Source organism: Micromonospora sp. NPDC018662 (assembly GCF_044391475.1).
GTDB lineage: Bacteria > Actinomycetota > Actinomycetes > Mycobacteriales > Micromonosporaceae > Micromonospora.
In genome coordinates this window covers 56,938-113,649 of record NZ_JBISAC010000013.1, presented here as the reverse complement: position 1 = coordinate 113,649, position 56,712 = coordinate 56,938, and the positions used below count along the sequence as shown (strand labels likewise).

49 protein-coding genes (2 of these 49 cut by a window edge) are annotated in these 56,712 nt (G+C 72.9%); 15 read left to right on the top strand and 34 right to left on the bottom strand.

Translation table 11 applies throughout. From position 1 onward, the window contains the following. On the top strand, positions 1 to 94 hold the 3' end of the coding sequence (locus tag ACH495_RS28125; protein ID WP_396860725.1) for a cysteine hydrolase family protein. The gene continues 500 nt to the left of window position 1, outside the view; only the last 94 of its 594 coding nucleotides appear in the window; the start codon falls outside the window, past its left edge; its stop codon occupies positions 92 to 94. Positions 95 to 125: 31 nt separating this feature from the next. Here the strand turns inward: ACH495_RS28125 and ACH495_RS28120 are convergent, their stop codons facing one another. Genes ACH495_RS28120 through ACH495_RS28110 form a run of 3 tightly spaced genes read right to left on the bottom strand, consistent with a single transcriptional unit; the run spans position 126 to position 3,758 of the window. Then, positions 126 to 1,118 carry a D-2-hydroxyacid dehydrogenase gene (locus tag ACH495_RS28120; RefSeq protein ID WP_396860724.1) on the bottom strand — a complete coding sequence of 331 codons (993 nt, stop codon included), beginning with the start codon at positions 1,116 to 1,118 and terminating at the stop codon, positions 126 to 128. Then, positions 1,115 to 2,035, bottom strand: coding sequence for an isocitrate lyase/PEP mutase family protein (locus ACH495_RS28115; protein ID WP_396860723.1), 921 nt, complete (start codon positions 2,033 to 2,035; stop codon positions 1,115 to 1,117). Before ACH495_RS28115 ends, ACH495_RS28120 begins: the two co-directional genes overlap by 4 nt. A 4-nt stretch (positions 2,036 to 2,039) precedes the next feature. Then, complete coding sequence (locus ACH495_RS28110; RefSeq protein ID WP_396860722.1) at positions 2,040 to 3,758, bottom strand: thiamine pyrophosphate-binding protein; 1,719 nt, start codon at positions 3,756 to 3,758, stop codon at positions 2,040 to 2,042. 97 nt (positions 3,759 to 3,855) lie between these two features. Here ACH495_RS28110 and ACH495_RS28105 point away from each other — a divergent pair, with 97 nt between their 5' ends. From ACH495_RS28105 to ACH495_RS28085, 5 genes are all read left to right on the top strand, one after another. Next, positions 3,856 to 4,896, top strand: coding sequence for an amidohydrolase family protein (locus ACH495_RS28105; protein WP_396860721.1), 1,041 nt, complete (start codon positions 3,856 to 3,858; stop codon positions 4,894 to 4,896). A 118-nt stretch (positions 4,897 to 5,014) separates the two neighbouring features. Next, entirely contained in the window at positions 5,015 to 5,821 is an 807-nt protein-coding gene (locus ACH495_RS28100) for an acetoacetate decarboxylase family protein (protein WP_396860720.1), read from the top strand. Beyond that, complete coding sequence (locus ACH495_RS28095; RefSeq protein ID WP_396860719.1) at positions 5,818 to 6,792, top strand: aminopeptidase; 975 nt, start codon at positions 5,818 to 5,820, stop codon at positions 6,790 to 6,792. Before ACH495_RS28100 ends, ACH495_RS28095 begins: the two co-directional genes overlap by 4 nt. Then, positions 6,789 to 7,886 carry an amidohydrolase family protein gene (locus ACH495_RS28090; protein WP_396860718.1) on the top strand — a complete coding sequence of 366 codons (1,098 nt, stop codon included), beginning with the start codon at positions 6,789 to 6,791 and terminating at the stop codon, positions 7,884 to 7,886. Before ACH495_RS28095 ends, ACH495_RS28090 begins: the two co-directional genes overlap by 4 nt. Beyond that, on the top strand, positions 7,883 to 9,238 hold the full coding sequence (locus ACH495_RS28085; RefSeq protein WP_396860717.1) for an FAD-binding protein: 1,356 nt from the start codon (positions 7,883 to 7,885) through the stop codon (positions 9,236 to 9,238). The genes ACH495_RS28090 and ACH495_RS28085 overlap by 4 nt, the downstream gene beginning before the upstream one ends. Positions 9,239 to 9,307: 69 nt before the next feature. Here the strand turns inward: ACH495_RS28085 and ACH495_RS28080 are convergent, their stop codons facing one another. Further along, on the bottom strand, positions 9,308 to 10,774 hold the full coding sequence (locus ACH495_RS28080; RefSeq protein WP_396860716.1) for a dihydroorotase family protein: 1,467 nt from the start codon (positions 10,772 to 10,774) through the stop codon (positions 9,308 to 9,310). An 87-nt stretch (positions 10,775 to 10,861) separates the two neighbouring features. Then, complete coding sequence (locus ACH495_RS28075) at positions 10,862 to 11,710, bottom strand: HpcH/HpaI aldolase/citrate lyase family protein (RefSeq protein ID WP_396860715.1); 849 nt, start codon at positions 11,708 to 11,710, stop codon at positions 10,862 to 10,864. Positions 11,711 to 12,035: 325 nt separating this feature from the next. On the opposite strand from ACH495_RS28075, the gene ACH495_RS28070 reads away from it, so the two are divergent. Further along, complete coding sequence (locus ACH495_RS28070) at positions 12,036 to 12,839, top strand: hypothetical protein (RefSeq protein WP_396860714.1); 804 nt, start codon at positions 12,036 to 12,038, stop codon at positions 12,837 to 12,839. A 203-nt stretch (positions 12,840 to 13,042) separates the two neighbouring features. Here the strand turns inward: ACH495_RS28070 and ACH495_RS28065 are convergent, their stop codons facing one another. The 8 genes from ACH495_RS28065 to ACH495_RS28030 form a co-directional block, all read right to left on the bottom strand. Further along, on the bottom strand, positions 13,043 to 13,354 hold the full coding sequence (locus ACH495_RS28065; RefSeq protein ID WP_396860713.1) for an acyl carrier protein: 312 nt from the start codon (positions 13,352 to 13,354) through the stop codon (positions 13,043 to 13,045). 49 nt (positions 13,355 to 13,403) lie between these two features. Then, positions 13,404 to 14,378, bottom strand: coding sequence for an acyl-CoA dehydrogenase family protein (locus ACH495_RS28060; protein ID WP_396860712.1), 975 nt, complete (start codon positions 14,376 to 14,378; stop codon positions 13,404 to 13,406). 247 nt (positions 14,379 to 14,625) lie between these two features. Beyond that, positions 14,626 to 16,371 (bottom strand): AMP-binding protein, encoded by a 1,746-nt coding sequence (locus tag ACH495_RS28055; protein ID WP_396860711.1) that lies wholly within the window; start codon positions 16,369 to 16,371, stop codon positions 14,626 to 14,628. A gap of 40 nt (positions 16,372 to 16,411) precedes the next feature. Further along, positions 16,412 to 17,764, bottom strand: a complete 1,353-nt coding sequence (locus tag ACH495_RS28050; RefSeq protein WP_396860710.1) for a cytochrome P450 — start codon at positions 17,762 to 17,764, stop codon at positions 16,412 to 16,414. Then, a complete protein-coding gene (locus ACH495_RS28045) occupies positions 17,761 to 18,261 on the bottom strand; it encodes a GNAT family N-acetyltransferase (RefSeq protein WP_396860709.1) in 501 nt (166 codons plus the stop codon). Before ACH495_RS28045 ends, ACH495_RS28050 begins: the two co-directional genes overlap by 4 nt. A gap of 14 nt (positions 18,262 to 18,275) precedes the next feature. After that, entirely contained in the window at positions 18,276 to 19,274 is a 999-nt protein-coding gene (locus ACH495_RS28040) for a TauD/TfdA family dioxygenase (RefSeq protein ID WP_396860708.1), read from the bottom strand. After that, positions 19,271 to 20,872 (bottom strand): AMP-binding protein, encoded by a 1,602-nt coding sequence (locus ACH495_RS28035; protein ID WP_396860707.1) that lies wholly within the window; start codon positions 20,870 to 20,872, stop codon positions 19,271 to 19,273. Before ACH495_RS28035 ends, ACH495_RS28040 begins: the two co-directional genes overlap by 4 nt. Positions 20,873 to 20,926: 54 nt before the next feature. Next, the gene (locus ACH495_RS28030; RefSeq protein ID WP_396860706.1) at positions 20,927 to 21,490 is read right to left on the bottom strand and encodes a TetR/AcrR family transcriptional regulator; all 564 of its coding nucleotides are present in this window, start codon (positions 21,488 to 21,490) and stop codon (positions 20,927 to 20,929) included. 320 nt (positions 21,491 to 21,810) lie between these two features. Here ACH495_RS28030 and ACH495_RS28025 point away from each other — a divergent pair, with 320 nt between their 5' ends. After that, on the top strand, positions 21,811 to 23,046 hold the full coding sequence (locus ACH495_RS28025; RefSeq protein WP_396860705.1) for a glycoside hydrolase family protein: 1,236 nt from the start codon (positions 21,811 to 21,813) through the stop codon (positions 23,044 to 23,046). 112 nt (positions 23,047 to 23,158) lie between these two features. Here the strand turns inward: ACH495_RS28025 and ACH495_RS28020 are convergent, their stop codons facing one another. The 12 genes from ACH495_RS28020 to ACH495_RS27965 all read right to left on the bottom strand — a co-directional run bounded on the left by ACH495_RS28020 (position 23,159) and on the right by ACH495_RS27965 (position 36,837). Beyond that, entirely contained in the window at positions 23,159 to 25,855 is a 2,697-nt protein-coding gene (locus tag ACH495_RS28020; protein WP_396860704.1) for a sugar-binding protein, read from the bottom strand. A 511-nt stretch (positions 25,856 to 26,366) separates the two neighbouring features. Then, positions 26,367 to 27,377 (bottom strand): LacI family DNA-binding transcriptional regulator, encoded by a 1,011-nt coding sequence (locus ACH495_RS28015; protein ID WP_396860703.1) that lies wholly within the window; start codon positions 27,375 to 27,377, stop codon positions 26,367 to 26,369. Between the two features lie 40 nt (positions 27,378 to 27,417). Further along, positions 27,418 to 28,080: an SDR family NAD(P)-dependent oxidoreductase gene (locus ACH495_RS28010; protein WP_396860702.1), complete on the bottom strand. Its 663-nt coding sequence runs from the start codon at positions 28,078 to 28,080 to the stop codon at positions 27,418 to 27,420. Further along, a complete protein-coding gene (locus tag ACH495_RS28005; RefSeq protein ID WP_396860701.1) occupies positions 28,077 to 28,859 on the bottom strand; it encodes an HpcH/HpaI aldolase/citrate lyase family protein in 783 nt (260 codons plus the stop codon). Before ACH495_RS28005 ends, ACH495_RS28010 begins: the two co-directional genes overlap by 4 nt. Beyond that, a complete protein-coding gene (locus ACH495_RS28000; RefSeq protein WP_396860700.1) occupies positions 28,859 to 29,941 on the bottom strand; it encodes an ABC transporter substrate-binding protein in 1,083 nt (360 codons plus the stop codon). Before ACH495_RS28000 ends, ACH495_RS28005 begins: the two co-directional genes overlap by 1 nt. Beyond that, positions 29,938 to 30,807: an ABC transporter permease gene (locus tag ACH495_RS27995; RefSeq protein WP_396860699.1), complete on the bottom strand. Its 870-nt coding sequence runs from the start codon at positions 30,805 to 30,807 to the stop codon at positions 29,938 to 29,940. The genes ACH495_RS28000 and ACH495_RS27995 overlap by 4 nt, the downstream gene beginning before the upstream one ends. Then, positions 30,804 to 31,595, bottom strand: a complete 792-nt coding sequence (locus ACH495_RS27990) for an ABC transporter ATP-binding protein (RefSeq protein ID WP_396860698.1) — start codon at positions 31,593 to 31,595, stop codon at positions 30,804 to 30,806. The genes ACH495_RS27995 and ACH495_RS27990 overlap by 4 nt, the downstream gene beginning before the upstream one ends. Before the next feature lie 2 nt (positions 31,596 to 31,597). Continuing rightward, positions 31,598 to 32,536 carry a polysaccharide deacetylase family protein gene (locus ACH495_RS27985; protein WP_396860697.1) on the bottom strand — a complete coding sequence of 313 codons (939 nt, stop codon included), beginning with the start codon at positions 32,534 to 32,536 and terminating at the stop codon, positions 31,598 to 31,600. Next, a complete protein-coding gene (locus tag ACH495_RS27980; protein WP_396860696.1) occupies positions 32,530 to 33,993 on the bottom strand; it encodes an MmgE/PrpD family protein in 1,464 nt (487 codons plus the stop codon). Before ACH495_RS27980 ends, ACH495_RS27985 begins: the two co-directional genes overlap by 7 nt. Beyond that, positions 33,990 to 35,021 (bottom strand): zinc-binding alcohol dehydrogenase family protein, encoded by a 1,032-nt coding sequence (locus ACH495_RS27975; RefSeq protein ID WP_396860695.1) that lies wholly within the window; start codon positions 35,019 to 35,021, stop codon positions 33,990 to 33,992. Before ACH495_RS27975 ends, ACH495_RS27980 begins: the two co-directional genes overlap by 4 nt. Beyond that, positions 35,018 to 35,995: an asparaginase gene (locus ACH495_RS27970; protein ID WP_396860694.1), complete on the bottom strand. Its 978-nt coding sequence runs from the start codon at positions 35,993 to 35,995 to the stop codon at positions 35,018 to 35,020. Before ACH495_RS27970 ends, ACH495_RS27975 begins: the two co-directional genes overlap by 4 nt. A 236-nt stretch (positions 35,996 to 36,231) precedes the next feature. Next, positions 36,232 to 36,837 (bottom strand): TetR/AcrR family transcriptional regulator, encoded by a 606-nt coding sequence (locus ACH495_RS27965; RefSeq protein ID WP_396860693.1) that lies wholly within the window; start codon positions 36,835 to 36,837, stop codon positions 36,232 to 36,234. Positions 36,838 to 36,907: 70 nt separating this feature from the next. On the opposite strand from ACH495_RS27965, the gene ACH495_RS27960 reads away from it, so the two are divergent. Both ACH495_RS27960 and ACH495_RS27955 read left to right on the top strand, forming a co-directional pair. Next, the gene (locus tag ACH495_RS27960; RefSeq protein WP_396860692.1) at positions 36,908 to 38,176 is read left to right on the top strand and encodes an FAD-binding oxidoreductase; all 1,269 of its coding nucleotides are present in this window, start codon (positions 36,908 to 36,910) and stop codon (positions 38,174 to 38,176) included. A 25-nt stretch (positions 38,177 to 38,201) separates the two neighbouring features. Beyond that, positions 38,202 to 38,933 carry a MerR family transcriptional regulator gene (locus tag ACH495_RS27955; protein ID WP_396860691.1) on the top strand — a complete coding sequence of 244 codons (732 nt, stop codon included), beginning with the start codon at positions 38,202 to 38,204 and terminating at the stop codon, positions 38,931 to 38,933. Positions 38,934 to 39,057: 124 nt separating this feature from the next. Here the strand turns inward: ACH495_RS27955 and ACH495_RS27950 are convergent, their stop codons facing one another. The 4 genes from ACH495_RS27950 to ACH495_RS27935 form a co-directional block, all read right to left on the bottom strand. Further along, on the bottom strand, positions 39,058 to 39,381 hold the full coding sequence (locus ACH495_RS27950) for a hypothetical protein (RefSeq protein ID WP_396860690.1): 324 nt from the start codon (positions 39,379 to 39,381) through the stop codon (positions 39,058 to 39,060). After that, on the bottom strand, positions 39,378 to 40,061 hold the full coding sequence (locus ACH495_RS27945; RefSeq protein WP_396860689.1) for a DUF3159 domain-containing protein: 684 nt from the start codon (positions 40,059 to 40,061) through the stop codon (positions 39,378 to 39,380). The genes ACH495_RS27950 and ACH495_RS27945 overlap by 4 nt, the downstream gene beginning before the upstream one ends. A 63-nt stretch (positions 40,062 to 40,124) precedes the next feature. Next, positions 40,125 to 40,430, bottom strand: coding sequence for a MerR family DNA-binding transcriptional regulator (locus tag ACH495_RS27940; RefSeq protein WP_396860688.1), 306 nt, complete (start codon positions 40,428 to 40,430; stop codon positions 40,125 to 40,127). A gap of 39 nt (positions 40,431 to 40,469) precedes the next feature. After that, positions 40,470 to 41,966 (bottom strand): alpha/beta hydrolase, encoded by a 1,497-nt coding sequence (locus ACH495_RS27935; RefSeq protein WP_396860687.1) that lies wholly within the window; start codon positions 41,964 to 41,966, stop codon positions 40,470 to 40,472. A gap of 233 nt (positions 41,967 to 42,199) precedes the next feature. Between ACH495_RS27935 and ACH495_RS27930 the strand changes: the two genes are divergently transcribed. From ACH495_RS27930 to ACH495_RS27920, 3 genes are all read left to right on the top strand, one after another. After that, positions 42,200 to 43,822 (top strand): alpha/beta hydrolase, encoded by a 1,623-nt coding sequence (locus tag ACH495_RS27930; protein WP_396860686.1) that lies wholly within the window; start codon positions 42,200 to 42,202, stop codon positions 43,820 to 43,822. A 226-nt stretch (positions 43,823 to 44,048) separates the two neighbouring features. After that, on the top strand, positions 44,049 to 44,954 hold the full coding sequence (bla, locus tag ACH495_RS27925; protein WP_396860685.1) for a class A beta-lactamase: 906 nt from the start codon (positions 44,049 to 44,051) through the stop codon (positions 44,952 to 44,954). A 283-nt stretch (positions 44,955 to 45,237) separates the two neighbouring features. Continuing rightward, positions 45,238 to 46,047 (top strand): CPBP family intramembrane glutamic endopeptidase, encoded by an 810-nt coding sequence (locus ACH495_RS27920; protein WP_396860684.1) that lies wholly within the window; start codon positions 45,238 to 45,240, stop codon positions 46,045 to 46,047. Here the strand turns inward: ACH495_RS27920 and ACH495_RS27915 are convergent. Together ACH495_RS27915 and ACH495_RS27910 are read right to left on the bottom strand one after the other, a co-directional pair. After that, complete coding sequence (locus ACH495_RS27915; protein WP_396860778.1) at positions 46,044 to 46,964, bottom strand: serine hydrolase; 921 nt, start codon at positions 46,962 to 46,964, stop codon at positions 46,044 to 46,046. The genes ACH495_RS27920 and ACH495_RS27915 overlap by 4 nt on opposite strands. Before the next feature lie 8 nt (positions 46,965 to 46,972). Next, positions 46,973 to 47,875, bottom strand: coding sequence for a LysR family transcriptional regulator (locus ACH495_RS27910; RefSeq protein WP_396860683.1), 903 nt, complete (start codon positions 47,873 to 47,875; stop codon positions 46,973 to 46,975). Between the two features lie 197 nt (positions 47,876 to 48,072). On the opposite strand from ACH495_RS27910, the gene ACH495_RS27905 reads away from it, so the two are divergent. Beyond that, on the top strand, positions 48,073 to 49,296 hold the full coding sequence (locus ACH495_RS27905; protein ID WP_396860682.1) for a hypothetical protein: 1,224 nt from the start codon (positions 48,073 to 48,075) through the stop codon (positions 49,294 to 49,296). 64 nt (positions 49,297 to 49,360) lie between these two features. On the opposite strand, the gene ACH495_RS27900 is transcribed toward ACH495_RS27905, so the two are convergent. Genes ACH495_RS27900 through ACH495_RS27890 form a run of 3 tightly spaced genes read right to left on the bottom strand, consistent with a single transcriptional unit; the run spans position 49,361 to position 55,213 of the window. Beyond that, positions 49,361 to 52,759, bottom strand: a complete 3,399-nt coding sequence (locus ACH495_RS27900) for a S8 family serine peptidase (protein WP_396860681.1) — start codon at positions 52,757 to 52,759, stop codon at positions 49,361 to 49,363. A gap of 46 nt (positions 52,760 to 52,805) precedes the next feature. Continuing rightward, entirely contained in the window at positions 52,806 to 54,044 is a 1,239-nt protein-coding gene (locus ACH495_RS27895) for a hypothetical protein (protein ID WP_396860680.1), read from the bottom strand. After that, a complete protein-coding gene (locus ACH495_RS27890; RefSeq protein ID WP_396860679.1) occupies positions 54,041 to 55,213 on the bottom strand; it encodes a ThiF family adenylyltransferase in 1,173 nt (390 codons plus the stop codon). Before ACH495_RS27890 ends, ACH495_RS27895 begins: the two co-directional genes overlap by 4 nt. A 429-nt stretch (positions 55,214 to 55,642) precedes the next feature. Between ACH495_RS27890 and ACH495_RS27885 the strand changes: the two genes are divergently transcribed. After that, on the top strand, positions 55,643 to 56,712 hold the beginning of the coding sequence (locus ACH495_RS27885; RefSeq protein ID WP_396860678.1) for a tetratricopeptide repeat protein. 1,540 nt of this gene lie beyond the right edge of the window; 1,070 of the gene's 2,610 nt are visible here — the first part of the coding sequence; the start codon lies at positions 55,643 to 55,645; its stop codon lies beyond the right edge, outside the window.

Below are 56,712 nucleotides of genomic sequence, written 5' to 3'. Positions count from 1 at the left end.
ACTGCCGGCGGCGCAGGTGCAGCGGGCCACGCTGGCCACCCTCGCGCACGCCGTCGGCACCGTCCGCGCCGCCGCCGCCGTCCTGTCCGCCTGAACCCGCCCGGCGCGGGCAGGGTGCGGAGATCTCAATAGCCCCGGCTGCGGTCGAACTCACCGAGCAGGGGTTCGCCGGCGTGCCAGCGACGCAGGTTCGCGCAGAACTGGTCGACCACCCGTTCGGCCCGGCGCGGCGACCCGCCGGCGATGTGCGGGGTGACCACCACGTTGGGCAGTCGCCACAGCGGGTCGTCGGCGGCGAGCGGCTCCCGGGCCACCACGTCCAGCCCGGCCCCGCCGAGCCGTCCGTCGGTGAGCGCGGCGCGCAGCGCCGACTCGTCGACCAGGTCGCCCCGGCTGACGTTGACCAGTATCGCGCCGGGTCTCATCGCGGCGATCCGGGTGGCGTTGAGCAGGTGGCGGGTGGCCGGGGTGAGCGGCGCGGTGAGCACCACCACGTCGGCGGTGGGCAGCACCTCGTCCAGCCGGTCCGGGGTGACCAGCAGGTCCACGTCGGGGCCGGGCGCGACGGATTCCGGCTCGACCGCGACGATCCGCGCGAACTCGAAGCCCCGGGCCCGCCGGGCCACCGCCCGGCCGGCCCCGCCGAGGCCGACCACCAGCATGGTCCGGTCGGTGAACTCCCACTGGGCGGCCCGCACCGCGATCCGGTACGCGTCGGTCCAGTCGGGCGCGCGCAGCACCGTCGCCACGCCCCGGGTGAGCGCGAGCAGCAGCGCGAACGCGTGCTCGGCCAGGTGCGCGCCGACGATCCCGCCCTTGGCGGAGACCAGGCGGACGTCCCGGCCGGCGAGGTGGGCGGCGATCCGGTCCACGCCGGCGCCGACCGACTGCACCCAGCGCAGGTTCGGCGCGGCGTCGAGGGCCTCGGGCCGGATGTCACCGAAGAGGACGGCCGCGCCGGGGGCGTGCCGCAGCACGGTGGCGGGGTCCCGGGCGACCACCACCGGGTCGGGTGCGGCGGCGGCACGGATCGCGTCGACCTGTGCCTCGGTCAGCGGGGCGATCAGCGCGTGCGCGGCGGCCAGGACGGTGCGGCCGGTGTCGCCCGGCCCGGTCACGTGTCGCCCCGCCCGGCGTCGGCGCTGCCCGGCCGGGGCGGGACCCCGCCGGCGCCCAGGTAGCGGTCGCGGAGCCGGGTGACCTCGTCGTAGCCGATGAGCCGGGTGAACTCGCGCAGCGGTACGCCCCGGGCGGCGACCACGCCGGGTTCCGGGCCGAGCAGGTCGGTGTACGCCGCAGTGAGGGCGCGGGCGGTGGCGAGCAGGCCCTGGAGACCGTAGATGACCACGGCGATGCCGAGTTCCCGGGCGATGGCGGGGGTGAGTTCCCGTTCCAGCCAACTGCCGGGGGCGACCGCGGCGGCCAGTGGTCGACCGCAGGCGTCCCGGGTGGCGGCCCACGCCTCGAACGGGAACGTCTCGTCGTGGCGCATCGGGAAGACCACGTCCGCCCCGGCCGCCGCGTACGCCTCGGCCCGCCGCAGCACCTCGTCGACGGTGTCGGCGTTGGTCCGGGCGACCACGGCGGCCCGGTCCCGGGCGTCGACGCACGCGCGGACCTTCGCCGCCGCCTCGGCCCGGGGCACCAGACTCACCCCGGCCTGTTCGCTCAGCGGCCCCGGCTTGGGGGAGATCTGGTCCTCCAGCATCAGCGCCGCCGCGCCGGCCTGCTCGAAGTCCCGGGCGGCGTGGTACGCGTTGACCGCGTTGCCCCAGCCGGTGTCCAGGTCGGCGATGACCGGCAGGCCGCCGGCCCGGGCGGCGACGCCGACCGCGCGGGTCATGTCGGCGCGGGTGTAGAGGTCGGCGTCGGGCAGGCCGAGCGAGGCGGCCACGGCGAAACCGGAGACGAAGAGGCAGCGGAAACCGGCCGCGGCGGCCAGTGTGGCGCTGAGCCCGTCCCAGACGCCGGCGGCGTACACGGGCGGTTCGGCGGCGAGGACGTCGGCGAAGCCGACCGGGGCGTGCACCGGCATCGGATCACACCTCCGGCAGGTCGACGACCACGTCGACCAGGACGGGACGACCTTCGCGGACGCCCTTGACCGCCTCGGTGAGGGTGGACGCCAGGGCGTCGCGGTCGGTCACGGTGAACGCCTCGACGCCCTGCGCGCGGGCCATCCCGGCGTGGTCGACGTCCGGCCCGGTCAGGTCCATGCCGTGCCGGGCCCGGTCCAGGTCGCCGCCGCGTGTCTGCACCACCCGACGTTGGTGCAGCCAGTCCGCGCCGTAGCTGCGGTTGTCGACCACCACGACCAGCAGCGGGAGCCGGTGGTGGGCGGCGGTCCAGAGCGCCTGCGGGGTGTAGAGCAGGTCGCCGTCGGGTTGCAGGTCGACCACCACGGTGTCGTCGTCGCGGTGGTGCAGCGCCGCGCCGATCGAACCGCCGATGCCGAAGCCGAGGCCCCCGGCGCCGGAGCCGCCCAGGTGGCAGTTGTAGTCGACCAGGTCCCAGGTGCGCCGGGGCCAGCCCCGGAACATGGTGAAGCCGATCTGCCAGGGACCGTCGCGTACCGCGTCGTAGGTGGCGGCGGCGAGGACGCCCTCGGTGATCCCGCCGTTCGGCGACTCGGGCGGCGGACCCTCGGCGGCGCGCAGCGCGGCGGTGTGGCCGGTCAGCCACTCGCGTCGGGCGGCGACGGCGCCGGCCCGGCGGGCGACCCGCTCGGCGACCAGGTCGGCGAGGACGGGCAGGGCGACGGCGGTGTCGGCGACCAGGTACTCGTCGGCCCGGATCGGCGGTTCCAGGTCGAGGAAGCCGTTGTGTTTCAGGTCGTTGAGGGTGATCACGGCGAGTTTCGTGCCGGGTCGGGTGAGCATCCGGTAGCCACGCCGGTCGTTGTCCACCTGGGACGTCGCCCAGCGGACGTCCCGGCAGTCCAGCGCCAGGACGAGGTCGGCGTCGGCGAGCCGGCCGGCCCGGTCGGCGGTGCAGTCGGCCCAGTGTCCGGTGGGGAAGTTGTGCCGGCTGCCGAGGTCCACCACGGGTACGGCGAGGGTCTCGGCGAGCCGGCGCAGCGCGTCGAAGCCGGCCCGGCTCCGGCCGACGAAGTCGGCGAGGACGACCGGGGACTCGGCGGCGACGAGCAGGTCGGCGACGGCCTCGAGACGGTCCAGCGGGGCGGTCGGCGGGGCGAGCGGCGCCGGCCCCCAGTCGCCGAGGTCGACAGCGGGTGCGGGGGACTCCTGCATCAGCGCGTCGAGGGCCACGTAGGTGGGGCCGGGCGGTTGGGCCACGGCGAGCTGGTGGGCGCGGAGCATCAGGTCGGGCAGGGCGGCGACGGACGTGGGTTCGGTGTCCCACTTGACCACGTCCCGGACGGCCTGGCCCTGCTGGTTCGCGGTGTGCACCCAGTCGATCCACGGGCGGCGGCGGGCCTGGTCGGCCGGGCCGGAGCCGCCGAGCAGGAGCACCGGCGCGTGGTCGGCGTACGCGTTGAAGGTGGCCATCACGGCCTGCTGGAGGCCGACCAGGTTGTGCACGGCGGCGGCCATCACCTCGCCGGACGCCTTGGCGTAGCCGTGGGCGATGGCCACGGCGACGCCCTCGTGCAGCGCCGAGATCACCTCGGGGCTGCCGCTGGTGGTGAGGGAGTCGTGCAGGCCCCGGAACGAGGCGCCGGGGTTGGCTGCCACGTACCGGATGCCGAGGCGCTGGAGCAGCGCCACCATCACGTCGCTTCCGTATGTCAGATCCATGTGTCACGTCCTGAGTCGGTCGGCCTGTCCCGCCCCCGTCGGCTGCGCTACTTTATGAAACACCGTTTCATCAACCGGAACAAGAGGGGTGCGCATCATGCATCGACCTGGTCAGGCCGTGGATCTGCACAGTCACTGGTGGCCCCGGGAGTTCGCGTCGGCCGTCCGGGCCGGCCGACGCTGGCACGCCTGGGACGCCGACCTCACCGCCGCCACCCCCCGGATCGTGGCCGGGGACCGGGACGCCCCGGCCCCGGTCGACCTCTACTCCACCGACCTGGCCGCCCGCCGGGAACGCCGGGCCGCCGAGGGCATCGTCCGCGAGGCGGCGATGGTCCCGGTCTTCCTCTGGGGGTACGAGCTCCCGGCCGCCGAGGCCGAGGCGTACTGCCGGGACGTCAACGCGGACCTGGCCGACGCGCAGGCCGCCTCCGACGGCACCTTCACCGGCCTCGGACTGCTGCCGCTCCAGGACCACGACGCGTCACTGCGGGTGCTCGACCACGCCGTCAAGGACCTCGGCCTGTACGCGTTCAGCATCGGCACCAACGTCGAGGACGCCAACCTGGACGACCCGAAAGTGGTGGGCATCCTCGACCAGGTGCTCGCGGCCGGGGCGGCGATCGTCATCCACGCCAACTGGTACACCCGGGCCGGGCGCGAGCGCACCTGCCGGCACATGTTCGACAACTCGGTGGGCGTGCCCCTCGAGTCCGGGCTGGCGTTGGCGTCGCTGATCTACTCGGGCCTGCTGGACCGGCACCCGGACGCCCGGATCTGCTGCTCGCACGGGGGCGGCTGGCTGCCGTACGGCATCGGCCGGCTCAACCTGCGGTATCTGCAGGGACGGGACAGTGGTCTGCTGGCCGAGGCGCCGGACCGGTACCTGCGCCGATTCCACTACGACTGCCTGGTGCACGACGAGCGCGCCCTGCAACTGCTTGTCGAGCGGGTCGGCCCGGACCGGGTGGTGATCGGCACCGACCATCCGTACGGCGGGGACATCCCCGAGGTGGGAGCGGTGCGCTGGATCGCCGACCAGCCGTTCCTGACCAGTCGGGAGAAGGACATGGTGGTCCGGGAGAACGCCACCCTCTTCCTCGACGGAGCCCGGCGGGCGGCCGGCGGCGCCGGCTGACGTCCCGTCGCGTCCAACGGCGGATTCGCTGGTCACGGCGTCCGTCCGGCCCTTGACACAGTTCGACGGACGCGCCTACGTTTTGTGGAACAGCGTTTCGCTGAGTGGAAGGAATGTGATGGCCACGCTTCGAGGGTTCGGCAATCCCCTGTCCCCGTCCGGCCGGGCGGCGCTCGTCGACGACCCCCCGCACCACATCAGCGCCGACGCCATCCAGGTGATCTACCGGGTCGACCCGGACAAGGCCCGCGCCTACCTGCCCGACGGCCTCGACCTGCACCCGGACGCCCTGGCCTACGCCTACGTCGCCGACATGGTCAAGGTCAGCGACAGCCACCCCGACCAGGCCTGGACCGAACCGCAGTGGTCGCAGTACCAGGAGGGCATCCTCGGCCTCTACTGCACCTACCAGGGCCAGCCCGGCCGGTTCAGCGCCTACATCTACGTCAGCGAGGACTGGTCGGTGGTCTTCGGCCACTTCATGGGCTTCGCCAAGAAGCAGGGCGTCATCCACAAGACCAAGATCCAGCCGGCCAACCCGGCGTTCGGGCCGATCGGCCCCGGCAGCCGGATGCGGGGGACCGTGGACCGGTTCGGTAGGCGGATCTTCAACGTGGACATCCAGCTCACCGAGAAGATCGACGACGACGCGGTGCCCTCGCACGGGCACCGCGTCTACACCTACCGGCACATTCCCTCGCCCAGCCCGCAGGTGCCCGACCAGCGGCAGCTCTTCGCCCTCGACCTGGACCGGGCCACCACCATCGACGCCTGGAAGGGCACCGGCGGCGTGGAGATCTTCACCGACGTGATCAACGAGGACCTCGACGGCTTCCAGCCCCTGGAGATCGTCGAGGCGTACAGCTTCCAGCGCGGCTGGACCACCAAGGCCGGCGCCACCCTGCTGCGAGAGGACCATCGATGACCGACTGGGCCGCGATCCAGGTCGCCAAGGCCGCCGACAACATCGTCAACACCTCCCTGGCCGTACGGCCCGGGGAACTGGTCGCCGTCGCCGCCGACCACAACTCCGACCACGCGGTCGTCGACGCGCTCCTCGCGGCGGTCGCCGCGGCCGGGGCGGAGGGCACCCTGCTGGTGCAGCCCGCCCGCGCCCGGGCCGGCGAACCGGCGAACCGGATCGTCGCCGCCGCGCTGGCCGGCGCGGACGTGATCATCTCGCCGACCTCGACCGCGCTGAGCTTCACCCCCGAACTCAAGCAGGCGCTCAACCGGGGCGCGCGGGCGATCGTGATGACCGGGGTGACCCGGGCCGAGCTGATCGGCGGCGCGGGCATCGCCGACTACGAGGAGGTCCACCGGATCACCAAACCGCTGGCCGACGCCATCACCGCCGGCTCCCGGATCCGGGTCACCTCGCAGCAGGGCTCCGACCTCACCGCCAGCCTGGAGGGGGTCACCTGCGGAGTGGGCGCGTCCTTCGCCCGCGAGCCCGGCCAGATCTCCAGCTACCCCAGCGGCGAGGCGTGGAGCGCCCCGGCCACCGGCACCGGGCAGGGGGTCCTGGTCGCCGACGGTTCCGCGCACCAGCTCGGCAAGCTGCGCGAACCGATCCGGGTCCACTTCGACCAGGGGCGCGCGGTGCGGATCGAGGGCGGTGACCAGGCCGGCGAACTACGCCGCATGATCGACGGAGTGGAGAACGGCGACAACCTCGGCGAGATCTCCATCGGCACCAACCCGGCGGCCCGCTTCCTCGGCAACATCACCGAGGACAAGAAGCAGGTCGGCACCGTCCACTTCGCCCTCGGCAACAGTGTGGTCGGCGGGACGGTCAAGGCCCCTATCCACGTCGACCTGCTGCTGCTCACCCCGACCGTGGAGGTGGACGGGGAGATCCTGGTCCAGGACGGGAAGATCGTGAAGGTGGCATGACCGCCGCCTCCGCTCCGGCCCCCGGAGACGCCGTCTCCGGGGTTCCGGCCATCGACACGCACACCCACTTCTGGCCCCGGGGGCTGCTCGCCGCCGGGCGGGCCGGGCGGGACTGGTACGGCTGGCGGCCGGTCACCGAGGCCGACGGCCGGCGGGCGTTCGCGCTGGGGCGTACCGTGCTGGCCTTCGCCCCACCCGAGGTGGACCTGGCCGACCCGACGGCCCGGCTCGCCGCCCGCGCCGCGCAGCAGGGGATCGGCTTCGAGGCCGTCCAGGTGGCCGGGTTCCTGTTCAACTACCACCTGGACGCGGCCCGCGGCGCGGCCTTCTGCCGGGAACTCAACACCGAGCTGGCCGAACTGGAGGCCGCCGCCCCGGGCGCCTACCGGGGGCTGGCGCAACTGCCGCTCCAGGACCGCGACGCCGCGCTGGCCGTGCTCGACCACGCCGTGACGGAGCTGGGGCTGCGGCACTTCGTGATCACTCCGGCGGTCAACGGGCGCAACCTCGACGATCCGCAGATCCTGCCGGTGCTGGAGGCGATGGCCGAGGCCGGGGTGACCGCCAACGTGCACCCGGCGTTCTTCGACAAGCTCGGCGCGGGTGACCGGCTCGGCCGGTACTACTTCGAGAGCTCATTCGCCGCGCCGGTCGAGGCGAGCATCGGGCTGATGACGGTGATCCACTCCGGGCTGCTGGACCGGCACCCCGACTTCCGGATGTGCTTCACCCACGGCGGCGGCATCGCGATCCACTCGCTCGGCCGGTTCGACCACCGCTGGCACATGATCTCCCCGGCGCAGCGCACGATGGCCCGCCCGCCCAGTGAGTACCTCGCCGCCGGCAACCTCTTCTACGACGTGCTGGTGCACGACGAGCGCGCGCTGGAACTGGTGATCGAGCGTGTCGGGGTGGACCAGCTCACCATCGGCACCGACCATCCGTTCGCCTGGGACCACCCCGGTGGCGCCGCGAACTGGATCCGTACCGCCGACTTCCTGGACACCGCGGCCCGGGAGAAGATCCTCTGGCGCAACGCGGCCCGCTTCTACGGCCTCGACCCCGACGACCCGCCAGGGACGGCCGGCTCATGACCGACTGCGACGCCCTGGTCGCCGGCGCCGGCGCGGCCGGCCTGGCCGCCGCGCTCGCCGCCGCCCGGCCCGGCCGCACCGTCGTCCTCGCCGAGGCCCGGGAGACGTTCCGGCAGGGCAGCAACACCGCGATGAGTACCTCGATGATCCCGGCCGCCGGCAGCCGCTGGCAGCGGGCGGCCGGCGTCGAGGACTCACCCGGTCGGTTCCTCGCCGACATCCGGGCCAAGACCCACGACCGGGCCGACCCGGTGGTGGCCGCCGCGCTCACCTCGGTCGCCCCGGAACTGGTCGACTGGCTGGCCGACGACTGCGGGGTCCCGCTCGAACTGGTCACCGACTTCCGCTACCCGGGCCACTCGGCGCTGCGCTGCCACGCCGTGCCCGACCGCTCCGGTGCGGCCCTGCACCGCGCCCTGCTCGACGCCGCCGCGGACCGGGACGACCTGCACCTGGTCGTGCCGGCCCGGCTGGTCGACGTACGGACCGACGACACCGGCGCGGTCCGGGGCGCGGTGTTGGAACGCCCCGACGGCACCCGGGAGGACCTGAGCTGCCCGGTGGTGGTGCTCGCCACCAACGGGTTCGCCGCCGACCCCGAGCTGGTCCGTCGCCACCTGCCCGAGATCGCCCACGGCGTCTACCACGGCGGCGAGGCGTCCCGCGGGGACGCGTTGCGGCTGGCCGAACGGCTCGGCCTGGACACCGGCCACCTCGACGCCTACCAGGGGCACGGCTCGCTGGCCGTACCGGACGCCATCCTGCTCACCTGGGCGACGGTCATGCACGGCGGCTTCCTCGTGGACGCCACCGGGCGACGCTTCGGAGACGAGACGGTCGGCTACTCCGAGTACGCCGTACCGGTGCTGTCCCGTCCGGGTGGCCGGGCCTGGGTGGTCTACGACGAGCGTGTCCACGACGCCTGCCGGGCGTTCAAGGACTACCGGGACGTGGTGGCCGCCGGGGCGGTCCGCTGGGCCGACGACGTCGACGCGCTCGCCTCCGTGGTGGGCGCTCCGATCGACGCGCTGGCGGCCACCCTGGCCGACGCCGACGCGGCTGCCTCCGGGACCGCGTCCGACGCGTTCGGTCGGAGCGCCTGGAGTGCGCCGCTGCGTGCGCCGTACGCGGCCGTCCGGGTCACCGGGGCGCTCTTCCACACCCAGGGCGGCCTGCGGGTGGACCGGCACGCCCGGGCGTTGCGCGCCGGGCAGCCGGTGCCGGGACTGTACGCGGCCGGCGGCGCGGCGGTCGGCATCTCCGGCCACGGGGCGGACGGGTATCTGGCCGGCAACGGTCTGCTCGCCGCCCTCGGCCTCGGCTACCTCGCCGGCCGGCACGCCACCGCCTGAGCCGGTACGAGTCCGACTCGCAACCACGCCCCTCACCCGCCGGGTGAGGGGCGCGGTTGCGGGCGCGGCCTAGCGGCTGACCGGGCGGCGCAGGTACTCGCCGCGCGGGGTGCCGACCACCGCGCCGTCGCGGAGGATGCGGTGCCCGCGCAGCCACACGTCGTCCACCCGGGCGGTCAGCTCGAACCCCTCGAACGGGGTGTACTCCTGGGTGGACTCGCTCGCCTCGGCCGTCACCGTCCAGGTGCGGTCCGGGTCGACCAGGACGACGTCCGCGTCGAAGCCCACCGCCAGGTCCCCCTTGCGCGGCCACAGCCCGTAGCGCTTCGCCGGATTGGCGCAGACCAGCTCGGCGACCCGGCCCAACGGCAGCCCCTGCCGCCGGCCCTCGGTGATCAGGGCCGGGAGCAGGTACTCCGCCCCGCCGAACCCGGACTTCGCCACGAAGACGTCGTCCCGGTCGGTGCCGAACTTCGTCTCGTCCCGGCAGCAGGCGTGGTCGGAGACCACCCAGTCGACCTGTCCGGCGAGCACCGCCCGCCAGAGCGCCTGCCGGTCGGCCTCGGCACGCAGCGGCGGGTTCACCTTGCCGCCGAGGCCGGCGGCGGTGTCGTAGGTGGCGATCAGGTGCCCGATGGTGACCTCGCGGCGGAAGTCCACGTGCGGGAAGGCGGCGGCCATCCGCAGCGCGGACTCCATCGCCTTCTCACCGGACAGGTGCAGCAGGTTGATCGCCGGCAGGCCGGTCTCGTGGGCCAGGTAGGAGGCGATGGTGATCGCGAGCCCCTCCGAGTGCGCCGGCCGGGACGCGCTGTAGGCGGCCAGCCCCGTCAGCTCCCCGGCCTCCTCCACCAGCTTCGAGTAGGCCGCCATGATCTCGGCGGTCTCGCAGTGCAGCGACAGGCTGATGCCGTCGGCCAGCTCGGGTCGCTCTTCCCGGATCCGCTGGACGCCGCGCATGACGAACTCGAAGTGCGCCAGGTCGTACCGCTCACCGGGCGGGGTCATCAGGAACGACGACTGGTCGGTGGAGCGTCCGTGCAGGCCGTGCGAGCCGTAGAACATGAAGATCTTGAACGAGCTGACCCCGAACTCGTCGACCAGCATGCCGAGTTCGTCGATGTGGCCGGCCTGCATGGGGGCGAGGTGGAAGGCGTAGTCGACGAAGGCCCGACCCTCGGCCAGGCGCAGCACCTCGGGGAAGAAGTCGGCGTAGCTGCCGCCCCGGTTCAGGTAGTACTGCCCGGTCCGCATGTAGGTCAGCCCGGTGGTCACGCCGCCCTGCGCCGACGCCCGCGACTCGCTGGCGGTGTCGACGTCGAGCGGGTTGTAGATCCCCCAGTGCTGGTGTCCGTCGACCGCACCGGGGAAGGCCAGTCGGCCGCCGGCGTCGACCACCTCGTGCGCGTCGGCGGGGGAGAGGTCCGGCCCGATGGCCGCGATCCGGCCCGACCGGACCGCGATGGATGTTGGTACGGGTTCGTCGTCGCCCGGGCGTACCGCCCGCGCATTGACGATGAGCAGGTCATGAGCCATGGGGCTACCTCCTTGCCGGTGGGCACAGGCTAAGCCCGTTGGACCGCTCAGCGCAACAGTGATCCGTCCAGCGGAACGACTTGATGGTTACTGTCGGCGCGCGCGCACCAGCACCGCCCGGGCCGAACGGGCCACCGCCTCGTCCACCATCGTTCCGGTGCCGTCCACCGCCGCCGCCCCACCGCCCCCGTCGGCGTACGCGGCGATGATCCGCTCGGCCTCGGCCACCTCCTCGGCCGTCGGCGTGAAGACCTCGTTGATCACCGGCACCTGGCTGGGGTGGATCGCCGTCCGCCCGGAGAAGCCGAGCCGGCGCAGGGCCTCGGTGCCGGCTCGCAGTTTCTCCGTGTCCCGGTAGTTCACGGTGGCCGGGCCGACCGGCGCGGCCAGCCCGGCGGCGGCCGAGGCGACGACCGCCTCGAACCGGGCCGGGAGCAGCTCCAACCCGTCCGGACCGGGGCGCAGGCCCAGGTCGGCGCTCAGGTCCGCCTCGCCGAGGCCGAGCAGCAGCACCCGGGGTGCGGCGGCGACGGCGTCGATCCGCCGGAGCCCGCGCGCGGACTCCAGCCGGGGTGAGACGGCGATCCGCCCGACCGGTAGCCCGCGTTCGCTCTCCAGGGCGGTGAGCAGGGCGTCGAGGCGGGTCAGCAGGGACGGCCCGTCCACCTTCGCCACCACCACGCCGGTGAGGCCGGGACGGACCGCCGCCCTCAGATCCTCCTCGAGGGCGTCCGGCGAGACCCGGACCCAGGCGTCGGCGTCGCCGGTGGCGCCGGAGTCGAGCCAGTCGGCGACCACCGAACGGGCGGTCGGCCGTTGCGCCGCCGGCACCGCGTCCTCCAGGTCCGCGATGATCGCGTCGGCTCCGACGCCGGCGGCCTTGTCGAGCATCCGGGGGGAGTGGCCGGGGACGTAGAGCCAGGAACGGGACACCATGACGCCTCCTCGAATGGAACGGTGTTTCAATCTATCCGAGAGCTGACCACGCACCGGTGATGGGTGACGGACCTCAGGGCGGAGCGGCATGGGCCCCGGGGAGGAAGTGGTCACGAACGCCGCGACGTTCCGCGCGGTCCCTGCCGGCCGAGAGTCAGGCGGACCACCACATCGCCTCGTACGTGCTTGTGCCAATGCCCCCGAGCCCATCCGGCCAGCGGATTCCGTGCCGACAGTCGGCAAACGGACTGTGCCGGCCGCCGGCCGGGGCGCATCGTGAGAACTGGACACCCCTGCTGGAGGTTGGTCGGAGAGGGAGGCCGTCATGGAGCTCAACCGGCGGTTGGCGCAGGACCCACCGGAACGCAGCGCGAGCGAGGTGATCGGCCCCCATCTGCTGGGCCGGGTGTACCGGCCGGACCCGCGGGACTGGTCGCTGCCGCGGCTCATGGAGATCGCCGAGCCGCCGGCGGAGATCCGGCAGCGGACCATCGAGCAGGTGCTGACCGAGACCACCTACTTCACCGACTGGCGGGCGTACCTGGTCTTCTGGCGCTGGCTCAAGAAGCAGGCCGGCGGGGCCCCACCCGCGCCGGGCCCGACGCCGGCCGGTGACGCGGCCCCGGCCTGGCAGCTGCCGGTCCAGCTGGACCAGGGCGACACCGGGCACTGCGTGGGCTTCGGCTGGACGGGCTGGGTGGACGCCACACCGGTCCCGGGGGAGTTCCAGAACGCCGACGCGCACGCGCTGTACTACGAGTGCAAGGTGATCGACGGTGAGCCGCGGGCGGAGAACGGCTCGACCGTCCGGTCCGGGGCGCTGGCGCTGCGCAACCGGGGCCGGCTCGCGGCGTTCGCGTTCGCCGGCTCGCTCAGTGAGATCGACCAGTGGATCAACACCCAGGGATCGGTGGTGGTCGGCACCAACTGGACGGACGACATGTTCCACCCGGACGCCGACTGCTACGTGATGTTGGACCGGCTGGACTCCGAGCAGGCGTACCTGTTCCAGAACTCGTGGGGCAGCGGCTGGGGCCAGCACGGCCGCTTCAAGATCAAGTTTGCGGACTTCGCGGGCCTGCTCGCCGCCGACGGCGAGGCATGCTGCGCCGCCGAACTCCCGCACTGACCTTGATTCACGGGTTCCGGCGCCGTGCGTCGCCTGGAAGCCCCAGTTCGCGCTGCCGAGCTGGGCGTTCCACGACACGCTCGTCGCTCAGTTCTCCATCATCGATGCCTCTCGTCATGGGAGTCGATGCGTCAGCGCGCCGAACGCAGGTCGAGGGAGCATCGGTGACCCCTGGCGTACGACCCGGGCAGTCGTCGACGCCGTCAGGCGCCCGGCCGCGGCGAACGGGTCGACGCCACCTTGTGCGGCGCCGACGCGACCTGGCGACGGATGACGTCGACCAGTTCGGCGACGGTGGCCACGGCGGATGCGCGAGGGTCGTTCAAGAGGTTGACGCTGAAGCGAGCCTCCAGCGCGATCATCAGTTCCAGCGCGGCCAGCGAATCGATGTCCAGGTCCTGCACCAGGTGGTCCTCCGGTCGCAGTTCCCGGCGGACCCGCTTGATCTCCAGGAAGATCGCCTCGAGCGCCGACATGACATCAGCCTCGGTCACCGGCACGGGATGTGTGGTCATGGTCCTCACCTTTCGGAGGTTGATGGTCGGGTGCGGAAGGCGTACGTGCTCAGCCGAGGTCCACGAGTTCGTCGTAGCCCACGAAATCGGGAGTCATGCCGCTGGCCACCAACTCCCACATCATCTCGTCGGTGCCGGCACCGATCCGGCCCAGCCTGGTGTCCCGCCACATCCGGCCGAGCGGGGTTTCGTCCTCGAGGTAACCGGCACCGCCGAACAGGTGCATGCACTCGCTCATCGCCTCTTCCGCGAAACGCGTGGCGGTGACTTTGAGCGCGGCGGTCTCCCGAGGTCCGCAGGCGCCGGTGACAGGTATGCCCTGCGCCGCCGAGTAGACGGCGAACCGCAACGACAGCAGCCGAGCGGACAGGTCGGCCAGCCGCAACCGGAGCGCCTGGTGCTGGAGCAACGGGCGGCCGAACTGTTCCCGCCGGTGCAGATGTGCGGTGGCGAGGCCGGTGGCCGCGGCAACCCCGCCGACGGTTTGCCCGGCGATGGACAGCCGCTCGTGGCTCAGCCCCCAGGTCGCCACGAGGAGACCCGCGCCGGGCCGACCGACGAGTGCCTCGTCCGGCACCCTGGCGTCGATCGTCATCCAGGTGGTGTCCAGTGCCGCGGTACCGACCTTGCGCAGCCGTTTGCGGATCGACAACGCCGAGGCGGGTACGGCGAAGACGCCGAGGCCGCCGTGGGCGTCGCCCCTGTCATCCTCGATCCGGCACAGCAGCAGCGCGAAGTCGCACACCAGGCCGAGCGACAGGTACTTCTTCTCACCTGTCACCCGCCAGCCGCCGGGTACCCGCCGGGCGACGGTGCGGAGGCCGGTGAGGTCGGAACCGCCGGTCGGCTCGGAGGCCCCGAAGCAACCGATCAGCCTTCCGTCGAGGAGCCCGTCGAGATATTCCCGCAACAGTGGTGAGTCGCCGTAGCGCACGAGGATCGAACCGACCGTCTCCAGGCAGAGACTCACGCCGACCGACAGGCCCGCACGACCGTACCGGCCGCTCTCCTCCGCAATGATCACACCGAGACCGGCGTCACCGAAGGGGCCCGGGTGCCAGCGTTGCCGCAACAATCGACTGCGCCCGAGGTCGGCAAGCACCTCGCGCGGAAACACACCGTGCTCGTCGGCCGCCGCGTGTGGGGCGAAAGCGGCGCCGATCGACTCCGCGGCTCGTGCCCGGGCGGCGTCCACGCGAGGGCCGAAGGGACCATCCGCGAACAGCGGCCGGTCCGGCGCCTCGCCGGTCGAGGAGATGGCGGCGGGGGCGCTAGCGTGCGACGGGCTCACTGCCTGCCTCCCGGTTCTGCTGGTCGGTGTCGGTGCGGCGCGGCGCCGGAGGGTCGCCGAGCCACTCGCCGGTCAACTGCCCGGCGAGGTGGCGGCGCCACAGCAGGCGCCGGCGGGGCTTGCCGCTGGAGGTCAACGGGATGGTGCCGCGCCTGGCCTGCAGGATCAGCACCCGGACGGCGGACCCGGTGAAGGTACGGACGGCCTCGACGACCACGTCGAGCTGGTTGCCCAGCTTCCGCTCCACCACCACCAGCAACGTCGGCCGGCCGTCGACGATGCCGCCGGCCACGGCGAGGTTGCGGGGCGCGATTCCGGTACGGGCGCGCAGATCCAGCTCCACGTCCTCGACGAAGATGCTGCGTCCTCGGAGCTTGACACTGTCCCCGAGGCGGCCGACCACGTACAGCTCGCCGTCGTGGAAGAAGCCGGCGTCGCCGGTGCGCAGCCACCCCTCGACCAGTCGGGTACCGTCCCGCGACGTGGCGTCGGCGTAGCCGGCGGTTACCGAAGGGCCCTGTACGGAGATCTCCCCGAACACGCCGTCCGACTGGGGCCGCCCGTCCTCGTCGACCACTTCCACCCGCAGGCCTTCGAGCGGGCGACCGCAGCTCACCTGCCAGGCCCACGGCTCGGACACCAGGTCGGTGTCGAGGACCGCCGTCCCGGTCACCTCGACCTTGTCATCCAGGCTCCGACCCGGGGCGTTGGTGCGGACCATCCGCACCGGTTCGTGTCGGGGTCCGCCGGTGACCGCGAGGGTGCCTTCGGCGAGCCCGTAGGCGGGGGTCAGCGCGCGGCTGTCGAAGCCGTGCGGTTGCAACAGGGCGGCGAATCGTGCCAGCGCCGCCGGGTTGATCCGTTCGGCCCCGCTGACCACCGACGTGACGCCCGAGAAGTCGAGCCCGACCAGATCGTCCGGGGTGACCCGGTCGACGACACGCTCGAAGCCGAAGTTCGGCATGAAGATCTGGGCGTACCGGCCATGGCCGTACTCGGCGAGCCAGCCCCGCGTGTCGCGGACGAACTGCTGGGGCCGCATCATCGCGTGTTCCGTCTGCAGGGTCACCAGCGTCAGCAGCCCACCGACGAGACCCATGTCGTGATAGAGCGGCAGCCAGGAGACCCCGCCGCGGTCCGTGATGCCCTGCCAGCGCTGGATCATCCGGAGATTCGCGGCCAGGTTGTCGACGGTGATCCGCACGCCTTGCGGGCGTCCCAGCGAGCCCGAGGTGAACTGCAGGACGGCCAGTTCCCCGTGCGCACGCGGCACCGCCCCGGCGTCGCCGTAGCTCGGCGCCAGGATGGTGGTCTGCTGGCCGGCCTGGTGGACGCCGGCCAGCAACGCGTCGCGGTGGTCGTCCGACGCGATCGCGAACCGAGGTCGCACCGCAGCGGCGATCGCCCGCAGTTGCGTCTCGTAGCCCGTCGTGTCCTGCAACGCGGCGGGCAGTGGCAGCACCGACGGGGTGGCGCCGATGGCGAGGAGTCCGAAGAAGCAGGCGACGAAGTCCGGGCCGGACGGCAGCACCAGCGGCACCACCTCGTCGCGGCGTACCCCGGCGTCGGCCAGGGCAGCGCCGGCGCGTAACGCGCGCTCCGCCAGATCCTCGTAGGTGTGGCGCGACCAGTCCCGTCCATCCACGTGGAACCGCACGCCACGCTCTGTCGACGGAGCGTCGAGCCAACCGAGAAGCAGTTCCCGGCTGACGGCAAGGCTGCTCATCTGGGTTCGTCCTTTCCAGCGGTCGGGCCGGTGTCAGGGTTCATGACCGACGCGTCAGACGCATCGGCAGCCGCCGACCCGGGCGGAGGGTGGCGTTGGCTCTCGGGCGGGGCAGCCCGGCGGTCAGCTCCAGCCGGTAGCGTTGGGTCACCATCGCCAGCACCAGCACCGCCTCCAGTTGCGCGAAGCCGGCGCCGATGCAGGCGCGCCTGCCGCCGCCGAACGGGATGTGGGCGTAGCGGTGGCGGTCGGCGACCGACAGGAAGCGGGTCGGGTCGTAGCGCTCGGGGTCGGGCCAGATGGCGGGGTTGCGGTGCACCAGGTATGCGGGCACCGCGACGGTGCTGCCCGCGGGGATCGGTATCCCCTCGATGACGTCGGACCGCACGGCTTCCCGCTCGATGGTCCACACCGGTGGGTACAACCGCCACGCCTCGTTCACGACGGCGGTGGTCCAACTGAGCTTCTCCACGTCGGCGGCCCGTGGCTCGCGGCCGGCAAGGACCGTGTCCACCTCATGTTCCAAACGGTCCCGAACGGCCGGGTGGGCCGACAGCAGCGCCAGGCACCAGCCGAGAGTCGTCGCCGTCGTCTCATGCCCGGCCAGCATGAACGTGGTCACCTCATCGCGGATCTCCGCATCGGTCAGTCGGGTCCGGCCCTCGTCACCCGCGGTGAGCAGGTGGTCCAGCAGGTCGGCCGGTCCATCGACGGTGGGCGTCGCCCGCCGCTCGGCGATGAGCTGGCGCACCGGCCGGTCGATCGCGGCGAGCGGCCCGCCGAAGCGTCCGCTGGCCGCCCAGATCGCCCGGGTGCCGCGCGGCCCCCAGAGGAACGGCAGGAAGGTGCCGATCGCGACGGCGGGCAGCAGGATCGTGAGGGCGTGGGCGATCCGGCCGGTGTGGCCGGTCATGTCGGTGCTGAACAGAACTCGACCGACGATGTCCAGGGCCAGCGCGTTGACCTCTCCGGACACCTCGATCTGCGTGCCGTCGCGATGTCGGTCCCAGGAGTCCAGCGTCCGCCGGGTCGCGTCGACGATCTGTGGGGCGAAGCCCGCGACGTTGCGGCGGGTGAACACCGGTTGCAGCAGTCGGCGATGGCGGCGCCAGGTGTCGCCTTCACCGGACAGCAGCCCGGTGCCGAGCACGGCCCGCATCGACCGGTAGGTGAAGGCCTTGACGTAGTTGTCCTGATGGCGAGCCAGGACGTGTTCGGCGTGTCGGGGACTGCTCATGATGAAGAGCCGGTGCCCCGGATGGAGGGGCAGTTCCACGGCATCGCCGTACCTGGCCAACGACCGCAACGTCGCCAGCGGCCGGAAGACGAGCCCGGTCACCGCTGCCGGCGCGGCGGCGGCACCCGGGCCGGGGGCGCGCACCGGGGTGCTCATCGCAGCGCCTTGGCGTAGCAGATGGTCTGCGGGTCATCGCGGTAGACCCCGTAGTTCGGAATCCGGGCGTATCCGGTCCGCTCGAAGAACCTCATCGCGGTGACCTGTTTGAAGCCGACGTCCAGGACCGCGCGCCGGCGTCCCGCGCGAGTCGCCGCGCTCTCCACCGCCGTCAGGATGCGGTGGGCAGCGCCCAGCATCTGCAGGCCCGCCAGTTCCTCGACGACGTATGCGCGCTTGAGTTCGGCGTCGCCGTCCTGGAAGCCCCACGTGCCGGCGTCCTTCGCGCGCCAACCACCACAGGCCACGGGACGGCCGTCGAGGTAGCCGACCAGGAAGAGACCGCGCGGTGGCAGGTACTCACCGGGATCCCCGTACCGGGGGTCCTCCTCACCGTAGACCGCCAGGTAGTGGCGTTGCAGCAGGGACACCAGCGCGATGGCGTCCGGATGGTCGTAGGCAACGGCGCGCAGCTCCATGGCGGTCACGTCACTCATCGATCGACGGGCGGTCATCGGATGATCCGGGAACGGGTGTCAGCGGTGGCGTAGATCCGGCGGAGGTCCCGAATCAGATTCAGCCGTTTGAGCCAGCGGTCGGTTCCGTCGTAACGGGCCCGGAACGACGCCCGGCCGTGCACGACCTGGTAGTTGTCGATGAACAGCAGGTCGCCGGGGGCCAGCGCGATGGACTCGGTCGCCGCGCTCAGCCGCTCGTCCAGGTCCGCCATCGCCGCGGCTGCCTCGTCGTCGCCGTCGGAGACCGCGGTGAAGTCCGCGTCGAACCGCAGATACGGGTGCTCCCGCGGGCCGAAGATGATCGGACCGAGCCCCGTGCCGTCCGGGTCGGCGCGGAGCCGTTCGGCGCAGGCGCCGCCCACGTGTGCGTCGTCCGGCAGGAACCGGAACCGGGAATCCTGGAGGATCTTCTGGAGCTTGTCGGGAAGACCGAGGGATCCCAGTCGGACGAACGTCGTCCGTACGGCGTCGGGGTTGCGCAGGCACAGCAGTGCGACATAGTCGCCGCGGCACGGATGGAACCCGTCCTCGGTGTGCAGCGACAACGGTGACGCACTACACGCGCTCGTCAGCGACTGTTCCATCGTCGGGGACGGACAGACATCGTGTACGAGCCGCCCGCCCTGCTGCGCCGCCCAGCCGAACGGCTCGCCGAGCGGCAGGCCGCACAGCACCAGCAACAGCTCCTCGCGTCGACCGACGCCGGCCGCGGCCGCCGTCCAGTCGAGCGGCGTCGGCGGAAGGGCCTGGAGCGGAAGCCCGGATATCACGGACACGGGCGCCTCGTCCGCGCGAACCTGCCCCAGGAATTCCCGCATCCGCTCCGGCAGCCGTACGGCGTAAGCGGGCAGCCGTTCGGCGAAGCTGAGCGGATCCGCGGTCCGGTCGGTGGCGGTGAACGCGTCGACGAGCCGGCCGAGCGCGTCGCGCTCCACCTCCGTCAGCTGGAGCCGCCGTACCGTCGGGGCTGCGACCGCCGATGAGGTGATCACCGCGCACCCGCCAGCGTCGCGTCCAGGGTGGCCAGCAGGGCCTTCTTGTCGGGCTTGCCGGCGGCGGTGAGCGGTATGTCGTCGACGAAGGTGACCGCTGCCGGCGCACGTAGCACGCCGAGTTGGTCAATGACGAGGGCCCGCAGTTGCTCCACGTCGACAAGCTCCGCCTGGTTGCCTGGTCCCGTCGCGCCCATCGGACCGTCCGGTGCGCGGACGACGAACGCGTGGACCGCCTCACCCGTCTCGTCGCTGGGCACGCCGACCACGGCCGCCTGCCGAACCTGCGGATGACCGGTCAGGACGGCCTCGATGGGCGCCGCATGGCAGTTCCGGCCATTGACAATGATCATGTCTCGGAGTCGGCCGACCAGGTAGAGGTAACCGTCGTCGTCGAGGTGGCCGAGGTCCCCGGTGTGCAGTCGGCCATCCCGGATGACCTGGGCGGTCAGCTCCGGCTGGCGCCAGTACCCGGTCATCACCGACGCCGAGCGTACGCAGACCTCGCCCACCTCTCCCGGCGCCCGGTCGCGCCCCTCGGAGTCCACGATGGAGACCGTGCAGCCCGGCACCGGACGACCGACCGAAGCCAGCAGCTGTGGCCGGTCGGTCACCGCCGCCAGGTGATCCTCGGGCGTCAGGATGGTGACCGAGGTGACCTCGGTCTGCGCGTAACCCTGCAGGAAGATCGGGCCGAGCAACTCGATCGCCTGGCGCAGTCGGCGGGGCGCGATGGGTGAGCTGCCGTACACGACCAGGGCGAGGTCACTGCCGGGCCCGGTGGGAGCGGCGGGATGGTCGAGCAACTGGTAGAGCTGCGGCGGATACAGGAAGGTGGCGACCGGACCCGAACGCCGGACGGCCGCCCAGAACGCGCCCGCCTCGAACCCTTCGTGCAACTCCACCGCGATGCCGAGGACGAGCATCTGCACGGCGAGATCACCGACCGCGTAGGCGATCGAGGTGGCGGCGATGAACCGGAGTCCGTCCGGCAGCGGGAGGCCGGCCGCCGTCCGGGCACTGGCCTCGGACGCCGCCGCGAGGGCTGCGAAGGTGCACGCCACCCCCTTGGGGGTGCCGGTCGTTCCGCTGGTGTAGCAGATGCCGGCGACGTCGCCGTCCTCGGCCGCGACGGCGATCGGCGTCGCCGGCTGCGTCGCCGCCAGTGCCAGGAGGTCGGTCGTCGCCGTCGCCGGACCGAGTGCGAGAACGCGTCGCACGCCGGCGCGTTCCGCGACCAGCGGGACGGGTTGGTCCGGCGGGGTGCCCCGGGGGTCGAACACGACGACGGTCGGGTCGGCGTTGGCGAGAATGTGGTCGAGATCCTCGGTCAGGGCATTGAGCTGCACGGCGACGTATCGGCCGCCCAGCACATGACACGCGATCCGTAGGTACAGCGCCTCCGGGGTGTTGGTGACGAGGCAGACGACGCCGCTGCCGCGTTCCACTCCCTGTGTCCGCAGCGCCCGGGCCAGCCGGTAGGTGACGGTCAGCAGCTCGCGATATTCGATGCCCCGGTCTGCCGTTACCAACGCGGTCCGGTCGCCGTACCGGTCGAACGCCTCGATCATGCTCGTCACATAGCGCGCCGTGGTCATCGGTCACCTGCCGGGTGGCCGTCGCGGGGTACGCGCGTCGGTGTGGATGCGGGCTCAGTTGTGGACATCGAGCATCCTCCCTACTAGTCGGTGGCAGAGCGCGCGGAACTCGGCCGGGGACATGGCGATCCGGCCGCCGTGGTACAGCCGCACGAGGCCGTGTATCAGGGCCCCGAAGGCCAGTGCCAACTCGAGGAGATCGTCGCCGTCGCCGCCGCGGAAGCCCTCGTTCCGCAGCGCGTCGGTGACCAGCGACAGTGACGGCGAGCCGCCGTCGCGGAAGTCGTCGGGGAACCGACGTGCGCCCTCACGCGGATCGGTGAAGACGAAGTCGTACAGCTTCGGCTGGCCGAGGGCGAAGTCGAGGTGATCGTCAAGATGGTCGGCAATGAGATTGCCGGGACCCGGTTGGCGGTCGGCCCACCGCTTCGAGATGTCGTCGAACGTCTCGTCGGCGACGCGCCGCAGCAGCGCCTCGCGGTTGGCGTGATGGCGGTAGATCGCCATCGGGGTGATTCCGGCTGCGGCGGCCACCCGGCGCATGGTCACCGCGGCGGGCCCCTCGGCGATGACGAGGTCGCGGGCGATGGCTACCAGACGGTCGGCGGTCGTTCCCATGTCTACACCGTAGACATGGGAGTGGTGTGGAACAGCGGCAAACCGGCCGCCCGAACGGCTACCCCCATACCGGCCGGGCCGGGCAGCCTGCCCCGGTGTCGGCAGTTGACGGCCTCCGGCGTCATCGCTCTGCGGCGGGACGGCAGGGCGTCCGCACCGTCAGCGGCCAGGGCTATCTGCATCTGCCGGCGGCCGTCCGGCTCAGGGACCGTTCCGGACCGAACGGAACGGCGTGATCCGTGAACCGAAGGTCCTCCCCGGCCGTTGAAGGCGAAGTTCCGCCCGCCGTAGGGCGGGTCCGGCGAGTGGTGGAGGGTCGAATGCACATCGGGCAGCGGGGCGGCGCGAACCGGGTGGTGCGCGCCGTGGTGGTCCTTGGTTCGGTCGGGGCCGTGATCGGGGCCGGCCTGGCCGCAGTGCCCGCGGCGCGGGCCAGTTCCGACACGACCATCGTCGGCGCCGGTGGTAGATGCGTCGACGTGGCGTGGACGCAGACCGCCAACGGCACGCCGATCCAGGTCGCCGACTGCAACGGGACGATCGCTCAGGACTGGTTCCACGACGGCGGTCCCGGGCCGGTGCGGGCGCTGGGCAAGTGCCTCGACGTCGTGGGCGGCGGCTGGGCGGACGGCACGCGCATCCAGTTGTTCGACTGCAACGGCACCGGCGCGCAGCAGTGGCGGTTCACCGACGGGCAGTTGGTCAACACCGGCTCCGGCAAGTGCCTCGACGCCCCCGGCGACGCCGACGGCACGCATCTGCGGCTGTGGACCTGCACCGGCAGCCCGACCCAGCGGTGGAGCGTGCCCGGCGCACCGCGTCCGGCCGGCGGGACGGGGAAGAAGGGCGTGAGCACGTGGGCCTTCCCCCGTGTCGCCGACGGCGTCCACGCGGTGGGGGCCGGCTGGTACTACGACTGGTCCGCGACCCCGCAGGACGTCCCGGCGCAGGCGGAGTTCGTACCGATGATCTGGGGAGCCGGCGCGGTCAACGACGACGAACTCGACAGCGCGCGGCGCTCGGGCACCACGCTGCTCGGTTTCAACGAGCCCGACCTGCCGAAGCAGGCGAACATGAGCGTCGAGCAGGCGCTGGAGCTGTGGCCGCGGCTCGAGCGGACCGGTATGCGCCTGGGTAGCCCGGCCGTCGCCTTCGGCGGCGAGGTTCCCGGTGGATGGCTGGACCGTTTCCTGAGCGGGGCACGTCAGCGCGGCATGCGGGTGGACTTCATCGCTCTGCACTGGTACGGCTCGGACTTCGGCCCTGCCGCCCCGCAGCACCTGATGGACTATGTGCAGGCGGTGCACGAGCGGTACGGACTGCCCGTGTGGGTCACCGAGTTCAGCCTGACCGACTTCCGTGGTCGTCCTCGTTACCCGAGCGCCGGGCAGTTGACCGCGTTCGTCCGCGAGGCCACCGCCCGGCTGCAGGCGGCCCCGTACGTGGAGCGCTACGCCTTGTTCGCGCTGCCCGCGTCGGGGGAGGCGGCGGCGCTCGGTCTGTACCGCGAGGACGGCGTCCTGACCCCGGCCGGGGACGCGTACCGCAGCTCATGAGCGGCCCCGACGGGAAGCCCGCGCCCCCGGGTGCCGCGGACGACCACACGGAGACCGGTTCTCACGCCGGAACCCCCCAGCCGATCGGCTGGGGGGTTCCGGCGCACGCGGGTCAGGTCAACGGGACCTGGCGGGCGAGTGCGGCACCGCGGCTCTCGAAGGCGGCCAGGACGGAGGTGGGCGTACCACCGGTCACCGGCACCAGGACGGTGACCGGGCGTCCGGGGCGTAGCTGCACCGAGCGCTCACCGAGCGATCGGTCGCCGTCGTAGGTGTGCAGGTACACCGTGCCGGCGCGGTCGGCCCGGACGGTCACCCGCACGCCACCGGCCACCTGTCGCGGGCCGGTCAGTCGCAGCGCCCGGTCCGGCAGCCGGGGTACCGCGGCGGGCGCGACGCCGTCCACCGCGGACTGGGCGATGGTCTGCGCGCTGTGCACGCTGCGGGCGGCGGTGTCCGGGAAGACGGGGGCGGTGGGCTGCCGGGACGCCGGGGTGAGACCGGGCAGGGTGACCAGCCCGTACCGGTACGGGTCGGCCCGGACGCCGGTGAACGTGGACCAGCCCAGCCGGGACTGGGAGCTGAGGTCCTGGGTGTCCGAGTCGTAGACCAGCACGTTGAAGCCCATCCGCGTCGGGTCGATCGCGTCGGGCAGCACCGCGAACGGGATGCGGGCCTCGATGGTGTAACCGGTGTACGGGGCGGTGACCTTGCTGACCACGGTCATCCCGGGGGCGGTCGTGGCACCCGGTCCCTGCCGGTTGTCGGCGTCCCGCTGCCAGCACGGCGGGTCGCCGTTGGCGGGGTCGTCGGTGACCGGGAAGATGCCGGCCTTGAACACGGTGGAGGTGTCCGTCGAGTTTCCCTTCGGGTCGACGATGATCTCCACGCTGTCGGTACGCCGCTGCCGCTTGCAGTCCTGGGGCACCACCTTCTTGCCGAGGACGTCGTCGGTGACCTGGACGAAGACGACGAGGGAGTCGTCGGTCCAGGCGATCCGGCCGGTGGCCGAGGCGTCCTGCGGCGTGGTGGCCTGTCCCTCCCAGATGCGGGACAGGTCCAGCTCCTCGCCGGGGTACTCGCCGGGGCTGGCCACCCCGTCGACGGCGTGGCCCTGGCCGGCGCGCGGGACCACGCTGGTCGGCACGATCTCCAGGGCGCCGGTCTCCACGGTGCTGCCGGTGCCGCTGGTGGTGGTGATGGTGATTCCGTAGTCGCCGCCGTCGCCGCCCTCGTTGGCGGTCGGCAGGCCGGCGTCGCTGTTGGTGACGGTGAAGGTGACCGCTCCGGTGGCGCCCGGCGCCAGGCCGGTGTAGCTCTTCGTCGCCGCGTCCGCCGTGAAGCCGGCCGGCAGGCCGAGGGTGACGGCCCCGCTCTGCGGCGTCGTGCCGTGGTTGCGCAGGTCGACCCGGACGGTCCGGCTCTTGCCGGAGCCGATGGTCAGGACCGGCTTGATCAGGGTGTCCAGCTGCGGGTAGCCGCTGTCGCCGGCCCAGCTGCGGAACAGCCCCACCTCGGGCAGCGGCTCCAGGGTGCCGCGCACGTCGGCGACCACCCGGACGGCGCGGTCCGTACGGCCGGCGCCCCGGCCGGTGGTGAGCGACGCGCCGAGCAGGTGCTGGGCGTTGGTGGCGGCGCCCCGGGGAACGGTCACGGTGAAGGTGACCGTACGTTCGCGGCCGGCCGGCACGGCGCCGCGTAGCGCGCCGGAACCGGTGGCGGTCCAGCCCTCGGGCAGTCGCAGTGCGACCCGGGGCGCGGTGAGCGCCCGGTCGCGGGGTGCCCGGACGTGGGCGGTGACCTTGACGCTCTGCCCGGGGGCGAGGTCGAACCGGTCGGCGGTCAGGTGGAACTCGGTGCCGCGGGGCAGCCCGCCGGCCGCCGGGGGCAGCACCGACCCGCGCAGGATCGCCTCGGGCGAGGTGTCCGACGGGTCGTACGGGACGCGACTGTCGACCAGGGTGTAGAAGTCGCAGCGGATCGCGGCGGGGTCGGTGGGGGCGGCGGCGGTGTTCGCCCAGCCCTGGGTGACGTACTCCCGGCGGGCTTCGACCTCGATCTCGGCCCAGGTCCTGCCGTCGGCGGCGCGAGCGCCTTCCCAGACGCCGAACACCTGGTCGGTCGGGACGGTCGGCACGAAGCTGGAGGCGCACTGCGGCCCGGCCGACGAGGTGCCGGTGCCACCGGTACGCAGCAGCTTCGCCGCCCGGAAGGGGGTGAGCCCTTCCCGGGTGAGCTGCTCGGGGAAGGCCCTGGGGTCGGCGGCGGCGTGGAACGCCTCGGCGGCGAACCGGGCGGCCTGCTGGTGGTTGCCGTGGTTGCCGGGGGTGGGGGAGGGGTTCATCGTCATCAGGATCTCGGGCCGGGTCTGCCGGATCACCCGGACGATCTGCCCCAGCGTCTCGTCGTGCCCCCAGATCTGTTCCGACAGGGGTGCCGAGGCCGTGTACCAGAAGTCGACGCGGTCGAGGTTGTAGAGGTTCTCCACCCCGGCCTTGCCGATCGCGGTGCGCTCCTCGCGCTCCCGGATGATGCCCAGCGGCGGTCCCTCCTCCAGGCCGACGGCGTTGCCGCCGCCCTCGCCGCGGGTGATCGTGACGACGCCGGCCTTGGCGCCGTACTTCTCCTTCCACTGGCCGAGGGTGGCGAGGCTGCCGGCCTCGTCGTCGGGGTGCGCGCTGACGAAGAGGACGTCCAGGTCGACCGCGTCGGTCGGGCGGGCGGTGGTGGGTGCGGCGTGGGCGACGACCGGGGTCCCGGACAGGGCCAGGGCGAGCGCCGTGGGTAGCAGGAACGCCTTGATGCGCATGCAGATCCTTTCGGGTGACGCGAGGTCCGTGCAGCGGCCGGCGACGTCGGGCGTGGCTGCGCCGACGGCGGGGTCGCGGGTGGACGGTGAGTGGGACCGCCAGAGGCGGCAGGTTCCGGTGTGCCGGCGTGGGACGGGATGCCAGTAAGGACGGAGGTCCGTACACGCTGGAAGGCCTTCGCCGGTGACGCTAGGGACCGGCGCGGTGGCCCGTCAATGCCTTGGCGACGACTTTTTTAATTTCCGGAAGAAAACAAGGCGCGCTCTCTGTGCGGGCTCGGGCGTGGGCTGGGTGCCCCGTCACCGATCCCGAGCGCGCGACACCGACCGCCTTTTCCCTGTACAAGCGGTCGGGTGGGAAATCTTCGGCCGATCGGCCACTTGACGCGTTAATTCGTTCGCCGTATGAAATAAGCGGGATGCGGCGCGGTGAGGTCACTGCGGCCGGGAGAGCCGAGTGCGGTCGGGAGGTCGAGCGGTGGCCCGTGGTCTCCGCCGCCACGCGGGCGCGCTACGACGAGGTGGGGGAGAAGTCGGCGGTGGTGGCCCGCACGATCAGTTCGGGTGCCAGGCGCGCCGATCGGGCCTCGCCCGAGACCAGCAGGTTCAGCAGCGTGTGCAGTGCCTGCGCGCCCATGTCGCGCAGGGGCTGCCGGATGGAGGTGAGCGGCACCAGCAGTTGGGCGTCCACGTCGATGTCGTTGTAGCCGACGACCGCCACCTGCCGACCCACCCGCAGGCCGTGGTCGCGCAGGGTCCCCATCGCCCCGATGGCGGCGAAGTCGTTGACGGCGAAGACGCCGTCCGGCCGGCCGGACTCCAACAGCCGCGCCATCGCCGCCGCCCCGCCGGCGACGTCGAAGCTGGACGGTACGACCCACCGCGGGTCGACCGGCACACCGCGGGCCTTCGCCGCGGCCAGGAAACCGGCCACCCGGTCGGCCGAGGTGCTGGCGTGCTCGGGGCCGGCGACGACCGCCAACCGCCGACACCCGACGTCGATCAGGTGGTCCGCGGCCAGGCGACCGCCGAGGCGGTCCCGGCCGGTCACCGAGGGGTGGCCCCGGGACGCCCGGCTGACCAGGACGAACGGCACCCGGTCGGCGGCGAGTCGGGCCAGGGTGGGATCGGTGCGTCGGGCGTCACCGATGATGAGCCCGTCCACCCGTTCCCCGATGAACCGTCGGATCCGTACCGCCCGCGCCTCGTCGTCGTCCCAGGAACTGCTCACGACCGCCTGGTAGCCGGCGGTCGCGGCGGCGGCGTCGATGCCCTCGAACACGGTGGCGAGCACGATGTCGGTGATCCGGGGGACCAGCACCCCGATCACCCCGGTCTTGCCGCTGCGCAGGCTCGCCGCCCACCGGTCCCGGTGGAAGCCGAGTTCCTTCGCCGCGTCGACGATCCGGGTCGCCGTGGCGGGGCTGACCCGGACGTCGTCGCCGCGCAGGACGCGGGAGACCGTGGAGACGTGCACACCGGTGAAGCTGGCGACATCCCGCAACGTCACCCGTTTGTTCACAGTGCCTCCCGTGCCGCACGTCGAGGTGGTCCCCGGCAACCTAGCTGAGATGACTGCCACCGTTCACATCGAAGGTCGCCCCGGTGACCGTGGCGCAGGAATCGGAGAGCAGGAACAGCACGATGTCGGCGATCTCCTCGGCCGAGGCGACCCGGCCCAGCGGCATCCGTCCCCGAAGCGCCGACTTCTGTGCCTCGGTGAGCCGGTCGTGCATGGGCGTCGCCACCGGGCCGGGCGCGACGGCGTTCACCCGTACCCCGCGCGGTCCGTAGTCGACGGCCAGGTGCCGCATCAGCCCGAGCACCCCGGCCTTCGCCGCCGCGTACGCGACGCCGGACAGCCGGGTCCCGCCGTCGCGGGCGTTGAGGCTGCTCATCAGCACCAGCGACCCGCCGCCCCGGGCCGCCATCCGGGGCACCACCGCCTGACTCACCACGAACGCGGAGGTGAGGTTGTTGCGCAGCGTCCGTTCCCACTCGGCGAGGCTGGTCTGCTCGATGCCACCCGCGCTGACCACACCCGCGAGATGCGCCACCCGGTCCGGGGCGCCGACCGCGTCGACGAACTCGCCCACCGCCACCGGGTCGGCGGCGTCCACGCCGGTGCTGACGTCGATGACGTGGACCGTCTCACCCCGGCCGCGTGCGGCCGCGACCACTGCCGCGCCGATGCCGCTGGCCCCGCCGGTCACCAGCAGGCTCATGCCGCACCGCCCAGGATCTGCTCGCGCGCCTGCCGGTACGCGGTGGACAGCAGCATCTCCGGCTGCGAGTAGACGACGAACCGGACGCCCCGGTCGATCCACCGGCGGGCCTCCTCGGGGGAGTAGGCCAGCATCCCGGCGACCCGGCCGGCGGCGACCACCCGGTCGACGAACGCGACCGCGTGCTTCTCCACCTCGGGATGGGTCGGCTGGTAGCCCAGGCCCAGCTTGACCGACAGGTCGGCGCGGCCGAGCATCAGCACGTCCAGCTCGGCGGCGAGGATGTCGTCCAGGTTGGCCAGTCCGGCGGGCGTCTCGACCAGGGCGACGGTGGTGGTGTTCTCCGCCGCCCAGGCCAGGTACCTGTCGAAGTCGCCCCGGGCGGTGCCGTGCCCGGCGGCGCGGGCCGCCGAGCACAGCGTCCGGTCCCCGGCCGGCGGATACCGGGTCAACCGGGCCGCCTCGGCGGCCTGCGAGCCGGTCTCCACCAGCGGCAGCACCACCCCGCCGGCCCCGCTGTCCAGGGACCACAGCAGGTCCTTCTCCTCGATCCGGCGCAGTCGGACCAGTGGGGTGGTCCCCGCCGAGCCGGCCGCCCGCACCATCGCCAGCACGCTCTGCTCGTCGGCGGCGGCGTGCTCGGTGTCGATGACCAGGAAGTCGTAGCCGAGCACGCCGAGGATCTCGCCGAGCGCCGGCTCCTGGAGCAGGGTGAGGCTGCCCAGGGCGACCCCGCCGTCACGCAGGACGGTGGCCAGCCGGCTCGGACGCGGATACATCAGGACTCCAGCTTCTGCACGGAGGAGCAGTCGCGGTTCGCCGGCACCTCGCCGACGATCTTCAGGGCGGCGTCGACGACCGAGCCGTCGTGCCACCCGGAAACCTCCGGCAGCTTCTCGATGATCTTGTTGTCGAGCAGCCACTTGCCGTCCTCGGCGACCACGGTGGCGGTGTCCACCCGCCCGTTCGGGTCCATGTACGGCCACTGGTCGGTGCCGTAGAGCTTGCCGATCGTCTCGGCCGGGACCTTGGTCCGCTCAGCGATGATCTTGACGACCTCGTCCCGGTTGGCCGGGTCCTGGTAGAACCGGACACCCTCCAACCAGCCGGCCATCCACCGGGCCGCGACCTCGGGCCGCTTGGCGATGAAGTCCTGGGACATGGTGATCAGGCCCTGCTCCTGGTTCGGGGCCACCTCGTTCATGGCCAGCACCCGCTTGGCCTGCCCGTCGCTGATGAGCTGGTAGGCCAGCGGCTCCACCAGGAAGCCGGCGTCGATCGCCCCGCTCTTGAGCGCGTTGGCGGTGTCCGGGTAGCTCAACGTCACGACCTGACCGAGGTCCGACTGCTTCAGCCCGACCTGTCCCAGCGCCCGGTCCAGCCAGTACTCGGTGCTCGACCCCTTGGCCAGGATGGCCACCTTCTTGCCCTTGAGGTCGGCGACGCCCCTGAGCCCGCCGTCGTACGCGGCGCTGCGGGCCAGCAGCAGGTTGTCCGAGGCGCACCGGTACTGCTGCCGGTCGGCGACGACCCGGACCCGCAGGCCCTGGTTGACCGCGTTGAACAGCGCGCCGCCGGTGCCCGGGATGTTCACGTCCAGCTTGCCCTGCCCCTGCACCGCCAGCCGGGAGTAGATGTCGGCGTTGCTGAACTCCACCTCGACGTCGTGCTTGCCGAAGAAGCCCTTCGCGTCGGCCACCATCATCGGCGCCAAGGACAGGATCTCCAGCGAGTTCACCGTCACCTTGTCGGCCCCGCCGGAACCGGCCGACTCCGCCGAGTCGCCACCGCACGCGGCGGTGCCGAACAGCAGCGAGACGCCCAACACCCCGGCGACCACACCCGTCTTCGTGATTCTCATTTCTGACCCTCCGTCCAGCCGAAGAAGCGCCGCTGCACCCGCAACGTCACAGTGGTGAGCAGGAAGCCCATCGCCGCGATGACCGCGAGCGTGGCGTACATGTTGTCGATCTGATAGATCTGCCAGTAACGCCAGGTCATCGACCCGACGCCGTCACTGGCGGCGAGGAACTCGCCGGCGATGGTGCCCAGCAGGGCCAGTCCGGCGGCCAGCCGGATACCGGCGAAGATGGACGGCAGCGCGGCGGGCAGGACGATCTTCCACAGGATCTGCTGCCGGCCGGCGCCCAGGTTGCGGGCCATCAGGATGAGCCGCTCGTCGACCTGGAGCACTCCGGACATCGCGTTCACCACGGCCGGGAAGAACGAGATGATGCCGGCGAGCACCACGATCGGCCGGCCGCCGGTGCCGAAGATGACCAGCAGCAGCGGCAGGATGGCCACCACCGGGATCGGGTACGTGATGGCGATCAGCGGGTCGACCAGCACCCGGATCCAGCGGGACCGCCCCATCGCGATGCCGAGCAGGGTCGCCGGGATCACGCCGAGCAGGAACCCGAGCAGGATCCGCCGTGCCGTGATGCCGACGTTCGGCAACAGCTCCCCGGAGGAGAAGAGCCCGACCAGGGCCTGGACGCACTCCGACGGGGCGGGGAAGAACGTCTTGTCGATCAGCCCGGCCATGCTGCCCGCCTGCCACAGCAGCAGCACCAGGGCCACCGGGACGATGCTGCCCGCGCCGCTGCTGAGCAGCCGGAACAGTCGGCCCGGCGGGCGTTCCGCCCGCGGGTCCACGGCGTACCGGACCACCGGCGGCGTGGGCTGCTCGGACGCCCGCTCCCGGGTCGGCACGGTGCTCTCGCTCATCGTTCCCCCTTCGCTTCGGCCCACTCGGCGGCCAGGGTGGCGTCCCGCAGTTGCGCCCACAGGTGACGCTTCAGCTCGGTGAAGCGCGGGTCGAGCTCGACGTCCCGGTCCCGGGGGCGCGGGAACGGCACCCGGATCTCCTCCACCACCCGGGTGGGCCGGGGGCCGAGCACGATGATCCGGTCCGCCAGCAGCAGCGCCTCCTCGATGCTGTGCGTGATGAACAGGACCGTCTTGCGGTTGCGGGACCAGACCTGGAGCAGCTCGTCCTGCAGCAGGGTCCGGGTCTGCGCGTCGACGGCCGCGAACGGCTCATCCATCAGCAGCACCTCGGGGTCGCTGGCCAGCGCCCGGGCGATGCCGGCCCGCTGGCGCATGCCGCCGGACAGCTCGTGCGGCTTGGCGTCGGCGAACGCCTCGATGCCCATCATCGCCAGGTGCTCCCGGGCGACGTCCCGGCGGCGCCGGGCGGACACCCCGCGCAGCTCCAACCCGAACGCGACGTTGTCGACGATGGATCGCCAGGGGATGAGCGCGTAGTCCTGCCAGACGATCGAGGTGAGGGGGCCGTCGGCGGTGCGTTCCCCGACGAACCGGATCTCCCCGCTGTCCGGCCGACGCAGCCCGCCCAGCAGACCCAGCAGGGTCGACTTGCCGCACCCGCTCGGCCCGATGACGCAGACGAACTCCTCCGCCTCCACGGCGGTGCTCAGGTCGCCGACCACCGACAGGCGTGAGCCGTCGGCGCGGGCGTAGCCCTTGGCCACGCCGTCGATCTCGATGCGCATGGTCATCGCCCCCCGTGCGTGGGCAGGTGCGAGTAGTTGGCGTACCACCAGTCGGCGATGTCCCGGCGGCGGGCGAACCAGACCCCGGGCCGCTCCTGCGCCCAGGCGATGAGGTCGCGCAGCGCCGAGGCGCGGCCGGCCTGGCCGATCAGTCGCGCGTGCAGGCCGATGGAGATCATCTTGGGTGAGGTCTCACCCTCCTCCCACAGGTACTCGATGCCGCGGCGGCAGTTCTCGAAGAAGTCGGCGGGGTTGGCGTAGCCGGGGCTGAACGCGAACCGGCCGTCGTTGTACGTGTGGGTGTAGGGCACGACGAGGTGCCGGGTGCCCGCCACGTCCACCCAGTACGGCAGGTCGTCGTTGTAGGCGTTGGAGTCGTACCGGAAACCGCCCTCCTCGACGAGCAGCCGCCGGGTCCGGTCCGACGGCGCGTACCGCGAGTACCAGCCGACGGGCCGCTCGCCGCACAGCTCGCCGATCAGCTCCACCGCCCGCCGGATCTCCGCGCGTTCCTGCTCCTCGGTCATCCCGGACGGCTCCCGCCACCGCAGCCCGTGCGAGCAGATCTCGTGCCCCGCCTCGACGAACGCCTTGGTCAGGGGCCGGTTACGGGCCAGCGCCTCGGCGCATCCGTACACCGTGACCGGGGTGTCCATCCGCTCGAACAGCCGCAGCAACCGCCACGCCCCGGCCCGGCTGCCGTACTCGTACACGGACTCCTGGGACAGGTCGCGGTGCGCCGCGCTGGTCGGGGTGTACGAGATCTCGCCGACCCACTCGTTGGTGTCGTCGCCGTCGAGGAGGCTGTGCTCCGCCCCCTCCTCGTAGTTGAGGCAGAGGCTGACCGCGACCCGCGCGCCGCCGGGCCACTCGACACGGGGCAGGTCCGCCCCGTAGCCGAGGAAGTCCCGCTCGGTGCCGGGTTCCACTCTGATCACCATGAAGCCGTGTCCTTTCTGCGGGGGGTGCCCGGCGCGGCGGGGGTGGGCCCCGGACCGCCGGTGGGGGACGGCGTCCCACCGCGCATCGGCGCGGTGAGGTGCCGCAGGGGGAGAGAACCTGGCGCTTGCGCCAGCGCGTGCAGCACCTCGGCGGCGCCGGCCGGCGACCCGGCCGCGCGCAGCAGCCCGGCGTTCACGGCGGCCAGCTCGTCCGGAGCGAGCGGGGTCTCCCGGTCGCCCGGGTGGAAGCGGGCCCGTGCGGTGTGGCGGCGGCCGGCCCGGTCGCGCAGCTCGACCACGGCCGGCCGGCCGTGCGGGTAGCCGTCGTCCAGGCCCGGGTCGTGTCGGACCTCGACCCGCTCGGCGATCCGGGCCGCCTCGGCGTGCCGCCGCGCCTCGCCGTGCCCGTCCGCGACGCCGGGATCCAGGCCGAGCAGTCCGCAGGCCACCGCCCAGGGGATGCTGAACTGGCGGGCCAGCCGGTTGTCGGGGAACCGCTCGTCGAGCCGGGCCGCGCCGGCGTAGGTGTGCACGGTCACCGAGGCGACGTCGACGCCCGGGACGTCCCGGGCCAGTGTGCGCGCCGCCGTCCAGCTCGTCAGCGCGTGCGCGCACACGCCGACCGGCTTGAAGTAGGCGTGCGGCAGCAGCGGCCGGGTCGTCAGCGCGGCGTCGACCGCCGCCGGCGTGGGCGGACCCTGGTGGGCGGTCCGGCCGAGGTGGGCCGCCGCCGGGCCGGTGGCCGGGAACCCGTCGCGCACCAGGTACGCCACGGTCAGGCCGGTGGCGGTGCCGAGAGCGGGCAGCAGGTGGTGGGCGGACGACCCGCGCCGGGTCGACTCGTCCGGGCCGGCCAGCGCGACGGTCAGCGCCAGGTTCACCGCGTCGGTGAGGCCGGCGGTGTCCAGCCCGGCGGCCACCCCGGCGGCCGCTGCGGCGGCGGCGGTGCCCCAGCCCCCGTGCGGGTGCACCCCGTCGCGTGTCGGCCCGAGGAGCAGGCCGAGGCGGGCGCCCACCTCCCAGCCGACGGCCAGGGCGCGCAGCAGTGTCCGGACGTCACCGTCGGCGTCCTCGGTCGCGGCCAGGCCGGCGGCGTACGCGTGCAGGCCGGGGTGCCCACGGGACTCCCGCAAGCCCTCGTCGCACTGGGTGGTGGTGATCGCCGCCGCGGTCGTCGCCGCGGCCCGCTGCGGCGCCTCGGTCGTTCCCCGCGCCGCCAGCAGGGTGCACCGCCCGTCCCGGTGGCCAGCCGGCGCGAGGCCGGCCGGCAGATGGCCTCGCGCGGCCACCGCGTTCGCGGTGAGCCGGGCCGCGACCGACCGGACCTGCCCCTGCCCGGGAACCGTGGCCAGCAGCGCGTCGGCAGCGGCGACGCCGACCGCCACCAGCGGGGGCAGCACGTCGTCGCCGGGAATCACGGCCGCCCGGCCGGCGGGGCGGACGCTGCCCGTGGTCATGGGACGATCACCTGCTTGCCGAGCACCCGACGGTCCGCCATCGCCCGGTGCGCCCGGGCGGCCTCGGCCAGCGGAAGGACCGCGTCGATGTGCGGGCTGAGGCGTCCCGACGCGACCAGGTCCAGCACCCTGGCGATCTCGTCCGGGCGCTGGCTGCGGGAGCCGCGAAGCTCGTACTCGTTGCGGAACGTCTCGATCACGTCGAGGCGGGGGTGCTCACCGGCGTGCCCGCCGCCGACGATCATCCGGCCGGCCGGCGCGAGGGTGCCGAGGGCCGCTTCGAACACCGTTCCACCGATGTGTTCCACCACGACGTCGAAGCCGCCGCCCCCGGTCGCCGCGCGGGCCCGCTGCGGCCAGTCGTCGTCCCTGGTGCTCAGCACCACGTCGGCGCCGAGGGAGGAGACGAAATCGGCCTTCGCCGGGTCGCCGACCAGCCCGACCACGTGGGCGCCGCCGAGCTTGGCGAGTTGCACCACCGCGTGGCCCAGGCCGCCCGCGGCACCGGGGGCGAGGACCCACTCGCCGGGCGCCAGGCGTCCGATCGAGTACAGGGTGCGCCAGGCCGTGCCGAAGGAGATGGGCGTCGCCGCGGCCACCACCGGATCGAGCTCGCCGATGTCCAGCAGGCCCCGGCCGGACACGACGGCGTGCCGCGCGTAGCCGCCCCACCGGGTGATGCCGGGCATGTCCGCCCGGGAGCAGAGGTTCGCCCGTCCGGCCAGGCACCGTTCGCACCTGCCGCACGGGGTGTTCGGCAACGCCAGGACGCGGTCGCCGGGGCGGCGGTCGGGCACCTCGTCGCCCACCGCCTCCACCACGCCCACGACCTCCCGGCCGAGGACGTGGGGCAGCCGCAGACCCATCCGGGACACGCCGCTACGCAGGTCGGCATCGAGGTGGTTGACGGCGACGGCGAGCACGCGCAGCCGGACCTCGTCCGGACCGGGCGCGGGCAGCTCCGGCTCGGCGAGGGTGAGCACGTCCGGGCCGCCGTACTCGTTGATCATCATGGCTTCGGTCTTCACGGTCGGCGTCCTTCCACCAGGTTCCGCAGTGCCGCCGGCACCGCGTCGGGTCCGTCGAGGGCCAGGGCGAGCGCCAGGGCCACCCTGGCCTGGCTGCCGGTGAGGTCCCCGGCGAAGAGCGCGCCGGCCTGGGCCAGGTCGGCGCCGCCGCCGGAGTAGATGGGGCGGACCCGGCCCGCGCCGGTCCGGCTGGTGATGACCACGGGTACGCCCTGCTTGTCCGCGTCGCGCACGGCCTCGGCCACGGACGGCGGCGCGTTGCCCGCCCCGAACGCCTCGACGACCAGGCCCTCGGCTCCGGCCCGCAGCGAGGCCCGCAGGTGGGTGTCGTCCGCGCCCGCCACGAGCTTGACCAGGTCGACCCGGGGCAGCCGGTCGGGTACCGGACGGTCGGCGTAGAGGCCGCCGCGGGTCGAGGCCGACAGCCGCTGCACCCCGTCGTGGTCCACCAACGCCAGCGCGCCCGCGGGCCCGCCGGAGAAGGCGGAGACCGCGGAGGTGTGCACCTTGCGGCCCTCCACCGCGGCGCAGGCCACACCGCCGAGGACGATCGCCACGCCGACCGGGTCGGGCGCGGCGACCACCCGGATCGCATCCATCAGGTTGCGCCCGGCGTCGGAGTCCGGCTCGTCGGCCCCGCGTTGCGCGCCGGTCAACGCCACGCGTGCGTCCCGGGCGGTCAACTGGCCGGTCAGGTAGGCGGCCTCCTCCAGCGTGTCGGTGCCGTGGGTGACCACCACGCCCGTGAAGTCCTCGGCGAGCTTCGCGCGCACGGCGCGCACGGTGCCGAGCATGTCGTCGAGGGTCAGGGTGAAGCTGGGGCGGCAGGAGAGGTCGAAGCCGCAGACGTCGACCCCGGACAGGTCCGGGACGCTCCCCAGCAGTTCGGCGACGGAGTCGGTCACCGCCAGCGTCCCGTCGGACTCACGGCGGGACGCGATCGTCCCCCCGGTCGCCAACACCGCGATTCGCACCGGACCACCCTTCTGCGCAATCGTTTGTTCACTTGGCTGAAGACAGTTGCACAAACGTTCGCTCTGCACAAGAGCTGGGCTTATGTCAGCGAGCGAAGAGTGGACGCGATCTGCGGATGCCGCGTACGACGAGTGGGCGGACCGAGGAGCTGCTGCTCCACGCCGCCGAGACGGCCGAGCCGACGGCCGGCCGTGGCGTCAGCCCTGATCGCGCGCCGGCCGGCGGCGACCGGGCCTCAGCGGAGAGCCGCGGCGGCCTGGGCGACCAACCAGCGTTCCGACTGCTCGTAGGTCCAGCCGTTGTCGTCGAGCAGGGTGAAGTAGCCGGAGTATCCGAAGTAGAACCAGAGGATGTCGGTCGCCTCGGCCACTGTCGTTCCCGGGCGCAGGCCGCCGACCTCGTGGAGCCGGACGGCGACGGCCTCGACGGCGTCGCGGTAGCGCTTCGTGGCCACCCGCAGGTTCTCGGCGACCTCGGCGTGGTGCGGCGCGGTGGTCAGCATCAGCCGCATGATGTCGCCGTACGTCTCGCGCATGGCCCGGACGGCGGCTGCCGTGTCGCGCAGGATCTCGTCCGGGTCGGTGAGGGTCTCCTGCCGGGAGAGGGTCTGCGCCACGATCGGGGCCTGGCTCCACAGGTCGACGAGCGTGCGGATCAGCCCCTGCTTGCCGCCGGTCACCGCGTACACCGTGGCCGGCGCCACGCGGGCCTCGGCGGCGATGTCCTCGATCTTCGTCGCGAAGTATCCGTTGCGGGCGAAGAGCATCCGCGCCGCCTCGATGATGGCGGCGCGGGTGGCGGCGGCGTACTCGGCGCGGCGGCCTCTCGGCGCTTCGGTCATGGTCGGGTGAGCATAGCCGCTGCCACTCACCAGAGTTGGTCTCTGACGAATGAGTGGCTACTCTGTTCACATGGCTGACATGCTGACGTCCGGAACGGAGTACGAGGCAGCGCGGACGATCTGGAACGGCGCGGTGACCAGCCGTCCGCTCGCCGTCCTTCGGTGCGCCGACACGGCTGACGTCCAGACCGGGGTGCGGACCGCCCGGGAGGAAGGTCTCGCCCTGTCGGTGCGCGGCGGCGGGCACGACTGGGCCGGTCGCGCGCTGGCCGACGGCGGGCTGACGCTGGACCTGAGCCCGATGCGGCAGGTGAGCGTCGACCCGGCAACCGCGGTCGCCACCGTCGCCGGCGGTGCCACCTCGGCCGACGTGGCCGCGGCCGCGCAGCGGGCCGGCCTGGTCGCGGTGACCGGGACGGCCGGTTCGGTCGGCATGGCCGGCCTGACGCTCGGCGGTGGGTACGGGCCGCTGAGCGGCCGGTTCGGCCTGGCCGCCGACAACCTGCTGTCGGCCGAGGTGGTGCTCGCCGACGGCACGCTGGTCACCGCGGACGAGGAGCACGATCCCGAGTTGCTCTGGGCGCTGCGCGGTGGTGGCGGCAACTTCGGCGTCGTCACCTCGATGCGGATCCGGCTGCACGCGGTGCCGGGGATCCTGGCCGGGATGATCATGTTTGGGTTCGACGTGCTGCCGGCGTTGGCGGAGTCGCTGCTGCGGGGGCCGGACGAGCTGACCGTGCAGGCCGGCTTCATCACCGCCCCGACCGGCGAACCGGCGCTCTTCGCGGCGCCCACCTGGTGCGGCGACCCCGAGGCCGGGGCCACGGTGCTGCAACGGCTCACCGAACTCGGCGAGCCGCTGACGGCGCAGGTCGGCCCGACCACGATGACCGACCAGCTCGCCCAGATCGACGCGATGTTCCCGGCCGGCCGCCACGTCGAGATCGGGACCCGCACGGTCACCGGACTCGACCGTGAGGTCCAGCAGGTCCTGCTCGACGCCGCGGACGCCAAGACCTCACCGCTGTCGGCGATCTCGCTGCACAGCCTCCATGGCGTGGCCGCTCGCGTCCCCGCCGACGCGACCGCGTTCCGCAACCGGACGCCGCACCTGATGGTCGAGACCATCGCGGTCTGGGAACCCGGGGACTCCGCCGAGGAGGAACACCGGGCCTGGGTACGGGGAACCGACGGGCTTCCGGGCGGCTATCCCAACCTGCTCGGTCCGGACGACACCGAGCGCACCGCCGCCGCCTTCGGGCCGAATGCCGAGCGCCTGCTCACCGCCAAGAAGCGGTACGACCCCGACCTGGTGTTCCACGCTCCGGGGAGGCTCTGACGGCACACCTGGGAGGAGGCGCGCGGTGGCCTGGAGCACCCGGGAGATCGCCCAACTCGCCGGCACCACGCTGCGGGCGGTACGCCACTACCACGAGATCGGCCTGCTGGCGGAGCCCCGCCGGCGTAGCAACGGCTACAAGCAGTACGGGGTGGCTCACCTCGTCCGGATCCTGCGCATCAAACGCCTGACGGACCTGGGGTTCTCGCTGTCGCAGATCGCGACCATGCAGGACACCGACGACCAGCCCGTGGAGGCGCTGCGCACCCTCGACGCCGAACTCGCGGCGACCATCGAACGGCTCCAACGGGCGCGCCTCGAACTCGCCGTCATCCTGCGGCAGCCCACACCGGCGGAACTGCCACCCGGCCTCGTGGCACCCGCTGTGGTGTCGGCGATGCCGCACGCCGACCGTTCGTTCATCGTCGTGCTGACCCGGGTGCTGGGCGCCGAGACCATGCGGGCCTGGGCGGACATGCTGCGCAAGCCCGTCACCGACCCGGTCGCCGAACGGTTCAACACGCTGCCCGAGTACGCCGACGAGCAGACCCGCGCCGCCGTGGCCCGGGACCTGGCGCCCTACGTCCGAAAGCTGTACGCGGAGCACCCGGGAGCGAGGATCACGAACGCCGGGACCCGGTACAGCGCGGGCTACGTCGAGCAGGCGGTCAGCAAGGCGCTGGCGGAGCTCTACAACGACGCGCAGTTGGACGTCCTGCGGCGCACCAACCGACTGCTCACCGAACCGCGCGACTGACCGCCGTGGCTCGGCCCCGCGGAGGTGGGAGCGTCGATGACGGCACGGACCGGGTGCTTGCTCCGACGGCTCGCCGCACCGGGGGTCCTCGTGGTGAGCGGAACGCGGCCCGGCGCACCGAGGTTCAGCGGTCGCCCGGCACCTGGTCGTGCCGCTGACCGCGGTCACGGCCGAAGCGCTGCAGGATCCGGACGTACAGCATGCCCATGCAGCCGCTGAGGGTCGCGATGACGATCGCCATCGGAAGGCGTCCGGCGGCGACGATGCCCGCCACGACGAGCAGTGACACCATGAACGCGACGACACCGAGCGCGGCATAGAGCCTGTCCTGCACGTTCTCCCAGCGTCGCATCGCTCGGCTGCGCTGTCGGTCGAGGCTGCGGGTTTCGATGAACAGGGCGATCAACAGGACGGGAACCACCTGTAGCGCGGCCTCGTAGAGGGTCACTTCTGTGCCTTTCCGGATTCTTGGTCAGCTTTGCGGCTGTTGTCGGCGGTGCGGAGGCGGCTGGTGCTGCGCCGGAAGCTCCACACGACGACCAGCGCGGCCAGCACGGTGAGCGGGGTGCCCATGACGATCCGGGCGACGCCCAACCCGCCGGTGCTGTCGGTCAGGTAGAGCCACTGCTGGATCGCGAACCGCGAACCGAACACCGACGCCGCGGCGAGGGTCGCGACGTCGTGCGCCACGCGTACGGCTCGGTCGGACCGCCACGCATGCGTCCCGCCGTGCAGGGCGTTCCAGATGACACCGGTCAGCGGTCGACGAGCCAGCACCGACCCGAACGTGACGACGAACCCGGCCAGGGAGGCCCAGATCCCGATCACGAAGAAGTCCCGCGCGGAGCCGGTCCACGCGACGATCCCGGCGGCCACCGCCACGCCGAGCAGGCTGCCGACCGCGGAGACGGGACGCTCGCCGCGCAGCAGCCGTACGACGAACAACGCCAGCCCGGTCGCGACCGCGACCCCGATGGCCACCGGCAGCGGCAGGAACGCGTCCGCCGTCACGAACACGACCACCGGAACCGTCGAGTAGACGAACCCGGCGACGCCGCCCATCTGGTGCAGCACGGTGGGCCTGGCGGGCTGGGCAGTGTCGTCGACCTCGTCGACCTCGTTCAGCATCGGACAATTAGCGGGTGTGCCGCAGCGGCACACTCAAGCCCGTACGACATGGTGTGGTCGACCTCACGGGCGTGCGACCGCCCCCCGACCGCCCGGAGGAAGACCGACCAGTGGCGCGGCCCCGGCCCGCCGCGCCCTGCGCCGCCAGCTCCCGCAGGATGCCCGCCAGTTCCTCGCGGATCCGCTGCTGGCGGCCAGCTCGGCGTCGAGGGCGCGGAACGTCTGTTCCGCGCCCTCGTCCGAACTGCCGTTGGTCGCCCGCTCGGGCTCCGCCAGCAGCCCGATCCGGTGGTAGTGCCGCACGGTCTTCAGCGTGGCGCCGGCGATCTCCGCCAGCTCACGTGTGCTCCCACCACGCCCGTTCCGCATGCCGCCTGTGCACACCGTGCCCCGGCGGCACGGTCCACGTCAGCCGCGTCGGCAGGTCCGGTCGCCGGCCGGCATCGTGCCGTCCACCAGGTACGCGGTGGTGACGTTCAAGGCGCAGGCGTTACCGCCGAGCACGTAGACGCCGTGCCCGCTCCCGTCGACGGTGACCAGCCGGGAGCGCTTCTCGAACTTCTCCCGCAGCAGCTTGCCGCCGGCGAGCGGGGTGACCGGATCGTGCCGGTTCTGCAGGATCAGCACGTTGCGCGGCCCCTTGTCGTGCACCGCCACCGGCGGCCCGGCCGGGTCGTGCGTCCAGAAGGCGCAGGGGGTGATGTTGGCGCTGGCCGCGCCGAACAGCGGGAACCGCTCGCGGTCCTGCGCGACCGCCCGCCGGTAGGTGTCCACGTCCTCGGGCCACTCGACGTCGTTGCAGGTGACGGCGAGGAACACGGTGAGGGCGTTGTCCTGCGGGTTGGGTGCGGCCGCCGCCTTCGCCCGCGGCGCCTCGCCCGGCGTGAGGTAGGTCTGCCAGATCCGCGCGAGGTTCGGGTACTGGATCTCGTTGTAGAGGGAGCCGAAGGTGATCTGCCGGAAGAGGGCACCGGTGACCCCGTCGGCGGCGGGCGTCTCGTCGAGCCGTTCGGCGATGGTGAGGTAGGTCCGACGGACCTGCTGCGGGGTGCGGCCCAGACCGTAGGACTCGTGCCGCTTCGCCACCCACGTCGCGAAGTCGGGGAACGTCTGCTCCATGCCGAGCGCGAACCGGCGCAGGCCGGCCCGGTCGAGGTGGGTGTCGCCGACGATGCTGTCCAGCACCACCCGGTCCGTGCTTCCCGGGAACATCGAGGCGTACGCGGCACCCAGCGCCGAGCCGTAGGACGCCCCGTAGAAGCTGGCCTTTCGCTCGCCCAGCGCGACCCGGATCCGGTCCAGGTCGCGGGCCATGTTCGCGGTGCTCAGGTGCCGCAGCCGCCCGTCGGTGTCGGCGGCCGCGCAGCGCTCGGCGACGTCCTTGGCGATCCCCGCCTGCCGGGTGACGGCCGCGTCGTCGGGCGCGTACGGCGGGATGTTGGCCCAGTAGGCGTCGTCGGCGGTGAAACCGCAGCTCACCGGCGTCGAGTGCCCGACACCCCGGGTGTCCATGCCGATCAGGTCGTAGGCGTCAGTGACGCCGGTCGGCAGCCCCTTCGAGACCAGGAAGGCCGGTTGGTCCAGCCCGGTGCCGCCCGGCCCGCCCGGGTTGAACATCAGCACGCCACGTCGCTTCTCGGGGTTCGTGCTGGCGATCCGCGACACCATGATCTCGATCTGGGTGCCGTCCGGGTCGCGGTAGTCCAACGGAACGGGCACCTTCGCGCACTGCACCGGCAACTGCACCGTCGGCGGCACCACGACGTCCTTCGGGCACGCCGTCCACTGCGGACCGGTCGCCGGCTGTCCCGCCGTCGATTCGCCGGCCGTCGCCGGAATCACCGCGGCCAGGGCACCGACCAGTCCCAGCATCCCCACCAGGGCCATCCCACGTCTTCGCGACATTCTCGTCTCCTGTCCGACCCGCCCTCCGGCGGGCTCACCCCATGCCAACCTGTGCCCTCGGGGCACAGTCAAATGGGCACCGGGTCCGCTGCGGGTGATCCCCCCGTACGAGGTGGCGGATCCTCCCGGACGTCACCGACCACGTCACACCCGGGCGGGGTTGAGTGTGCCGCTACGGCCGGGTGTCTCGTCGAGGACGCAAACGTGCAGGACGACTCGATTCGGAGAATCCGATGGCCTTGTTCGACTCCGGCCCACCCGTGGACCGGTCCGCCTCACCTGCTCCCCGGCGCCGCACCGCTCGCGTCGGCGCCGCCACCGGGGCGACGGCGGTGCTCGCGTTGGTGGCTGCCTGCACCGGCACCCCGACCTCGGCGGAATCCGAGCCGCGGCCGTCCGCTGCCGGGCTGGAGGTCTACTACGGGCAGAAGTTGTCGTTCGGCTCGTGTGCGGGCTACGGCACCACGCCGGGGGAGAAGAAGCAGTACGTCGAGCCCTTCGAGTGCGCGCGGCTCACGGTGCCGTTGGACTACCAGGATCCGAAGGGCAGGACCATCCAGGTCGCGGTGCTCCGGCTCCCCGCCCAGGGGGACCCCGGGCAGCGCATCGGGTCACTGGTGCTCAACCCGGGCGGCCCGGGCGGTTCGGGCCTGACCCAGGCGACCACCTTCAGCGTCGCCCACGCGAAGAGCCCGCTGCGGCAACGCTTCGACGTGGTGGGGTTCGATCCGCGCGGGGTCGGCTCGTCGACGCCCGCGATCAGCTGCTTCACCGACGCCGAACGCGATCGTGGCGAGGACCAGACCACGCTGCTGGCCTCCTCGGGGCAGTGGAGCGCGGACGACACCCGGCAACTGGCGGAACGGTGCGCGAAAGGCTCGGGCGGAAAGGAGATCCTGTCCGCGGTCGGCACCCGCAACGTCGCCCGGGACATGGACGTCCTGCGCTCAGCCCTGGGTGACGAGAAGCTCACCTTCGCCGGGCAGAGCTACGGCACCCGACTCGGCGCGGTCTACGCCGAGATGTTCGGCGCGAACGTGCGGGCGATGGTGCTGGACGGCGTGACGGACCCCACCCTGGAGAACCCGCAGCGGCGGCTCACCCAGCAGGCCGGCTTCCAACAGAACTTCGAGAAGCTGGCGGCCTCCTGTGCCACCAGCAAGGACTGCCCACTGGGCGCCGACCCGGCCCGGGCCACTGACGTCTTCCAGAAGCTGGTGCGGCCCCTGATCGACAAGCCCGTTCCCGCCGGGAAGGGGCGCACGCTGAACTTCAACCAGGCCACCGGCGGCGTCACCGCCGGCCTCTACTACCCCGAGGTCTGGCCGGCGCTCATCAAGGGCCTCGCCCAGCTCAAGCAGGGGGACGGGTCGCAGATCCTGAAGGTCGGCGACGTGTTCGGCGGTCGGGACGCCTCCGGCGGGTGGACCAACTTCCTCGAGGCCAACCTCGCCGTCAACTGCAACGACGAGGTACGCCGCACGCCCGAGGAGGAAGCCCGGCTGCGCGCCGACATCGCCAGGACCAGCCCGTACGTGGCAACCGGCAGGAACGTCGACGGGGTCAGCCGGGACGCGTGCGAGTCCTGGCCCGGCGAGCCCAGCCTCGGCATCCCGTACGCGCAGGACGTCAAGGGCCTGCCCACGACTCTGGTCATCTCCGTCACCGGCGACCCGGCCACCCCCTACGCCGCCGGCAAGGTCCTCGCCGACGAGATCGGCGGCACCGTGCTCACCGTCGAGGGTGCACGGCACACCGTCGCGCAGGAGGGGATCAACCCCTGCGTCAACGCCGCCTTCGCCGCCTACCTCATCGACCTGAAGGTCCCCACGACGGACCAGCGCTGTCGTCTCTGACCTGACCGCCGGCCATCGACGTGGAGTCGCCGGTCGTGGGGCGGCCCCCGGCGACTCACCGGCCCCGGTGCGCCCGACCGGCGGTTGGCCCCGCCGCCCATTGATGCCCGATCGGCATGAATCCCGCGACTTCTGTCTTCGACCGTATGCCGGATCGCTGTCAGGGTCGAGTCCTGTCCGACCGGCGCTGTCCGACGCCCGGTCCACCTACCGACAAGGAGTGGTCATGGTTTCTGCGACTCACCGCCTGGTGGCCGCGGCGGCAGTGGTGTCGCTGGCCGCCTGCGGTCCCGCCGGTGCCGCCGAACAGCCGACGCGGGGCAGCGCGGTGCCGACCCAGACATCAGCCGCCTCCGACCGGAAGCCCGAGTTCCGGCAGCTCGAGAAGAAGTTCGACGCGCGGCTGGGCGTCTACGCGGTCGACACCGGCACCGGCCGGACGGTGCAGTACCGCGCCGATGAGCGATTCGCGTTCGCCTCGACCATCAAGGCGTTGACCGCCGCCGAGGTCCTCGACGAGACCACGGACGCCGAACTGGACCGGGTGGTGCGGTACTCGGCGTCCGACCTGGTGACCTACTCGCCGATCACCGAGCAGCACGTCGCCACGGGCATGACGCTGCGCGCCATCGCGGACGCCGCCGTGCGGTACAGCGACAACACGGCCGCCAACCTGATGCTGCGCCACCTGGGCGGACCGCAGCGGTTCGAGGAGGAGCTGCGCGGGATCGGCGACCAGGTCACCGATCCGGAGCGGTACGAGACCGCGCTCAACGAGGCCCGGCCCGGCGACCGGCGGGACACCAGCACCCCGCGGGCCCTGGCCGAGTCCCTCCGGGCGTACACCGTCGGTGACGCCCTCGGACCCGCGGACCGCGACACCCTCAACGGTTGGCTGCGGGGGAACACCACCGGCGGTGAGCTGATCCGTGCCGGCGTGCCCGACGGCTGGGTCGTCGGTGACAAGACCGGTTCCGGCGGCTACGGCACCCGCAACGACATCGCGGTGCTCTGGCCGCCGAACCGGGCGCCGATCGTCCTCGCGGTCCTGTCCAGCCGCGACGAGAAGGACGCCAGCTATCAAAACGCCCTCATCGCCGAGGCGACGGAGGCGGTGTTGGCCGGCTGGTGAGCGTTGACCGGCACCCGGGTACGTCGAGATGTCACGGTGCGGTGGTGACGCGGTGTCACTGCCCGCCGGGCGCGATGAGCGCTGCAATGAGGTGTCCACCCCTTCGAAAGGAATCTTCCCGATGAATGCCCCACGATCCGACGGGTCCTGGAAGACGACGGATCGCCCGAACCCTTCTGACGCGGGCGGCCCGCGACCGCGGACACCGGAGCCTTCGCCGCCTGCCGTCGACCCCTCCCGCCCGTTCGGCGCTCACCTGCGCATGGCCTGGTGGAAGCCGCTCGTGCTCCTCGTCGTGATGGGGCTGGCGATGCTGGCCCTCCAGGTTTTGTCCTACCTGCTCGTGGGCGTCGTCGAGGGCAGCGACGACCCGTTCTCCCCCACCATGACACCGTTGAAGTCCCTGGCCATCAACCTCAGCATCGGCGCGTCGGGCGTCGTGGCGATCCTGTTCCTGGCGTGGGTCGCGAAGGTGCCGTGGCGCAGCTTGATCAGCTCACCCCGGGCCTTCGACGCCCGCCGCCTGACGACCTACCTGGTCAGCGCGGTGCTGCTGGTGGGGGCCGGGCTCGGTGTCGTGGCGCTGGTCGCGCCCGACTCGACGCCGTGGGTCGGCTTCGGTGTCAGCGGCACGACGATCGCCCTGCTGGTGGTCACCGTGCTGACCACGCCGCTGCAGTCCGCCGGCGAGGAGCTGATGTGGCGAAGCGCCCTGCTGCCCGCCGCCGCGTCCTGGGTACGCGCGGTCCGGCCGGCCCTGGCCGTCGGGCTCGTCGTGTCCAGCCTGGGCTTCGCCATGCTGCACGGTTCGACCGACCCCTGGCTGTTCGGCTACTTCACCTTCATCGGCCTCTGCACCGGCGTCATGGCGATCATCAGCGGCGGCATCGAGGCGCCGGTCGCCTTCCACGTCGCCAACAACGTCCTGTTCGGGATCGCCAACACGGTGCTGGCCGACGGCGAGCCCTACGCCATCGACCGGTCCACCGACTCCGGTGACGCGTCCCTGCTGATCCTGGCTGCCGTCAACGTCGCCATGGTGGCGCTGGTCTGGCTGCGCGAGCGGCGGGCCCGGTCCGCGAGCGCGAGCTAACCCCACCAGGGCAGGGCACCCGTCCGCAGGTGGTCGTGCAGGGACCGGGCGACCTGTGCCATCGTCGCCTCGCTGCCGGGTTGGGCGACCGCGGGGACCCGGGAGGCGGTGAACGCGACGACCGCGTACGACCGCCCGTCGGCGTGCTCCACCACCCCTGCCTCGTGGCGCAGGTGCAGCAGGGTGCCGGTCTTCGACGACCACCGGGAAGCGTCCGAGGTGAAGTCCGGTGCCAGCCGCTGCCGGTGCAGGTTCTCGCCCATCAGGGCGCGTACCCGCGCGGCGGTGGCCTCCTGGATCGCCGACGGCCGCCAGAGAGCGTGCAGCAGGTCGGCGAAGGCCCGGGCCGAACCGGCGTTGGCGCGGGTGACGTCGAGCTGCGCGACCGGGTGGCCCTGCCCGGGGGTAGCCGCGCCGATGGCGAGGGAGTGGGCCAGATGCGCGTGGTCGGGGCCGAGGCGTTCCGCCGGCGTGTCGGCGAGGTCGCCGGCGCGATGCCGGACGGTGATGCCGTCGACGCGCAGTCGTCGCAGCTCGGTGGCGACCGCAGTCGGCGGGACGAGCTCGAACAGGGCGTCGGCGGCGACGGAGTCGCTGATGGAGGTGCTCAGGTAGAGCAGGTCGTCCACGGCGATCCGCGCGGGGTGGCGGAAGCGGCTCAACCCGGTCGGGCCCGGTGTGGTGATCCGACCGGGCAGGACGTCGACCGGTGCCGCCGGGTCGAGTTCCCCGCGCGCGATCCGCTCCAGCACGGCGACCGCCAGCGGCACCTTCACCAGCGACGCCATCGGGTACGGGGTGTCCGTGTCGAAGCCGATCTCCGCGCCGGTGTCGAGGTCGCGGACCAGGAAAGCGCCGTCGAGTCCCGCCTCGTCGAGCAGGTCACGCGCGTCGCGGACGACGGTGGTGGCGCTCATGCCCTCACTCATGCCGGCTCTCCCGGCGACCCCGGGGGGCCGTCGGGGGCGCCCAGGCAGTGGGCGATGTCCGCGTACAGGACCGTGCCGAGCTGGTCGAGGTCCTCGCGGACGCCGGCGGCGACGTCGTAGCCCCGGACGAGTCGGGGGTCGGCGACGGGGCACCAGTGCAGTGCGAAGTCCTCGGCCTGCTGACGGGAGCAGAGCAGCAGGTCGGGGGAGCCGAGGGCCGCCGCCGCGGCGTCGACAAGCGACGCCGCGACCGTCACCTGGGCCGGCGCCAGGCCGGCCGACTGCCCGGCGCGGGTCAGCGGGTCCCGCAGGTGCGCGACGTCGTCCTCGGGTTGGATCAGGATCCGCCGGCGGGCCTGCGTGCGGGCCCGTCCGCTGCGCAGCGTCTCCAGGAACACCGTCGGCGCCGGGAAGGGGGTCCGGGCGGCCAGCCCGAGCGGCACCCGCCAGGCCGCCGTCGCCTCCGGAACCGCCACGATCCCGGCACCGACCTCCAGGGTCCGGCAGAGCCGTTCCCGCTCCGGCGGGCCGGCCGGCCGTACCTCCAGGTGGATCCGCTGCCGCCGCGCCGCGACCACCAGGGCGGCGAGGCGGTGCGGCGGGCAGATATCGGGTACGGCGACCCGAAGCGGACGCAACCGGGCCCGCTCGGCGTCGTCGCTCATGGCGTCGGCGAGGTCGACCAGCCGCCGCGCCGAGGGCAGCATGTCCTGCCCGAACGGCGTCAACCGCACCGCCCGGGACGACCTGTCGAACAGCCGCGCCCCGAAGTGCTCCTCCAGGGCGGCGATGCGGCGACTGGCGACCGGCTGGGGGATGCCCGCGGCGGCGGCGCCGGAGGTGAAGCTCCCGTGCCCACTGACCGCGACGAAGGCCCGGCAGGCGGCGACCACATCCATCTCCCGAACCTTATACCTGGGTCCCGGGGACGAACGGCGTGGCCGCACGGGTCGGCGCGGGGTTGAGTGTGCCGCTACGGCCGGGTGTCTGATGGAGGTCGTCACCCGTCGGCGCCGCCACGAACGACAGCGCTGGGCCGAACAGTCTGCGCGCTGATCGCGGCCCACCGAATCGGCACATCGACAGCAAGGACACCATGCGCCACTCTCCAGCACACCCGATCGTGCGCCCGCTGGGGGCGTTCGAGCACATCATCGACCTCTACATCAGTCGCAACCCGGTTCAGTTCTCGCTCGTCGTCGAACTCGCCTCGCCCGTTTCGGCGCACCAACTGGAGCGCGCGCTCGCGCAGTTGCAGCGGACGCACCCGCTGCTCGCCGTCGGCATCGATCGCACCGACGCCCACCCCACCTTCTGCGAGTCGACCGAGCTCATCGATGTCCGACAGGTCCGCGGGGGAGACTGGCGCGAAGCGGCAGCGCAGGAGCAGACTCGTCCCGTCGACGCCGACGGGAGCCCGCTGGCGCGCGCGACGCTCGTGAGCGACGCCTCCGGTGACCGTGGCACCGCCGTGGTCCTGACGTTCTCCCACCAGATCACCGACGGACGCGGCGCGCTCCGTGCCGCACACGACCTCCTCGCGATCCTCGCCGGGCAGACGCTTCCGGCCCGGCCGGTGCCCACCGACCAGGAGAGCCTGCTCGAGCGCCTACCCCGGACGGAGCGGCCGATCGATCACACCCCGGATCCGGCGGCGGAGCCGGCTGTCGCCACGATCCGTCCGTTCGACGCCACGGCACCGAGCATCGAGATCGCCGAACTCGACCCCGCGACTACCGAACACCTTCGCTCCACCGCCCGTGCCAACGGGTCGACCGTCCAGGGGGCACTCTGTGCCGCCGCCGCGCAGGCGCTCTCCGCGCGCACCGGGGCCGAGAGCATCCGCATCAACGTTCCCATCGACCTCCGCTCCGCGCTGGGTCTCGAGGACGACGTCGTGAACCGCTTCACGGCGACGGCCGTGGTGCTGCACGCACCCGCGCACAGCACGCTCTGGTCCCTCGCGAAGGATGCGACGGCGCAACTGCGAGCCGCCCGGGAAGCCGCCCGGGAGGCGGCGCTGATGCTGGCGACGCTCGAACCCGCCGACGCCTCGGAGGCGGAGGCGGCGATGCTCGCGGCCACCGCCGCCGACCTGGAGATCACCAACCTGGGGACATCGGAGCCCGACACGTCGTCAGCGGTCGCGATCTGGGGACCGACGATGACGACGCAGGTCCGGGACGAACGGATCCTCGGCGTCGTCACCCACGCCGGGTCGCTGAGACTCGTCCTGACGACACACGGCGATGCGACTGGTCTTCCTGCTGACATCGCCAGCCGCCTCACCCGACTGCCGGGTTCGGGAGCGGAGGGCTAGGTTCTCCGCGAACGCCCCGGGGAGCAGTTGCTCACCCGGGGCCGTTCACCTGTGCGGCGTCCCCTCAGCGCAGGCGGCGCGGCTGCGGGAACGGCAGGACGGTGGCGGGTGTGCGGCCGACGGTGTACGCGTAGGGCACCGCCGCCACCTCCGTACCGAACCCGGTCCGCGCATCGAGCGCGGTCACCGTCAGCGATCCGGCAACCCGTCGCCCGACCGGTCCGTCGGGGGTGAAGGTCACCGTGACCCGGCCGCTCTGCCCCGGTGCCAGTGTCAGCGGTGGGTCCGGCTCGGTCGCTCCCTCGACCACCCGCCGCCAGTAGCTGCCGGTGGACGACGTGGCCTGCCGGTCGAGGAGCCGGGTCAGCGCGGTCGCCGCGCAGTCCACCCGGGCCGGTGGCTGCGGCGTGGCGCCGAACGGGCCGGATCGGTTGGCGTCGCAGATCCAGGTCGTCGCCGCCACCTCGGCCGACGACACCAGCACCTCCGAGCGGCGGCCGGTGGTGCCGGCCAGGTCCGGGTCCCCGACGTAGTAGCCGTTCTCCCCGTAGGGCTGCGTGTCGAGCCGGTGCGGCAGTGTCGAATCGGCTGTCATCCGCAGCGCGGTGGTGCCGGTCGGGACCGGGAAGCGGGGATAGACATCGGCCCCGGACACCGGTGTCCGGTAGGTGGCCGACGCGACCGGCCGCAGCGGCACCTCGCCGACCATGTCGAGCCGGGCGTCCACCAGGTAGGAGGCCGGCGCGACGCCGGTGTTGGTGATGGTGATGGTGGCCCGGGCCGGGCGGCCGGCCGGGAGCACCCCGTCCGCCGGCACGCCGGTCGCGGCGACGGGTAGCGGGGCGTATGCCACCCGCCCGTGGAACGGTTGGCTGGTGCGCGCCGTGGCCGTCGGGGCGGTGAGCACCAGCACCACGGTCCACCGACCGGCCTGCGGGGCCCGCCGCACGAGGTCCAGGCGGGGCGGCGCGGTGGCCCCCGCGGAGCGGGAGCTGCTGGCCGCGAGCGGCATGCCGGTCGGATCGACGAGCAGACCCCACACTTCCAGGCCGGGGTCGTCGCCGACGGCCAGCGACACGGCCAGCGCCGGTCTCCCGGCGGGCACGTCGAGTTGGAAGCTGCGTCGCTGCCCGAGCAGGGCCCATCCGGCGAGGGCGCCGTTGCCGCCGGAGAAGACGCCGCGGAAGCTGCCGCCGGAGGGGCCGGTCGGCACCAGCGTGCGCAGGCCCAGTGGGAGCGCCGCGTACCCGGTCGCGCCGGCGGTGACGGTCACCGCGGCCACCGTGTCACCGGCCTCGGCCGGCAGGCGGACCGGCAGCCGGACGGTCCGCGTGGCGCCGGCAGGTACGACAGCCGACGGGCCGGTGCGGGTGCCCAGCCGCAGCGCGGTGATGTCGTACCGCACCGCCCCCACCGGCGGGGACCCGTCGTCGCGGGTCCAGATCGCCACGCTCCAGCGGCCCGGCTGCGGCGCGGCCACTGTCGCGTCCGCGTACCCGCCGTTGCCTAGCGGCAGGGAGTAGCCGGCGAGCCGTCCGGCGGGGTCGAAGACGCTCACCGCGACCGGGGCGGTGTGGACGCGGGGGTCCCAGGCCACCGCGGCGTGGAGCTGGTCGGTTCCGCCCGGCACGGTGACCGGCACCCGGCGGGCGTTCGCCGGCACCCCGTCGGAGTCGGCGAACGTCTCGCCGGCGCCGGCGGCCGGCGTCACCCGGCCGGCGGCCAGGCGGCGGGCCGGCGCGGCGGACCGCAGGGCGACGGTGACGCGGCGAGGGTGCGTGCTCGGGTTGGTGACCCGCACGGCGACCGGGGTGACCCGGCGCGGCGCGCCGGTGATGCTCGCCGTCGAGGTGGTGACGAGCAGCCCCGCCGCGTCCCGGGAGGCGCGTCGATCGGGGGACCGGCCGGGGGACGGCGTCGGGTCGGTCAGGGCGGCGGCCAGGCGCACCGCGGCGAGCGTGTCGACGCGGCCGGCGCCCTGCTGGCCGGCCGGTTGCCGCAGATCGGCCGCGGCGCTCATGAGGATGCGTTTGACCTGCCCGGGGGTGGGTGCGGCGCCGGTGTGCCGGCGCACCGTCTGGATCACCAGCGCGGCCGCCCCGGCCACGAACGGCGCCGCCGCGCTGGTGCCGCCGAACAGGAAGAACGGGCTGGGGGTGCCGCCGTCGAAGAAGGAGATGCAGCTCTGGTAGCGGGTGGTGTCCGTCGAGCAGGCGGCCCAGCCGGTGTCACCGGGTGCGACGAGGTCGACGGTGCGCGGTTCGGCCTGGGCGGTGCCGCCGGAGCTCAACGCGGACATCGAGTCGGACCGGTGGCCGCGCCCGAGCGGGGCCCCGCCGTAGCCGAGTTGGTCGTAGGCGCGCAGTTGGGTGCTGGCGCCGACGGCGATGACGTCCGGGTCGCTGGCCGGTGAGCCCAGCGTGTCGTCCGGTCCGGCGTCCCCGGTGGCGACCACCACTGTCACGCCCGCCGCGACGGCCGCGTCGTTGGCCAGCCGAAGGGCGTTGGCGGCCGTGTCCGGGTAGCCGTAGCCGACCAGCGACTCGTTCAGCACGTCCACGTGTTCGTGGAGCACCGCCCACTCGATGCCCTGCAGGACGACGGACGTGGGCGCGGCGACGTTGCTGAACACCTTCGCCACGTGCACGGTGGCGGCCGGCGCGACGCCGAGGATCCGCATCGGGCACGGGGCGGCCGGGCGGTGCACCGGGTGGGCGTACGGTCCGGCGTCGTAGACGCCGACGCCCTGGGCGGCGATGACGCTCGCGTCGCCGAAGGATTCCAGGATGTACGAGGGGGCGTCCAGGCCGTCGCCGGTGAAGTCGGCGTAGCCGGCGACGACGGACCGCCCGTCGCGGACGAACTCGGGCGCGCCCGGGTCGATCGGCCCGCCGAGCACGCCGACGCGCACCCCGGCCCCGTCGGCGAGGTCCTGCGCGCCGGGCGCCCGGGCCGATCCGACGGTACGCGTCAACGCCAGCCCCTCCGGTTCGGTCAACGGCGGTCCACCCGGGCGGGCGCAGCGCCACCCACCTGCCCCGGCACCGCCGGTCACCGACGCGGGTGCGGGGCGGGGTGCGCCGACTGGGGTGACCGGTTGGCGCAGTCGTAGCGGTTGGTCGGGCAGCACGGCGCGTACCCCGGGTCGGGACGCCAGGTCGGCGGCGGCCCGCGGCGACAGCGTGGCGGCGATGGCGTTGACCAGGCGCAACGGCTGCACCCGGGTGGCGCCTGCGCGGCGCAGGTCGGTGAGCACCGGCTGCTGTCCGGCGGCGATGCGGGCGGTCCGGTCGGCGAGCCGCCGCCCCGGCGTGGCGTCGTGTTGGTCGGCGAGGACGACGATGACGGCCCGGGCCGGCCCGCCGGCCGCGGCTGCCGGTGCGGCCACCACGGCGACCGGGCCGGCGGCCAGGGCCGGCGTGAGGAGGGCGGCCAGCACGCGGTGCGGCGCGGTGAACGGCACGATGGTGTCCTCGCTTTCCCGGGAGGTTGGGCAGTGGGCGAGCCGGTCAGGTGGCGGTACGGCGTTCGGTGACGACGACCCAGCCGAAGGTGGCCAGTTGCAGGGCGACGAGCGCGAGGAAGCCCACGCCGTTCCAGAAGGCGGGCCCGTCGAGCGGGGCGTCGAGGCCGTCGACGGCCAGGCCGACCATCGTGACCATGGCGGGCACCGTGAGGGCCAGCAGCGCCACGGTCACCACGAGTGACCCGAGCAGGTAGCACGGCGCGTACCAGCGGATGATCCGCAGCTCCCGCGCCGGCACGCCACCCAGGTCGTGCGCGGGGGCGCGGCCGACCAGCCGCCGGGCCTGGTTGGTCAGCCAGCGCCGGGTGTCGCCCATCAGGTCACCCAGCCGCAGCCAGTTGCCCAGGACGAAGTAGATGTCGGTGCGCATGAACACCAGGAACTGGTAGACCACCGACAGGGTGAGCGTGTAGACGATCCCGCGGACCAGGCGGTCGTGCACCCCGGCGAGTTGCAGCAGCAGGCAGGCCGACATGAGCAGCAGGTCCCAGGTCAGCCCGGCCAGGTAGGGGGCGTAGCGGCGGCGGCGGGGCACGGACCGCACCGCCGACATCTCCGTCTGCGCCACCAGGAACCACAGCCGTCGGCTGACGGACAGCCGTCCCGTGACGCCCAACGCCCGTACGGTGGCCGCGTGCGCCAGCTCGTGCAGCAGCACCAGCGTCCAGGCCACCGCCGCGACGAGCAGCGCGTTGGCCAGGACCCCGTCCACGAGGAACGCGTCCGCCGGGGTGGGCCGCAGCCGGGGAACGAACGCCAGCAGCAGCGGTACGGTCAGCCAGCCGGCGGCGTAGGGCAGCCGCATCGCCGGCGCGAGCAGCCAGGCGACCCGGTGCGGCGACAGGTTCGCCAGCAGCGCCAGTCCCCGCCGGGGTACGGCGACACCGGTGCCCGGTACGGCGTCGATCGTCGACCCGCCGGCGCCGGCCGGGTCGCCGGCTGTGCCCGCTTCGACGTCGGGCTGCACGAAGCCGCAGGACGCGAGGCCGTCGAGGAAGTCGGCGAGGTCCGGCTCCGTTCCGTACCGCTCGGCGAACCGCCGGCGGACCTCGCCGAGCGGGATTCCTTCGCCGAGCCACCGGACGAGGTCGACGCCCTCGGCCGGCAACTCGACGAAGTCGCCGGTGTCCACCCGGCCGACCTCGCACACACCGTCCTCGCTCTCGCCGATGTGCAGCGGATACAGCCGGACGACTGTGGTGTCGGCGAGCGCGCTGGTCACGGCGCGGATCCGGACGCGACCGTGGTCCGCGTGTCGTGGGCGGTGGCGCCGGGGCGGGGGACCCGGCCCTGCGGGCCGCAGGCGGCGCAGTCGTCGAGCAGTGTGCCCTCGGCGAACTGCGTCTCCATCCGGTGCACGTCGACGACGAGCTTGCGACCGACGATGACCGGTTCCGCCATGCCGGTGAGGTACTTGACGGCCTCCAGGGCGGCCAGGTTGCCGATCATCCCGGCCATCGGCGCGTTGCACGGGTTGATGGTCCGGTCACCGATCACCCCGACCACGTACTCGGCCATCGGCGTGTACTCCGGGTGGTTGGCCGCGGCGTCCTGCTCGACGCACTGGAAGCACGCGGTGCGGTAGGGCACGTGCAGGAAGAGGCTGACCGTCAACCCGTCGTTGGAACCGCGCATCCACGCGGTGCCCTCCCGCAGGGCCGCCTCGTTCAGCCACTGGTAGAGCGTGAGGCGGGGCCGGTCCGCGGCGCAGATCACCAGGTCCCGGCCGGTCATGCAGGCGCGGGCGGCGTCGACCCCGTCCACGCGGGCGTTGCGTCCGCTGACCCGCACGTGCGGGTTGATCTCGGTCAGCCGGCGGACGGCGGCGCTCACCTTGGGCTGCCCGACGTCGGCGTCGGTGTAGAGCACCTGCCGGTTGAGGTTCATCAGCTCCACGTCGTCGTCGTCGACCAGCAGGATGTCCCCGACGCCGATCGCGGCCAGGCTCATGGCCACGTACGACCCGAGCCCGCCGATGCCGAGCACCGTGACCCGGGCGTCGCGCAGCCGCAGCTGGAAGTCGGCAGCGGTCAGCGGCGGCTTGTGGAAGTAGGAGAAGAACTCCAGGTTGCGCCGGTACCGTTCGCGTTCCGCCGCCGGCAGCCGAGCCGGCGGGGGCACGGCGGCGTCCTCCACGAAACCCATGTCGATCAGCGCGTCGACGGACGCGTCGACGTCGGCGGCGGTGATGCCCGGCTGGTGCTGCGCCATCGCGTCGGCCAACTCGGGTCGGGTGCGCGTGCCGTCCATCAGGCTCAGCAGGCGCCAGGTGTTGCCGTGCTCGTCGTCGACCATCTCCGAGGCGATGCCGTAGTCGCCGCCGCCGATGCGGATGCGGCCGTCGCCCAGCGGGATGGGGGGAAACACACTCTTGATCCGGGGTCGCCTCATCCGTACTCGCTCCTTCGGGTCCTGGTGGGGCGGTCGTCGCCCCGGGGCGTCGAGGCGGTCCTGGTCACCGCCCCCCGGCGGTGACCAGGACCGTCGGGGTCAGCAGTCCGTGCAGGGGCTGCAGGCGCAGATGACGGTGGTCTCGATCTTCTCGAGACGACGGATCTGGATCTTCATGGCGACACCTCCCTCGGCGGCTAGCGACTGGCCGGCGCGTGACCGGCGGACGCCGGCGGTGCCCGGCCCGCACCAGGAGTCTGCGGCGGGTCGTCGGGGCGTGGGGGAATCCCGGACGACTCCGGACGCGTCCGCGTTGCTTCCCGCCGGCGAGCGCGATGTCGACGCAAATCAACGACACATCTCGTGACGCCGCTGGCCAGCGCCGGTCTAGTGGAGACGCCAACCGATGCCACATGCTCAGGAGCTGCCGTGACCGAGTCACTGTCGAGTGGCGGCGGTGTGACGCCGCCGGATCCGGGAGGGGCCGACTCGCTGGACGAGGTGGCCCGCATCCTGCGGATCTTGAAAGTGTGGGCCGGTGACCCCTCCTACGACACGATCAAGAACCGGATCAACACCGCCTGCCGGGCCGCGCACCCGGGCGGCCCGGTCGTCGCCCGGAGGACGACAGTCGCCGACTGCTTCAAGTCCGGCCGACGGCGGCTCAACACCGACCTGGTGATCGCCGTGGTGCAGGCGCTGCACCCGGACGTGGGCTACGTGGCGCAGTGGCGCCAGGCGCTGCGGGTCGTCAGCGGGGAAGCCCGCGCGGCGGCGCAGGTACGCGTGCACGGCACCCTGCCGCCGGACCTGCCCGGCTTCGTCGGTCGCACCGCCGCGCTGCACCGACTCCGACATGCGCTCGACACCGGTGATCCCGACGCCGGGGTGGTCGTCATCGCGTTGCACGGCATGGCCGGCGTCGGCAAGACCCAGCTCGCCGTCCACGCCGCGCACGCCCGGCACCGGGAGGAGCCGTTCGACCGGATCCTGTTCGTCAACCTGCGCGGATTCCACCCCGACCCCACGCAGCCGCCGGCCGACCCGGCCTCCGTCCTCGAGGGTTTCCTGCGTCTGCTGGGCGTCGCCGGCCAGCAGATACCGCACGACCTGACCGCCCGCGTGGCAACCTACCGACGCCTGCTGGCCGGCACCCGCACGCTGGTCGTGCTGGACAACGCCCGAGACGCCGAGCAGGCCCGCCCGCTGCTGACCGACACCCGGGGCTGCCCCGTGCTGATCACCACCCGACGCGCCCTGCGCGCCCTGCCGCACACCACGCACGTCGCGGTGGACCTGTTCACCCCGGACGAATCGGCGGCCCTGCTCGCCGCCGGCGGATCGCACATCCCCAGCGGCTCCGACCCGAACGCGATGGCCCGCATCGCCCACCGATGCGGGCACCTCCCGCTCGCGCTCGGGCTGGTCACCGCGCACATCAGGGGCACCTCCGGCTGGACGCTGACCGACCACGCCGACCGGCTCGACGAACGCCATCA

Excerpts from the sequence above, each read along its gene's own strand:
- ACH495_RS28080 (WP_396860716.1), bottom strand. The coding sequence starts at position 10,774 with ATGGCTCATGACCTGCTCATCGTCAATGCGCGGGCGGTACGCCCGGGC.
- ACH495_RS27905 (WP_396860682.1), top strand. The coding sequence starts at position 48,073 with ATGCGCCACTCTCCAGCACACCCGATCGTGCGCCCGCTGGGGGCGTTC.
- ACH495_RS28000 (WP_396860700.1), bottom strand. The coding sequence starts at position 29,941 with ATGAGAATCACGAAGACGGGTGTGGTCGCCGGGGTGTTGGGCGTCTCG.
- ACH495_RS28045 (WP_396860709.1), bottom strand. The coding sequence starts at position 18,261 with ATGAGTGACGTGACCGCCATGGAGCTGCGCGCCGTTGCCTACGACCAT.
- ACH495_RS28115 (WP_396860723.1), bottom strand. The coding sequence starts at position 2,035 with ATGCCGGTGCACGCCCCGGTCGGCTTCGCCGACGTCCTCGCCGCCGAA.
- ACH495_RS28070 (WP_396860714.1), top strand. The coding sequence starts at position 12,036 with ATGGAGCTCAACCGGCGGTTGGCGCAGGACCCACCGGAACGCAGCGCG.
- ACH495_RS28065 (WP_396860713.1), bottom strand. The coding sequence starts at position 13,354 with ATGACCACACATCCCGTGCCGGTGACCGAGGCTGATGTCATGTCGGCG.
- bla (WP_396860685.1), top strand. The coding sequence starts at position 44,049 with ATGGTTTCTGCGACTCACCGCCTGGTGGCCGCGGCGGCAGTGGTGTCG.
- ACH495_RS28030 (WP_396860706.1), bottom strand. The coding sequence starts at position 21,490 with ATGGGAACGACCGCCGACCGTCTGGTAGCCATCGCCCGCGACCTCGTC.
- ACH495_RS28085 (WP_396860717.1), top strand. The coding sequence starts at position 7,883 with ATGACCGACTGCGACGCCCTGGTCGCCGGCGCCGGCGCGGCCGGCCTG.
- ACH495_RS28090 (WP_396860718.1), top strand. The coding sequence starts at position 6,789 with ATGACCGCCGCCTCCGCTCCGGCCCCCGGAGACGCCGTCTCCGGGGTT.
- ACH495_RS28005 (WP_396860701.1), bottom strand. The coding sequence starts at position 28,859 with ATGTATCCGCGTCCGAGCCGGCTGGCCACCGTCCTGCGTGACGGCGGG.
- ACH495_RS27990 (WP_396860698.1), bottom strand. The coding sequence starts at position 31,595 with ATGCGCATCGAGATCGACGGCGTGGCCAAGGGCTACGCCCGCGCCGAC.
- ACH495_RS27965 (WP_396860693.1), bottom strand. The coding sequence starts at position 36,837 with ATGACCGAAGCGCCGAGAGGCCGCCGCGCCGAGTACGCCGCCGCCACC.
- ACH495_RS28055 (WP_396860711.1), bottom strand. The coding sequence starts at position 16,371 with ATGAGCAGCCTTGCCGTCAGCCGGGAACTGCTTCTCGGTTGGCTCGAC.
- ACH495_RS27890 (WP_396860679.1), bottom strand. The coding sequence starts at position 55,213 with ATGAGGCGACCCCGGATCAAGAGTGTGTTTCCCCCCATCCCGCTGGGC.
- ACH495_RS27960 (WP_396860692.1), top strand. The coding sequence starts at position 36,908 with ATGGCTGACATGCTGACGTCCGGAACGGAGTACGAGGCAGCGCGGACG.
- ACH495_RS27930 (WP_396860686.1), top strand. The coding sequence starts at position 42,200 with ATGGCCTTGTTCGACTCCGGCCCACCCGTGGACCGGTCCGCCTCACCT.
- ACH495_RS28050 (WP_396860710.1), bottom strand. The coding sequence starts at position 17,764 with ATGAGCACCCCGGTGCGCGCCCCCGGCCCGGGTGCCGCCGCCGCGCCG.
- ACH495_RS28110 (WP_396860722.1), bottom strand. The coding sequence starts at position 3,758 with ATGGATCTGACATACGGAAGCGACGTGATGGTGGCGCTGCTCCAGCGC.
- ACH495_RS27985 (WP_396860697.1), bottom strand. The coding sequence starts at position 32,536 with ATGGTGATCAGAGTGGAACCCGGCACCGAGCGGGACTTCCTCGGCTAC.
- ACH495_RS28020 (WP_396860704.1), bottom strand. The coding sequence starts at position 25,855 with ATGCGCATCAAGGCGTTCCTGCTACCCACGGCGCTCGCCCTGGCCCTG.
- ACH495_RS27910 (WP_396860683.1), bottom strand. The coding sequence starts at position 47,875 with ATGGATGTGGTCGCCGCCTGCCGGGCCTTCGTCGCGGTCAGTGGGCAC.
- ACH495_RS27935 (WP_396860687.1), bottom strand. The coding sequence starts at position 41,966 with ATGTCGCGAAGACGTGGGATGGCCCTGGTGGGGATGCTGGGACTGGTC.
- ACH495_RS27945 (WP_396860689.1), bottom strand. The coding sequence starts at position 40,061 with ATGCTGAACGAGGTCGACGAGGTCGACGACACTGCCCAGCCCGCCAGG.
- ACH495_RS27915 (WP_396860778.1), bottom strand. The coding sequence starts at position 46,964 with ATGAGCGCCACCACCGTCGTCCGCGACGCGCGTGACCTGCTCGACGAG.
- ACH495_RS27940 (WP_396860688.1), bottom strand. The coding sequence starts at position 40,430 with ATGCGGAACGGGCGTGGTGGGAGCACACGTGAGCTGGCGGAGATCGCC.
- ACH495_RS28095 (WP_396860719.1), top strand. The coding sequence starts at position 5,818 with ATGACCGACTGGGCCGCGATCCAGGTCGCCAAGGCCGCCGACAACATC.
- ACH495_RS27980 (WP_396860696.1), bottom strand. The coding sequence starts at position 33,993 with ATGACCACGGGCAGCGTCCGCCCCGCCGGCCGGGCGGCCGTGATTCCC.
- ACH495_RS28105 (WP_396860721.1), top strand. The coding sequence starts at position 3,856 with ATGCATCGACCTGGTCAGGCCGTGGATCTGCACAGTCACTGGTGGCCC.
- ACH495_RS28010 (WP_396860702.1), bottom strand. The coding sequence starts at position 28,080 with ATGAGCCTGCTGGTGACCGGCGGGGCCAGCGGCATCGGCGCGGCAGTG.
- ACH495_RS28075 (WP_396860715.1), bottom strand. The coding sequence starts at position 11,710 with ATGGTGTCCCGTTCCTGGCTCTACGTCCCCGGCCACTCCCCCCGGATG.
- ACH495_RS28035 (WP_396860707.1), bottom strand. The coding sequence starts at position 20,872 with ATGACCACGGCGCGCTATGTGACGAGCATGATCGAGGCGTTCGACCGG.
- ACH495_RS28100 (WP_396860720.1), top strand. The coding sequence starts at position 5,015 with ATGGCCACGCTTCGAGGGTTCGGCAATCCCCTGTCCCCGTCCGGCCGG.
- ACH495_RS27995 (WP_396860699.1), bottom strand. The coding sequence starts at position 30,807 with ATGAGCGAGAGCACCGTGCCGACCCGGGAGCGGGCGTCCGAGCAGCCC.
- ACH495_RS28025 (WP_396860705.1), top strand. The coding sequence starts at position 21,811 with ATGCACATCGGGCAGCGGGGCGGCGCGAACCGGGTGGTGCGCGCCGTG.